This is a genomic window from Acinetobacter tandoii (assembly GCF_008867985.1).
GTDB lineage: Bacteria > Pseudomonadota > Gammaproteobacteria > Pseudomonadales > Moraxellaceae > Acinetobacter > Acinetobacter tandoii.
Genome location: NZ_VXLD01000007.1, coordinates 1 through 57,671, shown reverse-complemented (window position 1 = coordinate 57,671; position 57,671 = coordinate 1). Strand labels below are relative to the sequence as shown.

Annotated in this window: 57 protein-coding genes, 3 tRNA genes and 3 pseudogenes (1 of these 63 running past the window's edge); 19 read left to right on the top strand and 44 right to left on the bottom strand. The window is 39.8% G+C overall.

Features of this window, described 5'->3' with window-relative positions; genetic code table 11:
• From F4W09_RS11535 to F4W09_RS11525, 3 genes are all read right to left on the bottom strand, one after another.
• Positions 1-30 carry the beginning of a TetR/AcrR family transcriptional regulator gene (locus F4W09_RS11535; RefSeq protein ID WP_151504887.1) on the bottom strand. 549 nt of this gene lie to the left of the window's left edge, so the window shows 30 of its 579 coding nt (coding positions 1-30); its start codon is at positions 28-30; its stop codon lies off the left edge, out of view.
• A 183-nt stretch (positions 31-213) separates the two neighbouring features.
• Positions 214-807 carry a 2-hydroxychromene-2-carboxylate isomerase gene (locus tag F4W09_RS11530; protein ID WP_151504886.1) on the bottom strand — a complete coding sequence of 198 codons (594 nt, stop codon included), beginning with the start codon at positions 805-807 and terminating at the stop codon, positions 214-216.
• A gap of 38 nt (positions 808-845) precedes the next feature.
• Entirely contained in the window at positions 846-1,598 is a 753-nt protein-coding gene (locus F4W09_RS11525; protein WP_151504885.1) for an SDR family oxidoreductase, read from the bottom strand.
• Between the two features lie 87 nt (positions 1,599-1,685).
• Between F4W09_RS11525 and F4W09_RS11520 the strand changes: the two genes are divergently transcribed.
• Positions 1,686-2,246, top strand: coding sequence for a TetR/AcrR family transcriptional regulator (locus tag F4W09_RS11520; RefSeq protein ID WP_151504884.1), 561 nt, complete (start codon positions 1,686-1,688; stop codon positions 2,244-2,246).
• A 77-nt stretch (positions 2,247-2,323) separates the two neighbouring features.
• Positions 2,324-3,037: a glutamine amidotransferase gene (locus F4W09_RS11515; RefSeq protein ID WP_151504883.1), complete on the top strand. Its 714-nt coding sequence runs from the start codon at positions 2,324-2,326 to the stop codon at positions 3,035-3,037.
• Between the two features lie 101 nt (positions 3,038-3,138).
• Here F4W09_RS11515 and F4W09_RS11510 read toward each other — a convergent pair whose 3' ends face one another.
• Positions 3,139-3,723 (bottom strand): YceI family protein, encoded by a 585-nt coding sequence (locus F4W09_RS11510; RefSeq protein ID WP_044739839.1) that lies wholly within the window; start codon positions 3,721-3,723, stop codon positions 3,139-3,141.
• Between the two features lie 370 nt (positions 3,724-4,093).
• Positions 4,094-6,082, bottom strand: a complete 1,989-nt coding sequence (gene tkt, locus F4W09_RS11505; RefSeq protein ID WP_151504882.1) for a transketolase — start codon at positions 6,080-6,082, stop codon at positions 4,094-4,096.
• 513 nt (positions 6,083-6,595) lie between these two features.
• Between tkt and F4W09_RS11500 the strand changes: the two genes are divergently transcribed.
• The 3 genes from F4W09_RS11500 (at position 6,596) to F4W09_RS11490 (ending at position 8,987) form a co-directional block, all read left to right on the top strand.
• Entirely contained in the window at positions 6,596-6,817 is a 222-nt protein-coding gene (locus F4W09_RS11500) for a hypothetical protein (protein WP_151504881.1), read from the top strand.
• A 449-nt stretch (positions 6,818-7,266) separates the two neighbouring features.
• Positions 7,267-8,433, top strand: a complete 1,167-nt coding sequence (gene metK / locus F4W09_RS11495) for a methionine adenosyltransferase (protein ID WP_044739842.1) — start codon at positions 7,267-7,269, stop codon at positions 8,431-8,433.
• Between the two features lie 350 nt (positions 8,434-8,783).
• A complete protein-coding gene (locus tag F4W09_RS11490) occupies positions 8,784-8,987 on the top strand; it encodes a hypothetical protein (protein WP_016167644.1) in 204 nt (67 codons plus the stop codon).
• Positions 8,988-9,287: 300 nt separating this feature from the next.
• On the opposite strand, the gene F4W09_RS11485 is transcribed toward F4W09_RS11490, so the two are convergent.
• The 5 genes from F4W09_RS11485 to F4W09_RS11465 all read right to left on the bottom strand — a co-directional run bounded on the left by F4W09_RS11485 (position 9,288) and on the right by F4W09_RS11465 (position 12,029).
• A tRNA-Leu gene (locus F4W09_RS11485) sits at positions 9,288-9,372 on the bottom strand.
• Between the two features lie 31 nt (positions 9,373-9,403).
• Positions 9,404-9,477 (bottom strand) — tRNA-Trp (locus F4W09_RS11480).
• A 31-nt stretch (positions 9,478-9,508) separates the two neighbouring features.
• A tRNA-Leu gene (locus tag F4W09_RS11475) sits at positions 9,509-9,593 on the bottom strand.
• A 107-nt stretch (positions 9,594-9,700) separates the two neighbouring features.
• Positions 9,701-10,408 (bottom strand): serine/threonine protein kinase, encoded by a 708-nt coding sequence (locus F4W09_RS11470; RefSeq protein ID WP_244948567.1) that lies wholly within the window; start codon positions 10,406-10,408, stop codon positions 9,701-9,703.
• Positions 10,409-10,514: 106 nt separating this feature from the next.
• Positions 10,515-12,029, bottom strand: coding sequence for a DUF3336 domain-containing protein (locus F4W09_RS11465; RefSeq protein ID WP_016167642.1), 1,515 nt, complete (start codon positions 12,027-12,029; stop codon positions 10,515-10,517).
• A gap of 180 nt (positions 12,030-12,209) precedes the next feature.
• On the opposite strand from F4W09_RS11465, the gene F4W09_RS11460 reads away from it, so the two are divergent.
• The 3 genes and pseudogenes from F4W09_RS11460 to F4W09_RS17325 form a co-directional block, all read left to right on the top strand.
• Positions 12,210-13,082 carry an ATP-binding protein gene (locus F4W09_RS11460; protein ID WP_151504879.1) on the top strand — a complete coding sequence of 291 codons (873 nt, stop codon included), beginning with the start codon at positions 12,210-12,212 and terminating at the stop codon, positions 13,080-13,082.
• Positions 13,083-13,450: 368 nt separating this feature from the next.
• Entirely contained in the window at positions 13,451-13,867 is a 417-nt protein-coding gene (locus F4W09_RS11450) for an NF045616 family extracytoplasmic (lipo)protein (RefSeq protein WP_151504878.1), read from the top strand.
• Positions 13,868-14,692: 825 nt separating this feature from the next.
• Positions 14,693-14,947 (top strand): annotated as a pseudogene (locus tag F4W09_RS17325) (IS982 family transposase); the annotation flags it as partial.
• Here the strand turns inward: F4W09_RS17325 and F4W09_RS11440 are convergent.
• From F4W09_RS11440 to tsaD, 3 genes and pseudogenes are all read right to left on the bottom strand, one after another.
• Positions 14,944-15,810, bottom strand: a pseudogene (locus tag F4W09_RS11440) (ISNCY family transposase); the annotation flags it as partial. The pseudogenes F4W09_RS17325 and F4W09_RS11440 sit on opposite strands and share 4 nt — an antisense overlap.
• Positions 15,811-15,947: 137 nt before the next feature.
• Positions 15,948-16,358 carry an NUDIX hydrolase gene (locus F4W09_RS11435; protein ID WP_151504877.1) on the bottom strand — a complete coding sequence of 137 codons (411 nt, stop codon included), beginning with the start codon at positions 16,356-16,358 and terminating at the stop codon, positions 15,948-15,950.
• A 512-nt stretch (positions 16,359-16,870) separates the two neighbouring features.
• On the bottom strand, positions 16,871-17,890 hold the full coding sequence (gene tsaD / locus F4W09_RS11430; RefSeq protein WP_151504876.1) for a tRNA (adenosine(37)-N6)-threonylcarbamoyltransferase complex transferase subunit TsaD: 1,020 nt from the start codon (positions 17,888-17,890) through the stop codon (positions 16,871-16,873).
• A 145-nt stretch (positions 17,891-18,035) separates the two neighbouring features.
• Between tsaD and rpsU the strand changes: the two genes are divergently transcribed.
• Both rpsU and F4W09_RS11420 read left to right on the top strand, forming a co-directional pair.
• Complete coding sequence (gene rpsU, locus F4W09_RS11425) at positions 18,036-18,251, top strand: 30S ribosomal protein S21 (protein WP_001136722.1); 216 nt, start codon at positions 18,036-18,038, stop codon at positions 18,249-18,251.
• A 37-nt stretch (positions 18,252-18,288) separates the two neighbouring features.
• Positions 18,289-18,735 carry a GatB/YqeY domain-containing protein gene (locus tag F4W09_RS11420; RefSeq protein WP_016167638.1) on the top strand — a complete coding sequence of 149 codons (447 nt, stop codon included), beginning with the start codon at positions 18,289-18,291 and terminating at the stop codon, positions 18,733-18,735.
• Between the two features lie 68 nt (positions 18,736-18,803).
• On the opposite strand, the gene F4W09_RS11415 is transcribed toward F4W09_RS11420, so the two are convergent.
• The 14 genes from F4W09_RS11415 to F4W09_RS11350 form a co-directional block, all read right to left on the bottom strand.
• Positions 18,804-19,169, bottom strand: a complete 366-nt coding sequence (locus F4W09_RS11415; RefSeq protein ID WP_151504875.1) for a hypothetical protein — start codon at positions 19,167-19,169, stop codon at positions 18,804-18,806.
• Positions 19,170-19,240: 71 nt separating this feature from the next.
• Positions 19,241-19,606 (bottom strand): GFA family protein, encoded by a 366-nt coding sequence (locus tag F4W09_RS11410; RefSeq protein ID WP_044740810.1) that lies wholly within the window; start codon positions 19,604-19,606, stop codon positions 19,241-19,243.
• A 43-nt stretch (positions 19,607-19,649) separates the two neighbouring features.
• Positions 19,650-21,053, bottom strand: coding sequence for a M48 family metalloprotease (locus F4W09_RS11405; protein WP_151504937.1), 1,404 nt, complete (start codon positions 21,051-21,053; stop codon positions 19,650-19,652).
• Between the two features lie 120 nt (positions 21,054-21,173).
• The gene (locus F4W09_RS11400) at positions 21,174-22,139 is read right to left on the bottom strand and encodes a 2-hydroxyacid dehydrogenase (RefSeq protein ID WP_151504874.1); all 966 of its coding nucleotides are present in this window, start codon (positions 22,137-22,139) and stop codon (positions 21,174-21,176) included.
• Positions 22,132-22,920, bottom strand: coding sequence for a hypothetical protein (locus F4W09_RS11395; protein ID WP_418655089.1), 789 nt, complete (start codon positions 22,918-22,920; stop codon positions 22,132-22,134). The genes F4W09_RS11400 and F4W09_RS11395 overlap by 8 nt, the downstream gene beginning before the upstream one ends.
• Complete coding sequence (locus F4W09_RS11390) at positions 22,921-24,771, bottom strand: M48 family metalloprotease (protein WP_418655091.1); 1,851 nt, start codon at positions 24,769-24,771, stop codon at positions 22,921-22,923. It abuts the gene before it with no gap.
• Between the two features lie 130 nt (positions 24,772-24,901).
• On the bottom strand, positions 24,902-26,443 hold the full coding sequence (gene purF / locus F4W09_RS11385) for an amidophosphoribosyltransferase (RefSeq protein ID WP_151504872.1): 1,542 nt from the start codon (positions 26,441-26,443) through the stop codon (positions 24,902-24,904).
• Between the two features lie 24 nt (positions 26,444-26,467).
• Positions 26,468-27,052, bottom strand: a complete 585-nt coding sequence (locus tag F4W09_RS11380) for a CvpA family protein (protein ID WP_151504871.1) — start codon at positions 27,050-27,052, stop codon at positions 26,468-26,470.
• On the bottom strand, positions 27,049-28,059 hold the full coding sequence (locus F4W09_RS11375; RefSeq protein ID WP_151504870.1) for a quinone-dependent dihydroorotate dehydrogenase: 1,011 nt from the start codon (positions 28,057-28,059) through the stop codon (positions 27,049-27,051). Before F4W09_RS11375 ends, F4W09_RS11380 begins: the two co-directional genes overlap by 4 nt.
• Before the next feature lie 90 nt (positions 28,060-28,149).
• Entirely contained in the window at positions 28,150-28,629 is a 480-nt protein-coding gene (gene gspM, locus F4W09_RS11370; RefSeq protein WP_151504869.1) for a type II secretion system protein M, read from the bottom strand.
• Positions 28,629-29,771 carry a type II secretion system protein GspL gene (gene gspL, locus F4W09_RS11365; protein WP_151504868.1) on the bottom strand — a complete coding sequence of 381 codons (1,143 nt, stop codon included), beginning with the start codon at positions 29,769-29,771 and terminating at the stop codon, positions 28,629-28,631. Before gspL ends, gspM begins: the two co-directional genes overlap by 1 nt.
• Before the next feature lie 27 nt (positions 29,772-29,798).
• Positions 29,799-30,254 (bottom strand): SixA phosphatase family protein, encoded by a 456-nt coding sequence (locus tag F4W09_RS11360; protein WP_151504867.1) that lies wholly within the window; start codon positions 30,252-30,254, stop codon positions 29,799-29,801.
• A gap of 113 nt (positions 30,255-30,367) precedes the next feature.
• Entirely contained in the window at positions 30,368-31,441 is a 1,074-nt protein-coding gene (locus tag F4W09_RS11355; RefSeq protein ID WP_151504866.1) for an NAD(P)H-dependent glycerol-3-phosphate dehydrogenase, read from the bottom strand.
• Positions 31,442-31,470: 29 nt separating this feature from the next.
• Entirely contained in the window at positions 31,471-32,046 is a 576-nt protein-coding gene (locus F4W09_RS11350; RefSeq protein ID WP_044740798.1) for a nitroreductase family protein, read from the bottom strand.
• Positions 32,047-32,243: 197 nt separating this feature from the next.
• Between F4W09_RS11350 and F4W09_RS11345 the strand changes: the two genes are divergently transcribed.
• Positions 32,244-32,621: a hypothetical protein gene (locus F4W09_RS11345; RefSeq protein WP_104442250.1), complete on the top strand. Its 378-nt coding sequence runs from the start codon at positions 32,244-32,246 to the stop codon at positions 32,619-32,621.
• A gap of 79 nt (positions 32,622-32,700) precedes the next feature.
• On the opposite strand, the gene rhlB is transcribed toward F4W09_RS11345, so the two are convergent.
• Positions 32,701-33,852: an ATP-dependent RNA helicase RhlB gene (gene rhlB, locus F4W09_RS11340; RefSeq protein ID WP_044740797.1), complete on the bottom strand. Its 1,152-nt coding sequence runs from the start codon at positions 33,850-33,852 to the stop codon at positions 32,701-32,703.
• A gap of 98 nt (positions 33,853-33,950) precedes the next feature.
• Positions 33,951-34,163, bottom strand: a complete 213-nt coding sequence (locus tag F4W09_RS11335; protein WP_005177104.1) for a cold-shock protein — start codon at positions 34,161-34,163, stop codon at positions 33,951-33,953.
• 384 nt (positions 34,164-34,547) lie between these two features.
• Between F4W09_RS11335 and F4W09_RS11330 the strand changes: the two genes are divergently transcribed.
• From F4W09_RS11330 to F4W09_RS11305, 6 genes are all read left to right on the top strand, one after another.
• Positions 34,548-34,781 (top strand): sulfurtransferase TusA family protein, encoded by a 234-nt coding sequence (locus tag F4W09_RS11330; RefSeq protein WP_016167621.1) that lies wholly within the window; start codon positions 34,548-34,550, stop codon positions 34,779-34,781.
• Between the two features lie 141 nt (positions 34,782-34,922).
• Positions 34,923-35,792: an RNA polymerase sigma factor RpoH gene (gene rpoH / locus F4W09_RS11325; RefSeq protein ID WP_016167620.1), complete on the top strand. Its 870-nt coding sequence runs from the start codon at positions 34,923-34,925 to the stop codon at positions 35,790-35,792.
• 137 nt (positions 35,793-35,929) lie between these two features.
• Positions 35,930-36,295, top strand: coding sequence for a DUF423 domain-containing protein (locus F4W09_RS11320; RefSeq protein ID WP_044740796.1), 366 nt, complete (start codon positions 35,930-35,932; stop codon positions 36,293-36,295).
• A 25-nt stretch (positions 36,296-36,320) separates the two neighbouring features.
• On the top strand, positions 36,321-36,518 hold the full coding sequence (gene thiS, locus F4W09_RS11315) for a sulfur carrier protein ThiS (protein ID WP_151504865.1): 198 nt from the start codon (positions 36,321-36,323) through the stop codon (positions 36,516-36,518).
• 12 nt (positions 36,519-36,530) lie between these two features.
• Entirely contained in the window at positions 36,531-37,316 is a 786-nt protein-coding gene (locus tag F4W09_RS11310) for a thiazole synthase (protein WP_016167617.1), read from the top strand.
• A 79-nt stretch (positions 37,317-37,395) separates the two neighbouring features.
• On the top strand, positions 37,396-38,085 hold the full coding sequence (locus F4W09_RS11305) for a hypothetical protein (RefSeq protein ID WP_151504935.1): 690 nt from the start codon (positions 37,396-37,398) through the stop codon (positions 38,083-38,085).
• Positions 38,086-38,131: 46 nt separating this feature from the next.
• Here F4W09_RS11305 and gstA read toward each other — a convergent pair whose 3' ends face one another.
• Positions 38,132-38,743, bottom strand: a complete 612-nt coding sequence (gene gstA / locus F4W09_RS11300) for a glutathione transferase GstA (RefSeq protein WP_016167615.1) — start codon at positions 38,741-38,743, stop codon at positions 38,132-38,134.
• Between the two features lie 226 nt (positions 38,744-38,969).
• Between gstA and F4W09_RS11295 the strand changes: the two are divergent.
• Together F4W09_RS11295 and trmB are read left to right on the top strand one after the other, a co-directional pair.
• Positions 38,970-39,628 (top strand): annotated as a pseudogene (locus tag F4W09_RS11295) (sodium-independent anion transporter).
• A 225-nt stretch (positions 39,629-39,853) separates the two neighbouring features.
• The gene (gene trmB / locus F4W09_RS11290) at positions 39,854-40,570 is read left to right on the top strand and encodes a tRNA (guanosine(46)-N7)-methyltransferase TrmB (protein WP_016167613.1); all 717 of its coding nucleotides are present in this window, start codon (positions 39,854-39,856) and stop codon (positions 40,568-40,570) included.
• Between the two features lie 55 nt (positions 40,571-40,625).
• Here trmB and F4W09_RS11285 read toward each other — a convergent pair whose 3' ends face one another.
• The 14 genes from F4W09_RS11285 to pcaB all read right to left on the bottom strand — a co-directional run bounded on the left by F4W09_RS11285 (position 40,626) and on the right by pcaB (position 57,642).
• Positions 40,626-41,411 carry a fatty acid desaturase family protein gene (locus tag F4W09_RS11285; protein ID WP_151504864.1) on the bottom strand — a complete coding sequence of 262 codons (786 nt, stop codon included), beginning with the start codon at positions 41,409-41,411 and terminating at the stop codon, positions 40,626-40,628.
• Positions 41,412-41,534: 123 nt separating this feature from the next.
• Positions 41,535-42,308: a Rossmann-like and DUF2520 domain-containing protein gene (locus tag F4W09_RS11280; RefSeq protein WP_151504863.1), complete on the bottom strand. Its 774-nt coding sequence runs from the start codon at positions 42,306-42,308 to the stop codon at positions 41,535-41,537.
• 89 nt (positions 42,309-42,397) lie between these two features.
• Entirely contained in the window at positions 42,398-43,435 is a 1,038-nt protein-coding gene (locus F4W09_RS11275; protein ID WP_151504862.1) for a DUF1311 domain-containing protein, read from the bottom strand.
• A gap of 142 nt (positions 43,436-43,577) precedes the next feature.
• Positions 43,578-45,629, bottom strand: a complete 2,052-nt coding sequence (locus tag F4W09_RS11270) for a TonB-dependent receptor domain-containing protein (RefSeq protein ID WP_244948568.1) — start codon at positions 45,627-45,629, stop codon at positions 43,578-43,580.
• Positions 45,630-45,778: 149 nt separating this feature from the next.
• The gene (locus tag F4W09_RS11265) at positions 45,779-48,208 is read right to left on the bottom strand and encodes a glucose/quinate/shikimate family membrane-bound PQQ-dependent dehydrogenase (protein WP_151504860.1); all 2,430 of its coding nucleotides are present in this window, start codon (positions 48,206-48,208) and stop codon (positions 45,779-45,781) included.
• A gap of 178 nt (positions 48,209-48,386) precedes the next feature.
• Positions 48,387-49,703, bottom strand: coding sequence for a carbohydrate porin (locus tag F4W09_RS11260; RefSeq protein WP_151504859.1), 1,317 nt, complete (start codon positions 49,701-49,703; stop codon positions 48,387-48,389).
• Between the two features lie 60 nt (positions 49,704-49,763).
• Positions 49,764-51,224 carry a right-handed parallel beta-helix repeat-containing protein gene (locus F4W09_RS11255; protein ID WP_151504858.1) on the bottom strand — a complete coding sequence of 487 codons (1,461 nt, stop codon included), beginning with the start codon at positions 51,222-51,224 and terminating at the stop codon, positions 49,764-49,766.
• 27 nt (positions 51,225-51,251) lie between these two features.
• Positions 51,252-52,112 carry a type I 3-dehydroquinate dehydratase gene (aroD, locus tag F4W09_RS11250; RefSeq protein WP_151504857.1) on the bottom strand — a complete coding sequence of 287 codons (861 nt, stop codon included), beginning with the start codon at positions 52,110-52,112 and terminating at the stop codon, positions 51,252-51,254.
• Positions 52,113-52,258: 146 nt separating this feature from the next.
• A complete protein-coding gene (gene pcaG, locus F4W09_RS11245; protein ID WP_131273766.1) occupies positions 52,259-52,888 on the bottom strand; it encodes a protocatechuate 3,4-dioxygenase subunit alpha in 630 nt (209 codons plus the stop codon).
• Positions 52,889-52,903: 15 nt separating this feature from the next.
• The gene (gene pcaH / locus F4W09_RS11240) at positions 52,904-53,629 is read right to left on the bottom strand and encodes a protocatechuate 3,4-dioxygenase subunit beta (protein WP_016167603.1); all 726 of its coding nucleotides are present in this window, start codon (positions 53,627-53,629) and stop codon (positions 52,904-52,906) included.
• A 26-nt stretch (positions 53,630-53,655) separates the two neighbouring features.
• Positions 53,656-54,090 carry a 4-carboxymuconolactone decarboxylase gene (gene pcaC / locus F4W09_RS11235; protein WP_044740783.1) on the bottom strand — a complete coding sequence of 145 codons (435 nt, stop codon included), beginning with the start codon at positions 54,088-54,090 and terminating at the stop codon, positions 53,656-53,658.
• 14 nt (positions 54,091-54,104) lie between these two features.
• Positions 54,105-55,460, bottom strand: coding sequence for a 4-hydroxybenzoate transporter PcaK (gene pcaK, locus F4W09_RS11230; protein WP_104442264.1), 1,356 nt, complete (start codon positions 55,458-55,460; stop codon positions 54,105-54,107).
• 41 nt (positions 55,461-55,501) lie between these two features.
• A complete protein-coding gene (gene pcaD / locus F4W09_RS11225; protein ID WP_418655090.1) occupies positions 55,502-56,278 on the bottom strand; it encodes a 3-oxoadipate enol-lactonase in 777 nt (258 codons plus the stop codon).
• 8 nt (positions 56,279-56,286) lie between these two features.
• On the bottom strand, positions 56,287-57,642 hold the full coding sequence (gene pcaB, locus F4W09_RS11220; protein ID WP_151504855.1) for a 3-carboxy-cis,cis-muconate cycloisomerase: 1,356 nt from the start codon (positions 57,640-57,642) through the stop codon (positions 56,287-56,289).
• Positions 57,643-57,671: the final 29 nt, after the last annotated feature.

Here is a 57,671-nt window from a genome sequence, read left to right as displayed (position 1 = left end):
AATTTTTTCCTTTGCCGACTTATTACTCATGCTAATAATCCCAATAGGTATACCGATCTACCTAATTTATAAAAATGAATATAAAATTGCAAACTAAAATTCATCTATTTGAAAGGAATGAATGTCTTTTAAAAGTTAAATATTGAAGAAAGCGAATGAAAAAATCTCCTGAAAAACCATCCAAGAGATTTTCTCTGAAACTATTAATATAATTTAAGCGGAAGTTAATGCATGTTCTAAAAAATGCAGATGATCAATACCCCAGTACATTTCATTCTGACTAAACCACGTCGGCGCCCCAAACACCCCACGTTGTACAGCTTCTTCAGTAACCGATTTTAACTGTTGTTTGACTTGCTCATCTTCCAACCAATCTTGTACCTGTTGTACATCCAAGTCCAAATCTATAAGCATTTTTTTAAACTCTTGTAGATCATTCAGATTACGTGGCTCACCAAACATGGCATGAAATACACCTGTAAGTACACGCAAAAATTGCTCAGCTTGATAGATCTGTACAGCAGTGACTAAGCGCATTAATTGTAAAGTATTAATTGGGAAATAAGGATTCATTTGCATGGGAATCTGCCAGAGCTTCGACCAGCGCTTTAAATCTTTCATGGCATATTGTGCCTTTGCGGGAACAATCATGGGGCTGCTGTTACCCGTTGCCTTGAATACCCCGCCCAAAAGCATCGGTTTCCAAAGAATGTTGGCATGTCTGTCTGCAGCTATTTTTTGGATACGATGAAAACCTATATAACTATATGGACTGCCTAAATCAAAATAAAATTCTATTGTTTGCATTATTAAATCTCCCTATTTAACATTTTGAAATATTTGCATTACCAACGTTCAATCCAAGGTCTTAAGTCTAATTCATGTGTCCATGCATCACGAGGTTGATGTGCCAAATGCCAATAATTTTCTGCAATATGCGCGGGGTTTAATATGCCATCTTGCGACTTAAGTGCATAAAGTTCAGGAAAGGTGGTTTCAATAAAATCTGTATCAATTGCTCCATCGACTACAACATGTGCAACATGAATGTTCTTTGGTCCTAATTCACGTGCCATACTTTGTGCCAAAGCCCGTAATGCATGTTTAGCACCTGCAAAGGCGGCAAAATTTGCAGCACCTCGAACACCTGCCGTTGCACCTGTAAAAATGATGCTGCCTTGTTCACGCAGTACCATACGTTTGGCAACCTCACGCCCAACTAAAAAAGCACTAAAACATGCCATTTCCCAAATTTTGAAATATTTACGCGCCGTTTCTTCTAAAATACTGCACGGTACATTCGCCCCAATATTAAAGACCATCACTTCAATCGGGCCTATTGAACTTTCTATCTGTTCAATTAATTCAATCACTTGCTCTTCTTTACGTGCATCAGATGCAAAACCGTGAGCCTTAGCACCCATTTGTTCAATTTCATCAATTAAGGGCTGCAACTTATCGGCATTACGGCGTGTCATACATGCTATATATCCCCCACGCGCAAAGCGTTTTGCAATCTCACCCCCTGTCGCATCACCTGCACCAATAATTAAAGCAACACCCTTTTGCCTTATTTGTTGTTCATTCTTCTGTTTCATTTTCACCCCATTAAATAACGATCGTTACTATAACGAATACTATGTTATAATTTATCTATCGTCAAATCTCGTTTATGAGTCATTCACATGCGATATAAACCAAGCTACAAACAAGAAAAACGCAAAGAATTACTGTATATCAGTGGTCAACTGGCTAAACAGCAAGGCTTTGCTGCAACAGGCGTGGATGGCTTCATGAAAGCTGCTGGTGTGACCAGTGGAGCTTTCTATTCACACTTTGCTTCTAAACATGCGTTATTAAAAGCTTTATTAGAATCAGAACTACAACAAAGTTTTTCAAGATGGGAAAATAATCCCCATAATAACCCGCATGAATGGCTTGATTTTGAATTAAACCGCTACCTCAATATCTCTCATGTGCAACATGCGGATCATGGTTGTATCTTACCTGCGCTTGCCAGCGAAGTAGCCCGCTCAGATATCGACATCAAACAACTTTATCAACAAGAATTACTGCGCGGACACGCCCTGTTTACTCAACATTTAGGTAGTGAAGACAAAGCCTGGGGCGTCCTTTGCCAACTGGTGGGTGCGATTAGTCTTGCGCGTGGTATGGCAGATGAAAATATACAAAAACAAGTGATCGATTCTAGCAAAGCTTTTTTAAAAGCAAGCCTTAATGTTTAAACTTTATTACTTACTTAGCTTTATTATTTTGGTATATATTCAAAACCATTTCGTTTATTCATTACAATTTAAAGCGTATGAAAACAACAGATCCCGATTTTCCTGAGACCATTTATGCCATTCAACATCTTGCTTTTGAAGACCTAGGTGCTTTAGAGGATACTTTTTATCAACTCGGCTTTCGTGTGAGATATGTAGAAGCAGGTGTCGATAACCTACGTAAAGCCCTAGAACATGAAGGGCTCACAGTAATTTTAGGCGGGCCAATTGGGGTTTATGAAACGGTAGATTATCCATTTCTAACAGAAGAAATTGAATTACTCAAACATCGACTAGCACGTAATTTACCTACGCTCGGTATTTGTTTAGGTGCCCAATTGATTGCCCATGCATTAGGTGCCAAAGTCTATACGGGATCACAAAAAGAAATAGGTTGGAGCAGTTTAGAAATCAAACCTGCCGCAGAGAATCCTCTTACAAGCCTCGCCGATACGCCAGTTTTACATTGGCATGGTGATACATTCGATTTACCGCAAAACGCAGAACTTCTGGCAAGTTCAGTACTATATCCAAATCAAGCGTTTAAAATTGGTAATAATATTTTAGCACTACAATTTCATGTTGAAGTCGCTGCTGATGCAATGGAAAAATGGCTGATTGGTCATACCTGCGAATTACGCCATGCAAAAATTGATATTCCTAGCCTACGTGCCGATAACCAACGTTTTGCACCTGATTTAGAGCAACATGCACCACAAGTGCTTAAGTTTTTTATGCAGCATATTGAGTAAGACTCTAGATCAAATCGATCCTATTACTCCAAGAAGCAACAAACATAAAAAAGGCACTCAATGCGAGTGCCTTTTACTTTCCCGAAGAAATCGTGGGGAGATTATTTCTTCGCAGGAACTGATGCTTCAGTAGTGATATTTACTGTAATTTTATCGCCAACATTTGGCACGTATGCGCCGACACCAAACGCAGAACGGTCAAATGAAGTTGTAGCATTGAAACCAATCGACTGTAGTTTAGTCATTGGATGTTCACCTTGCTTGTTCATTACAGCATCAAGCACAACAGGTTTAGTGACATCTTTAACAGTTAAGTTACCTGTAATTTTATATTGGTTATTGCCTAAAGATTCTACCTTAGTACTTTTGAATGTGATATTTGGATAATTGATTGCATCAAAAAATTCAGCTTTTTTCAAATGCTCATCTAATGCAGCCACATTCGTATTTAAGCTAGACAATGGAATAGTCACATTCACTGAAGAATTCGCAGGTTTTTCATTATCTACATTAATCGTGCCTTGAATATTGCTAAAGTTTGCAGATGGTGTAGAAAAACCAAAATGGCTCCAAGAAAATACTGTTGCCGTGTGTGTTGGATCAATTTGATACGCCACAGGTTTTGCCATAGAGAATGTTGCAACTGAAGCAACTGCTAAACCCAAAGTTAATGCTTTTAAATTCATGTGATTTTATCTCGTTTCAGAATGATTATTAGTGTATACCTTTGAAATTATAATTCACTGTTATGGATAAGACGATATGTTTCAAATTTAGAACAGTTTAAAGGATTAATATTATTATGGATTTTATTAGAACGATTGTGACAGATTCCTCACTAAATTAATCATCTGTATTTTCATTTTGGTATTTTTCAAATAACAGTTGATCTATCCACTTCGGAATATACAACCCTAAGACTTTTAGCACTGTGATCCATTTAAAATTTAGTTTTATCTGCTTTTGTTGTTGTGATCTTTTATTACTATGATTTATGAACCTTATAACCATAAAAAAACGCCTCACATTAGAGGCGTTTTTTATAAAAATGACCGATTAAGCTGTCAATTCTTTTAGTGCATTTACAACTGCTTCAGTCGTAATACCAAAGAACTGGAACAAGTCTTTCGCAGGTGCAGATTCACCATAAGTCGTCATACCAATTACTTTGCCATCCAGACCAACAAACTTCCACCAGTAGTCGACATGCGCAGCTTCAACTGCAACACGCGCACGAATATGAGCTGGCAATACAGCTTCACGGTAAGCAGCATCTTGCTTCATGAACTCTTCAGCACATGGCATAGAAACGACACGCACACCTTCAAGTTGTGCATATGCTTCCATCGCTAGTGACACTTCAGAACCTGTTGCAATAATAATTGCTTTTAATTCGCCTTTTTCTTCTGCAAGAACATAACCACCTTTTGCTATGTTTTCAATTTGTGCTTGAGTACGAGTTTGGAATGGTAAGTTTTGACGAGAGAAGATTAACGCAGAAGGACCTTCTTTACGTACAAGCGCAGATTTCCAAGACACAGCTGCTTCAACAGTGTCACATGGACGCCATGTATTTAAGTTAGGTGTACCACGTAAAGATGCAATTTGTTCAACTGGTTGATGTGTAGGACCATCTTCACCCAAACCAATAGAGTCATGCGTATATACATGAATGACACGTTGTTTCATTAATGCAGACATACGGACCGCATTACGTGCATACTCCATAAACATTAAGAATGTAGCAACGTAAGGAATGAAACCACCATGCAATGCAACACCATTCGCTATTGCAGTCATACCAAATTCACGTACGCCGTAGTGTACATAGTTACCCGCTGGGTTATCTTGAACGCCTTGGCAACCTTTCCAAAGTGTTAAGTTAGAACCAGCCAAGTCCGCAGAACCACCTAATAATTCAGGCAATAATGGACCAAACGCTTGTAAAGTATTTTGGCTTGCTTTACGAGTCGCAATTGTTTCCGCTTTAGCATTAGTTTCTGCAATGAACGCATCTGCTTGAGCAATAAATTCAGCAGGCAAGTCACCTTCAATACGACGTAATAATTCAGCCGCTTCTGTAGGGTACTTCGCTTGATATTGAGTAAATACGGCATTCCAAGCTGCTTCAGATTCAGCACCTTTTGCTTTTGCATCCCATGCTGCATAAACGTCAGCAGGAATTTCAAATGGACCTTCTGTCCAGCCTAAAGCTTCACGTGTTAATGCAATTTCATCATTACCTAAAGGTGCACCGTGACAGTCTTCTTTACCTTGTTTGTTTGGAGAACCTAAACCAATAATTGTTTTACAAATAATGATCGTAGGTTTTTTAGTTTCCGCTTTTGCTTCTAAAGTTGCCGCGCGAATCGCATCGTTATCATGACCGTCTACACGAAGTACTTGCCAGCCGTAAGATTTGAAACGTTGCTCTGTATCGTCAGAGAACCAACCTTCGACTTCACCGTCAATTGAAATACCATTGTCGTCGTAGTAAGCAATTAATTTACCTAGACCTAAAGTACCTGCTAGTGAACATGCTTCATGCGAAACACCTTCCATTAAACAGCCATCACCCAAGAAACAATAAGTGAAATGATCAACAACTGCCAAGTCTTCTTTGTTGAACTGCGCTGCCAAAGTTTTTTCAGCCAACGCAAAACCTACAGCATTGGCAATACCCTGACCCAACGGCCCAGTTGTAGTTTCAATACCAGGCGCATAACCCAATTCTGGATGACCCGGTGTCTTAGAGTGAAGCTGACGGAAAGCTTTTAAATCTTCGATTGAAAGCTCATAACCTGTTAAATGTAACAATGCATATTGAAGCATTGAACCATGACCATTCGACAATACAAAACGGTCGCGGTTCGCCCATTGTGGGTTTGTTGGATTATGATTTAAAAATTCGCGCCAAACGACGTCTGCAATATCTGCCATCCCCATTGGTGCACCTGGATGTCCTGAGTTGGCTTTTTGCACAGCATCCATAGCCAATACACGAATTGCATTTGCAATACGACGTTCGTTCAAAGGGGTTGTCATAGATCAGAGTCCAATTAAAACAATTTAAAGAAGATGAATATCACATTCAAAACTAGGCACTATTGTCTTAAAAAAAGCGAGATGGGTAAAGCCTTATACACAATTTTTCCCTATTAATTGCTACTTATGTGGACTTGAATGAATGGAAATATTAAGAATTTTATTTATACGAGCAAACAAAAAAAATTATTATTTTGATCTAGAGTTACATGCAACACCATATTGCCTATTATCATGCCTGTAAAATCAGATTAAAGCTTTGAAATACAGTTTAGAATTAGAAATAGCTTCTTCTGACACAAAATTCACGTTTATTTCAGATGAATGCAAGATCCAAGCAAAGTTAACCTAGCTCTAACAAAGCTCTTCACATAAAAAAAACTAACATCATTGAAACTGCACTAAATATCCATGTAAGGCAGACATAAGTATTTCTCAATAAAATTAGATTTCTGAGGAATTAATTTTTTGATGCACTTAAGAACAAAGTGACTATCAAGTTAGGTACTCCTTATGCCAATAATTTTGATTCCTAATGGTTTTGCTGCGAAAAGTTATGGTGCTAAAAATACTGGAGATGAAAAACATAAAGTTTACTTCACTGATTTAGAATCGGTTTATTTAACACAAAAGCGCCATTCCTCTAATGAGATAGCTTTTATGATGGATAACAACACTTATTTAGACCATTCGGATGAACGCTTCACGCCCTCCTATACATATCAATTTAAATAGCTTGTCTCAATTCCAACTCCCCCTTCAAAAATACGAATAAAATACGCTCACTATACCCCAATCCCTGTCATCGATAATTTACGGACTTGTGACTTCTTTTAAACCGTCGTTATTTTTCTGTGTTTAGTTCCGCTTTATGATCTTTATCATCACTTTTTAAGTATGCACATGCTTAACCAACAGCCAGAAGAATGATTTTCATCCCCTTTAAATTTCATCAATTTTTTTCTACTTAAGTATAACTGTGTATTAAATTGTTTAATTTATATACACTAAATATTTAAAGCCAAAACAATTAATTGCTGCTTTATCAGTTTTATAGATGCTTATATCAGATAAAAAGTCATTGAATTGAAATAAATTCATCCTTTTTTATACAAGTTGAGCTAGTCCTAAAGTCTAACTCGATGTAACATATTGCGTCTTTAAAATTAACTGTGATAGGACTTATGCGCGAGTACGCTGTATTTACTTCGGAATCTGTAAGCGAAGGCCATCCAGATAAAATGGCTGATCAAATCAGTGATGCTATCTTGGATGCAATCTTAAAAGAAGACCCATATGCGCGGGTTGCTTGTGAAACGCTTGTAAAAACGGGTGCTGTCGTACTTGCTGGCGAAATCACAACAACTGCAAACATTGATGTCGAAGCTGTTGTTCGTCAAACTGTAAACGGTATTGGCTACCACCATTCAGATTTAGGTTTTGATGGTTCGACTTGTGCGGTCATCAACATGATTGGTAAACAGTCTCCTGAAATTGCTCAGGGTGTTGACCGTCAAAAACCTGAAGACCAAGGTGCAGGTGACCAAGGTTTAATGTTTGGTTATGCAAGCCGTGAAACTGATGTGCTTATGCCTGCTCCAATTTCATATGCACACCGCTTAATGGAAAAACAAGCTGAATTACGTCGCAATGGCTCACTTCCATGGTTACGCCCAGATGCAAAAAGCCAAGTGACTTTTGCTTATGAAAATGGCAAGCCTGTACGTTTAGACGCAGTTGTACTGTCTACACAACACGATCCTGAAATTTCACAAGCGAACTTAAAAGAAGCTGTGATTGAAGAAATCGTGAAAAAAATTATTCCTGCGGAAATGTTCCATGCAGGCACTCAATTCCACATCAACCCAACAGGGATGTTTGTGATTGGTGGTCCAGTAGGTGACTGTGGTTTAACAGGTCGTAAAATCATTGTAGATACTTACGGTGGTATGGCACGTCACGGTGGTGGTGCTTTCTCTGGTAAAGACCCATCTAAAGTTGACCGTTCTGCTGCATATGCTGGTCGTTATGTTGCGAAAAACATTGTTGCTGCTGGCTTAGCTGATAAATGTGAAATTCAAGTGTCTTACGCAATTGGTGTTGCCGAGCCGACTTCTATTTCTATTAATACATTTAACACGGGCAAAGTGCCTGATGAATTGATTATTCAATTGGTTCGTGAACACTTCGATCTACGTCCATACGGCATTACACGTATGCTTGACCTTATTCAACCTATGTACAAGCAAACTGCTGCATATGGTCACTTTGGTCGCGAAGGTTCAGATACTGCATTTACTTGGGAAAAAACAGACAAAGTTGAAGCACTTAAGTCTTCTGCTGGTCTCTAATATTTCCCACCATCAAAAAAGCTCACTTCGGTGAGCTTTTTTTACATCTATTGCAAAATAATTTCTCATAACAAAATATTTCTCACATATTGATGCTTAATGCCTTAATACAAAAATATTTTCCGATTTTAAAGAAAATAATATTTTATTAATCAAATCTTTAATCTAAAAATACTAATTGATTTTTACTTTCATTCAACTATTCCCCCACAATTAAGTTCGCCAAATCAATTACACAACAGCATAGAAATTAGGCAAAAAAATGCTTATAAATAAAAAAATAGGTTTTTGCCCTTTAAAAAATTTTGCCTATCCCTATTAAATATTTATATGTTTACAGGAGTTCTCTCGTGAAAAAGGTTGTGAAAGCAAAAAATTTAATCGCATTTCGTATTTGGTTAGAAAAATTAGGTTATTCAGTTAAAAGCCTCGCTGATGATCGTGGTTTTACCTTTAGTTTTAAAAAAGAATATGGCTTAGTTACCTGTGATTTGGCAGGAAATTCTTTAGCAATGCAATTAGGCGAAGAATTTGAAGATCATTTGAAAGCGTAATGAAATAACCAATCCTGTAAATCGTACACGATTTTCACAGTTGATCGAGTTGCTATTCCTATGTATTTAAGCCCTACGGGGCTTTTTTATTTGCCACATTTAATTCATTCAGACTCGTCTAAAATACCGTGATTCTCCAATCTAGCACTTATTGAAAGTGAGTTAGTTATCTTTACACCCATCTTCACATTTAGAAAATTTAATATGCACAATTTTTCTAGTGAACTTTAAATATTCACTTTTCTTCAGACGAAAAAAAACAAGGTTTTAACCTTGCTTCATTCTTCCCAGTATATTAAATGGTGGGGGCGAAGAGACTCGAACTCTTACACCTTGCGGCGCTGGAACCTAAATCCAGTGCGTCTACCAATTTCGCCACGCCCCCATACCGGGTTTCACTTTATCGTAAATAAATTTGGCAGAGGATCAAGGACTCGAACCTTGACGAACGGTTTTGGAGACCGTCATGCTACCATTACACCAATCCTCTGTTACCTAAACATCATTAACTGATGATTAAGTGGTGGGGGCGAAGAGACTCGAACTCTTACACCTTGCGGCGCTGGAACCTAAATCCAGTGCGTCTACCAATTTCGCCACGCCCCCGATGGCTGTGTATATTATAGAGATCACCCTCCTCTGGCAAGCCCTTTTTATGAAAAAAACTCTTGTTTGATTAAATATAAAACAAAAACCACTTTTATGTACTTTTCTTAAGCAATTTCAGACACTAAGGCCTGTTTTATTGCATAAAAATTGTCAAATCTATGCGCTTTATGCTTTGCCAACATCTTCGACAAAAGCGATTGAAATACTAAAAATTTCTCAGGAAGCTCAATATTTAAGTGCTGACAATGTAAATACGCCCAATCTGTATAATTTTCTGCCTTTAATCGCTGTCCAGACAGCCACTCATAGAAAATAATGCCTAAAGCATAAATATCAGATTGTATTGTTTTCACTTCACCATGAAATAATTCTGGTGCCATATAGCGTGGCGTTGCATTCATTTTAGTGCTCATATGCGGTGAAATAAGTTGCACCTGCTCAAAATCAATCAGTTTGACCTGCCCTTGATATTCTACAAAATGCTCCTGTTTTAAATCAGCATGTATCCATCCTGCTTCATATAACGCCTGTATAACATCTAAAGTACGTAATAGATAATGCTGAATACTTGCAATCGGCAATGTCTGAGCACTAACACTAAAATACGACGCTGCATGAGGCAGAATAAGCATCTGCGCTAAGGATTGCTCAATTTCAATATCTACTGCCCTAGATGCGACAAATGCTTTAGGCACGATTTCACAAGGCAATATGATGCTAGATAATGAAGTAGAGTTCAGACTTTCTTGATAAAAAGCCAATTCATGCTGAAATCCTTGTTGGTAGATATGATGCCCTTGTTTCATTTGCATCTTTAACCAATAAAGCTTTTCTTGATACTGAAAATAATAAAGCCTGCGTCCATATCGCAGGCTGTTCGTCTTGGTTTTTAATTCCAAACAATCTATATGATTAAAATCAGGCAGTATGAACTTGGACATGTGTTTCTTGTCGGTGTAATTGCTGATAATTCAAAAGTTCTAAGGCGTGCTGGATGGTTTTCCCAATTCGAGCATGAGTTTCAATGCTCGATATTTTTGGCCATGTCGCCCGCTCTCCTTCGCGTTGTAACAACTTAAATAAGTGTGGACGAGGATTTTGCAACATATAACTATAATGACGCAGACTATATCTACCAATAATATTGACATCACCATAATAGCGCTGATCCACCACACCATAACCATGATCAAGTAAACGGCGTATAGAAGGCACTTTCCCCACCCGTTCACGCGTAAAGTCCATCACACCCTTAGCAATAACTTTGCCTTGACGACGAATAATGCGCTCAGGCCAACTCAACATATCACGTCTGAACCGAGAAACATCATCTTGCATAAATGGCACAATATGTGGGTTAACCTGACTTGCGATACTGTAATTTAAATTATAAAGGCGTGCCATTTTCTGTTGTGGGAAATCGCTCCGTACACTGCCATCTACCCAACGTGTCGTTGCCATGTATGGCGTAAGTTCGCCATCATAGCGTTTACTGGTGAGCTTAACAGGCGGAAATAAAATAGGAACCGCACAGGAAGCCAATACCGCGCTCCACACCAATAAATCAGGAGAAGTATAGGTATTCATAATACGCGCTTCCTGTGAAGCATCGTAAGGTGCTACCGCAACATTAATATATAACCCTGACTGTTTGAATGCTTCATCAAAAGTAACATTGCCTAAATTTTCAACGAGGAATTTTTTCAAATACTTCACATCGGCAACGCCACCGTTGCCTTTTAACAAGTCACCCAACTTTCGAAAATGAAAAGCTTCACTAAAAAAGTTCTCGCCATTTAATATTTTCGAAATATTTTCAGGATTTGAGACACCAAGCATAGCAGTCATAATTGCACCCGCGCTTGAACCTGAAAGCACTTTAGGCATTAAATCCTGCTCAAGTAAGGCTTTACACACCCCAGTATGAAACAGACCTAAAGTTGCACCTCCAGAGAACATTAACGCTGGCTGTCCATAGGCTTTTTCACAATGTTTAAAGAAATCCATTTTCTCTTGGTGAGAAAGACACTCGCAAGCTTCTGAGGCAATAAACGCTAAGCTCGCGCTTACTTCTTCAATATAGTCCTCGATAATAGTTTTAGTACCTACATACGTCGCTGCAAAAAGCATTGGATGTGCGATATTGGCAATGTCATAGGTTAGCCCCTCACGTAATAAATACATTAAGTCACGTGTTCGGTGCTGATAGCGATAGCGTTTTAGTAATTTCAAACGATATGAGATCATTTCCGCATCAAAATAAGGCGAGCAGTTATCATACTTCCACTCTTGCGCTCCCGACTCTTGATCAATTTTGAGCGCAATACTTTTCCACTCTGCATAACTTTCCGCATGTTCTAATTGGCGTTTTAACTTTTTTATACGATAGGCTTGATGTGGATTCATGTCCTGTATGAATTCTTGAAATAACATAGCTTCCCTCAAACACCTGCGCTTAAATACAATTTAAAGTCTTTATCTTTGAATATTAAAAATTTGGCTAAGTCGAAGCATGATTCGATTAGCATTCGCTCACATTATACTATACAGTCTAAAACCAAGGCCAAGGTTGGTCTTATTTGCTACTTTATCGTAATTATCAGCTGAATGACTATGGCAACTATCGAATTACCTGACACGATTTTACAATCCCTCTCGCAAGTTCTTGCTCAATTACATCAAACACTGCCCTCATTGAAACAAGAACCTGACTTTTCTGCGCCAGCGTTTAAGTGGCAAAATAAGCAACTTATTCCCATTTTCCATCCCAAAAAAATTGATTTAGACGACCTAAAAGGGATTGAGCGTCAAAAGGCCAAAGTCATTCAAAATACGCTACAATTTTTAAATGGATTACCTGCAAACGATGTATTACTGACAGGCTCACGTGGTACGGGTAAGTCATCTATTGTTCGTGCTTTATTAAGCCAATATCAAAATCAAGGCTTACGTTTAATTGAAATTGAACGTGATGATTTATCAGAATTACCCGAAATTCAAAAAATTATTCAAAACCGTCCTGAAAAGTTCATCGTCTATTGTGATGATTTAGCATTTAACGCTGAAGATGAAAACTACCGAAGTTTAAAAAGTGTATTGGATGGCTCATTACAGTCTGGCTCAAGTAATTTTATTATTTACGCCACCAGTAACCGTCGTCATTTACTTCCTGAGTTTATGCATGAAAATACACCTGTCACCCGCGTTGACGTTCCTCAATACAATGAACTACACCCTCAAGAAGCGATTGAAGAAAAAATTTCGCTGTCTGATCGCTTTGGCTTGTGGTTGTCATTCTATCCTATGGATCAGGCACTTTACTTAGAAATCGTTGAACACTATTTAGCAAAATCAAAAATGCCAATGACAGAAGAAGTACGCGCAGAAGCATTGAGATGGTGTCAAGCACGTGGGCAACGTTCTGGGCGCGCCGCTTATCAATTCTCAAAACATTGGGTAGGTTCACAGCAGTTACAGCAGCTCTAAACTTCTTATAAAATCAGTTTATTTAAACAATGAGGCAGCATCCTATTTAGATTTTTATTCGCGGAACGTTATTTTTAGAATAAAAGCCCAACCCATGAGGATTGGGCTAAGTTAAATACAATAAATATTTGATTTATAAAGAAATTAAACAAGGGTTTCATATGAGATGTATTATGTTAATTTAGAGCAACTGAATCCTAGCACACCACTATCAACCAATATTCAGTACTAAGTATAAAACTAAATCCATCTGATATTAAGAACACAAGTGCTGCAATTTTTTGGATTAACTAGGGTCTGTTGAAAGAATATTAAGAGATTTTTTGTTAAACCCGATAGATAAATCTTTGTTACCTAAAGCTTAAATCATGAAAAAAAATCCTGTTTTATTAATGTCTTTGCTTAGTTTACTTACTATAAACAGTTGTGCACAACCTATTAGTAGAAATCTTGAATCCACTATTAAAGATAATAATGTATGTATTTTCACAAATAATGAAAAAACCTATTCCGATGTTGAAAACTCATATCTAGTTTTTGTTGCAGAAATAACAGATAGTAAAGATTATAAAACTGTGTATGAAAAGACATACAGTAAAGGAAAATTTCCTATATTAGAGGATGATTGTGCCTTGATTCCGTTAAATATTTTTAAAATAAACAAACCATATGATGTGAATTTGGAATCAAATAAAAATTTTGCAACGCAAATATGTATTTCTGAAGCTGGAAAGATTCTGCCTGTAAGCTATCTTAGCCCAGAGGAAGCTGTGTGTTCTAAGTAATAGATATTTAGTCATGACTAAGTTTTTACCTATCGACTCATCCCATAACCACGACTTTTTGGCTGATCATACTTAAGCTGATCGCGTTCATTTTTAGGAGGGATTACCGGAACATTGCATCTATGTCATCCCTGCGAATTTTCATATGATTGGGACATAAAGAACAGGATGTTCCAATACATAAAACAATAATGATAAGTGCAACACCAGGACGTGAGGTACGACAGGAGTTATACCTAAACACCCAATATGAAAAAGCCCGACAGGATGCTGGGCTTTTTTATTGCTTACGATTTTTTAGTACGATCACTTGTAGAAAAGTAGAAATCAAATAACAAGGAATAAAGATGACCAAATACATAAGAGCAACTGCTCCTGCCTGTATGAAACCAGATGAATCACCTTTCATAAAACTAGAAATAAAGAATACAAAAATTGAGCTAATCCCCCCCCCAATAATAGTATGAGTGGGGTTTTTTGCTTTAATTTATGAAAAAGAAAAGGATATAACACGCCCTTTAAGCCAGCCATAAAAAAAATAAACCAACATCTATAAAGTCTTGTTTAGTTCCCACAACAAAATAAAAAAAGCCCATTGGCAATAAAATTAATAAGCTAATTAAGATGGGGGCTATGAGAGGCATATAGAACTCTTTTTTTATTGTTGTAGCACAAATCTTTATTTTTCAAAAATTAGTCATAACTAACCCGAATCACGGATAAGAAATTGACTTAAAAAAGAGAAGGACTAGAGCCATTAGTTGAGTTACCACACACAAACTCACAACCCTAGTCCTTATGCTTGATAGTACCTAATTATTCTGTGTGATTGATGATATTTTTCAGAAGTTTGAAAAAATTTACTGGAAGTTTCTAAAACAAAACCACCAACATCTAAGAATTAGAAATGCTCAACTCCACCTTTCTGAAATTGTGTTCATTACTATGTGGTACAAATGCTCTCATTTCAATAATTTAAAAGCATTGTTTGACACCTTAAAGCACAATAATAACCACTTATTTAAGCATTTACCTTGTTGCCAGCGCATGGTTCACCTTATTCAATTACATCAACTGGCAAATTTTAGATTGAGTTGCTCAATAAAACAGTGCAGCCAGGCATTTGCTTCGGCAATCGAATGATGCCTTCCAGACGCATTTCCTTGATCAGACGATCCTGAAGTGTCCTGTTGGCACGTTCCACACGCCCTTTGGCCTGTGGTGAGTTGGCAAAGATAATATCAATGTTTAACGCGCTGAGAATCCTTCCAAATTGCATGATCTGGCTGTCTTGGCTGGATTTCTGATTAACTCGGAAGACTGAGTGCTTATCGCTGTAAAAGGCTAGAGGCTTACCATATTGCTCAATATAGGCTCTGGTCGAAAGCATATAGTCAAAGGTGGTTTCAGCCTGACAAAAGCGCAGATGCAACAGCTTTCCAATGGCATCGTCAATATAGACTAGCAAACAGCATTTGGTAGCTCGACCTTCAAACCAGTCATGATACGAGCCATCGATCTAAATTAGTTCACCGAAGCAATCACAGTTATATCTCGGCTGATATGGACGTTTCAGGCATTTGGATCACGGAATCCAAAGCTCATTTGCAGTCATCCAGCGACGAACCGTTTCCACAGGAATATTCAAACCAAACATGCTCATCAGCTTCTCATGAGCCAAGGTTGGGCTAAAGCCCAGCAGTTGTTTAGAAATAATGGAAAGGCATTCAGACTTTATGGCTTCATCATGTCGACGATGACCAGATTGACCACGACTGGAATGAGCCAAACCTGAAATACCATCTTGATTAAACTTCTGCATAAGCCGAGTAATTTGAGGGGTTGAAAGATTCAAAATTTCAGCAGCACGGACTTGTGTAATACGTTGATCTCGAACATCCTGCAGGACGCTGTATTTCCTTGTCAGACATAGTGATCAGCATCTCGATTCATATCCAGTCCATGATATTGATGTGCATCATATAGACCAGACATTTTTATTGGTGAGGATATAGACACTTTAAATGGGTTCTAACACAAACATTACATATAACGTGCATTATATTAATCGTAGCAAAACTTAATATCTGGATTTTATAAATTCTAATAATTCTTTAAAAAGTTGATGCCATTCATCCGTTGGCTCCTGCACAAGAGGATGCCAGAAAAATTGAAACTTGAGCCCACCATCATCATTACAAAAATGCGTCCAATTATCTTTTAATATTTCTGTTGTGTAGCATACAAACACATGCCAATTCGGTCCTGATTCAGATGGAGAATGCAAACCAAGATATGAATGAATATTTGTAGATGAAATCCCAGACTCTTCATAAAGCTCTCGTATAGCGGCATCCTCTAGCTTTTCATTAGCTTCAACAGTGCCTTTTACAATTTGAATGCCTGCAATAGGATGTCTAAAAACTAATATTTCAATATTTTGACTTACATGCCTAAATATGACAGGTACTACTTTTTCTATTACAGCCATACTTAAAATTTTTATATAAAATTAGCTAATTATACCCTGCATTTGACTTAATCGGCATTATACAAAATATATTTATCTAAAGCGGTATACATCAAAGTATCAATTTTAAAAATTAACAAATATTTATGAGCCTTTTTCCTGCTCAAAAATTTTATCATTTTCAATAAATGCAGTAGATCAAAAAACACACTTAAACTTAATAATACTAGGTAAATCAACGCTCAGAACCCTTAATTTTATCCGCAATTTCTGTGGATAACCCTAGGGGTAAGTGTATTACAACTCTGTAAGCTTCAGCTTACATCTCTTCAAGCAGATAATCTCTATACCATTCACCACAAGATTTATATTATAAAGTCATAGAGAATATGATGTTCCAAAAACTCAAAACAACAATGATAAAGTCAGTACTAGGACCTGAGGTACGACAGAAGTTATACCGAATACTCGATACGAAAAAGCCCGACAAGAAGTCGGGCTTTTTTATTACAATACAATTTAATTGAGATTGATTAAATAATTTCCGCAGGATTACTTAATTCTGTCATTGGCCAGCGAGGAGTCGTCGTCACAGCTAAACCGTCTTGCTGCCCTGCTTTTAAACGCTGATAGCCTGCAAATGCGATCATGGCACCATTATCAGTACAAAGTGCAGGCTCAGCATAATAAACCTGCGCGCGAACTTTGGTTAAATCCGCTTCCAAGCGTTTACGTAAACGCTTATTCGCACTAACGCCACCCGCAATCACTAAACGCTTTAAACCTGTTTGTTTTAATGCTTTAACAGATTTTTTAACTAAAGTATCCACAATCGCTTCTTGGAAACTTGCAGCAATATCAGCATCACGGTTCTCATCACCCAATTTTTTCATTTGTACAGATACAGCTGTTTTTAACCCACTAAATGAAAACTCTAAGCCCTGATGCAACATTGGGCGAGGGAAAGCAAAAGCGTTAGGATCACCTTGCTCTGCAAGTTTAGAAATATTTGGACCACCTGGATATGGTAAACCCATCATTTTCGCTACTTTATCAAAGGCTTCACCCGCAGCATCATCAATAGACTCGCCTAGCAATTCATACTGCCCAATGCCATAGGCTGCCATTAACTGAGAATGTCCACCAGACACTAATAATGCGACAAAAGGAAATTCAGGCGGTGTCGCAGAGAGTAACGGTGCCAACATATGCCCTTCCATATGATGTACACCAATAGCAGGTTTATTTAAAGCAAAAGCCAAAGTTCGACCAAACAAAGCGCCTGTCATGAGCGCGCCCATTAATCCAGGCCCACGTGTATATGCAACCGCATCAATTTCGGATTTTTTAACGCCACTGTCCGAAAGCAATTGATTTAATAATGGGATTAATTTGCGTACATGGTCACGCGAAGCCAACTCTGGTACGACCCCACCATATTCTGCATGCAGTTTAATCTGACTATACAAAACTTGCCCGCGTAAGCCGTTTTCACTGTCATACAGTGCCAAACCTGTTTCGTCACACGATGTTTCTAAGCCTAAAACGATCATTAAACTGCCTACAACCTATATCAAATCTAAAGCGAAACCTATTATAGACTTGTGGTATGAGATGTAAATGAGTAAAATACTGACCTTCACTTGTGATCAAGGCAATCATGCTGAGATCTTATCCATAACTTAATGAGGATTCTTCATGCCACAAGTTAAATTGAAAGAAGGCGAACCAGTAGACGTAGCTATCCGTCGTTTCAAACGTTCTTGCGAAAAAGCAGGTGTTTTAGCTGACGTTCGTAAGCGCGAATTCTATGAGAAACCAACTCAAGAACGTAAGCGCAAAAAAGCTGCTGCTGTTAAGCGCTACCAAAAGAAATTGGCGCGCGAATCAGTTCGTACTACACGCCTTTACTAAGATTAATTTGTGATTGATTGACGACTTGGAAAAATAAATGACTACTTTAAAAAACCAAATAACTGAAGTTTTAAAAGCCACTATGCGTGCTAAAGAAATGGATAAGTTAACGGTCATTCGTAGTCTACAAGCAGCAATCAAGCAAATCGAAGTCGATGAGCGCAAAGAGCTTGACGATGCTCAAACTCTTGCGGTCATTGAAAAGCAAATAAAGCAACGTAAAGAATCGATCAAAGCCTTTGAAGGTGCTGGTCGTGATGATTTAGCTAGTAAAGAACAAGCCGAAATTGACGTTTTATCTCAATTTCTACCAGAAGCTATGACTGAGGAAGAGCTTGATTCTATCATTGAGCAAACAATTACTGCTCAAGAAGCTACTAGCATGAAAGATATGGGTAAGGTGATGAACTCTCTGCGTCCGCTCATAGCCGGGCGCGCCGATCCTGCTCTCGTTTCTGCTAAAATTAAAGCGAAACTCGCTTAATCTTTCAAAATATTCTTTCTTTATCGTTGAACTGCCTTAACAATAAGACAGTTCTTAGATAACAGCATTTAAGTCAAATTACACTGCACATTATATTTCTTCAAAATCATCATTTCTTTCGATGACATCACTTGTTGAATCACATCTTGTTTAGTTAAATTTCGATATTGCGCATCAAGTGAACTTCTATTCTTATCAGCCGCTATATATAGCTGATCAACATAACGCCCCATAATTCCACAATATCGCATTTGCTGTTCAGCAGTAAAACTAGTTTGCTGCGGATTAAGTTGCGAAAAGAACTGTCGAATATCCGCTTTGTAATTACGATTAATTTTATCTACCGTAACCACATAATCTTCGACACTCGCAAAAGCCGAACCACAAGAAACAGCAAGCCAAAGTGCTGCTAAAAAATGAACTTTATTCTTCATGTGAACCATTAAAAATCAAAACATGATTGACCGCCATCATACAGCGCCTACTATAGCAAAACTAGCATCGTTTATTTAATTTGAATAAATTCAGGCTTATATTGCTTATATGCTTCTTCAGTTGGTGCAGGTATTTGTCCTACAGTGACCGTACCTAGTCTTAGCCGAATAATATCTGGTAAATCTATACGATAGGAAAAAATAGGGCTTCCACATTCCTGACAAAAAACACGAGCTTTGTTTGGGCTATGAAAATACTCTTTTAGTACTTTCACACCACGTACAATTTCAAATAATGACTTTTGCAATGGGCTATTCCAACCAGCAAAACCCCCTTGGGCTTTTTGACAATGCTGACAGTAACATAAAATTGATTTCTCAATTTCCCCATGATATCGGTAACTGACTGTACCGCATAAACACTGCCCCTCTATCATTTTATCCTCCTATTATTCTTATAATTTATAATCTATTCATACACTAAATTCTGAGCTGACGCTCCTTTTGCATTTGATCAATACGCTGCTTTAATTGCGCGGACATCGCAACATTATCCTTCGCCAAGCGCTGTGCATGCAATAATGATTTTATTGCACCCTCTTCCAAACCACTCCAATACTCAACTTCAGCACGATAACGCAATACATTCACCGCTCGGAGTGGTGAAGCCACATCAATGTTCGCAGACTGTTGCAGTAAGTTCCACCCCGCAATATCACGTGGATTTTGATTCACAAAATTTTGCACTAAATTATTGGCTTGTGCGGGTTGCTTTTGACGAATCAATACTTCTGCCAGTTTATATGCCAAAGCACGATTCTCAGGCATAATTCGCGCGGATGATGCAATCGTCTGATAAGCATCATCTAATTTATTTTGACCAAGATAAACATCTGTTTGAATTAAAGTCAGTAAATTATGTAACTTATTTTGTTTTTTGAGCTGATTGAGCTGCGTTTGAGCCAATACATAGTCACCTTGCTGATTATAAAACGCAGCCAAAGCCAACTCTCCTGCAAAGCTTCCTTGTTTTACAAGGTTCTGCAATTGCAATTCAGTCGCTTGATTCGTAATGACTAAAGTATACCATTTTAAAATTTCAAAATTTTCATCACGCATACTACCTTTAACTTGAGGTAACTGATTCGCACGTAAACGCGCTTCACTCATACGCTCTGTAGTTAAGGGATGGGTTAACCAAAAATCTGGCAAGAAACTGACTCGACTGGTTGCTCGGTGCATCACCTCAAAGTAATCTGCCATGCTTTGTGGGTTATAGCCCGCAGCATACATATACTGCATACCTATACGATCAGCTTCACGCTCTTGATTTCGACTGTACGTCAGTTGTTGATCCATTAACGCAGCTTGAGAACCCATCATCACCGCAGCCCCAGCATTGCCATCTGCCTGTGAAGCCACCAAAGCCCCAACAATAATGCCCGCTAAAGCCAATAAGCTCTGCCCTTTAAATGCATCTTGAGAACGACTGTAATGTCGTTGTGTAACATGCGCAATTTCATGCGCCATCACCCCTGCAATTTCATCCATATTGCGCGCAGAAGTAATCATGCCTGTATTTAAAGCAAATAAGCCCCCAGGCACAGCAAAAGCATTAATTTGAGCATCATTAACCAGAACCAAACCAATGGGCTGCCCCAACTGAGTTTGACTTAAAATATTTGAAAATACTGATAAAAGCTGGTCTTCAAGCCACGTATTATGCGCAACAGGTAATTGATGCTGCACTTCACGATAGACTTTTTCACCAATCATTTTTTCATTTTGGCGATCAATTAAGCCTATCCCACTGCCAATTTCAGGAACATTAAACTGAGGAGAAGATGAAAAGTGCGCTGCATCAGCCCATGCCATATGAGCCATTGCACACAAACTACCAATGACGAAAAACCGTTTCAATGTTACATCTCAAAATATTATTCGTTCTGAACAGACTATAACATTGAAACAACTTATGATTTGCAATGATGTGTTATCAATATTTTAAAAGTCAGGATTCACCAAATAGCGTGGTTGACGTCCATCTAAAGCATCGACTAAATTACGATAAGCAAGCTCAGCCATTTTCTTCCGCGTCTCTGCTGTTGCAGAACCTACATGTGGCAATGTCACCACATTGTCTAACTGAAATAGTTCAGACGTTTGAAGTGGTTCTTTCTCGTAAACATCCAAACCCGCAGCAAAAATTTTACGATCTTTCAAAGCTTGAATTAATGCTTGCTCATCAATCACTGAACCACGCGCGATATTCACCAACACCACATGCGATTGCATTAAGTCAAACTGCTCAGTAGAAAGTAAGGCTTTTGATTCAGCATTCAAATCAACTGCAACCACCACAAAATCCGACTCTTGCAACAGTTGCTCTAAAGAACGGTATTGTGCATTGAGTGGCTGTGCCATTTCTAATTTTTCGTGGCGATTATGGTACAAAATATTCATATTAAAGCCATATAAACCACGACGTGCGATTGCTGTCCCAATATTACCTAGACCAATAATTCCTAAAGTTTTCCCATGAATGTCTTGGCCAAACTGCGCTTGTGATACTGTACGTTTCCATTCACCACTTTTAGTCCAATGATCTAAATATGGTACTTTACGCGCTGCACTCATGAGCAAGGTAAATGCCAAATCGGCGGTAGTTTCTGTTAATACATGTGGTGTATGACTTAACCAAATATTTTTTTGATTCAGATAATCTACATCGTAGTTATCATAACCAACACTAACACTTGAAATAATCTTGAGCTGTTGCGCTGTCGCCAAATTACTTTGATTGAGCAATCGACCCGCACCAATCATACCGTCCGCATCTTGAACATGCTGTTGAATTTGTTGATTCACATCACCCTGTTTAGGGTCTATAACCACAACATGGTATTGTGCTTTTAAGCGAGTTAAGATTTCAGGGTCAATTTGGCTAAAAACAACAACTTTTTTATTCATCAGTCATCCGTGTATTGAGTGATTTTTGCATAAACTGCCACAAACGTTTTTTCAAAATTGGCTGATCAAGCATTTCTTGCAAACTCGCCAATTGATGCAGATCTGCTTGTTGTAAATGAGGTATCTCTCCCAATGCAATCAGATCTTTGTCTACCCCCATACCATCAATAAATCCTTGAACATAACTGGATGCCCCACGGCCATCTTGCATTTCAGCTAACGGAAATGGCCATTTCAACTCATGATATTCGGTGGGTATGGCACGTTGTATATTTAACCATAATTCTACTTGCGACTCGCTTAAAGTAGAAGCATCTACCACAATCAAGCATGATGCTGAACTGATCGCCTGCAACTCAAATGCCTCAATCTGAATCGCAGCTTGAGGAACAGCTTCTAACGGTTCAATTGAGACAACCTGAGTATTTTGATGGCGACTTTCTTTTTCAGTTTCAACAAACTGAGTTAATGTCGAATCAATTTCACGAATATCTGGTGGACTAAAAGCTGGGACCTCAATCTGGTTTTGAGGCAGTTCTACCATTACTTCTGGTAAAGCCTGATCACGCCACAAAGAAGATGGCTGAGTTTGCTGCACGCGAACGCTATGATTAGGAATCCAGATATCGATTCCCATCGTTGCCAATATATCTCGCTGGTGCCACATCATGCCTGTGTTCAACATTTCAATCTTTAGCGCTATTCTAACGACATTCGCATCATTTTGCTGTGCTTTATTAAAGCGCTCACCAATATCTATCAGATCTGCACTACACCCCAATCACATAATCATTAAACTATTTTTCTTCTGCATCTGCTCAACAATTTCTGCAGTTTCAAAACCAAAACGCCAATACAACAGCTCCAACACATCTAATTCATCTTGGGTAATAATACGATCATTCCAAAGACATAACTCGGCAATACCCAATATAATTAGACGATCACGTAAAAGCAGTCCCGAAATATCATGCACAATTTCTGCAAGATCAATCGGCTCATCAGATATTTCTTCGTAGATATCCAGCTCATCAATTGTCAGGATTTTTTTTAATATGCGCTCACGAACAGTGAGCTGGTTATCACTATTAATCTGCTGTACATGTAGCAAGGCATCAATCAAACGAACAATTTGCGGCTTCACTTCATCTAAAGCTGTTGGAGTATGCGCAGGCAATAAGTTTAGTTCATATTTTACCCGCTCAAGTAATAATGCATCCAATAATCCAATCTCTCCATCTTCTTGAATAATGAGTGCCAGCTTAGTGACAAATTGACGAGCAATAGTCGCTGGCATTCCGCCAATATTGGCACATGCTTCATGAAAAATAGATAAATGCACACGCCCATCCAAATGAAGCAATGCATCAATAATTGCACGGCTGACTTCCGCTTCGGCTGGAATAAACTCACGATATTGACGGATCATGAGAATCGCAACCATCACCTCGCGTGAACCTGTTGCAGTTTGCAATGCGCGCTCAATCAACTCTGGGCGCTGCATAGAGCTCCGCACTTCGGGATTCAATGGTTTAATTGCATCTTTAATAGCAAAACTAATTGGAGATAACCGCAAAAGAGGCAAAGGCTGAGGTGAACTCCAAGGGGTATGGTATTCAGCATTAGTTTCCTCTAATGGGCGAAACAAACCAAATAAAGGCTGATTTTTTAATCTTTTTAGATTTTCTAGCTGTAAATCCTGCACCAACCCAGGATTCATTTCATAAATCCGCTGCTCAATACTTGGATGAATATTCATCCAACTTTGCGGACTTAGTGAATTAGCAAAACACATATGTGAAATTGATTCAGAATATTCACTGTGAATTTGTGAACCTGCATGATGAACATAAATACGTAATAGCGTCTGGATATTCGCGTTATTTTGAATCAGTCGCTTGGTTTTTAAATCATTTTTAAAGGTACGACTACCTAAAGTTAAATACTTAATAAATCGTGTGATTAAGACACCCAAACTTCCTACCAACCAAATGACACCACCCAATGCCACTAAAATAGTTTCGAACTTCTGGGGTTGATTATATCCACGACGACTAAAGCCTAATTTCGCAACCTTACTCCCCCACTGACTAAAAGTGGTTAAGCCACTGTATAAAATTTTTAGACGGGTGTTGTCCGCAGTTTCCCCAGATAAAATTTGATTAAATTCATGGCTTAACAAACCAAATAACTCAGATTCATCTAAGTTTTGTAAAGCCCCCCAAGTCAGAATAATCGCGATATCACGAGGCAAAAAGCCTGCTGTAAGTGCATTCACCCCAACTTCATCAGGCAACACATATACAGCTGGTGTATCAATAAGGAAACGCTCAGAAAGCTGCTCTGTGATCTTTAATGCAATAAATTCTTCTGGAGTGCTTTCTATCAGACTCAGTCTTCTTGCACGTAATTGTTTTGCCAGCGAATGCCCACCTGAACGAAACACATAAAATTCATACAGAATAGACGAGCCAATAATCAGTAACAGTAAAATAATGACGTAGGGACTAAGCTGATGCCAAAAAATAGATTGTGATTGATCAAAATAATAAACCAAAAGCCCCAAAACAGTATTGAGAATAAACATAGTCAAAAGAACAGCCAAAGCACAAATACTGGCAGTCCACATCATATTTTTATTTTTGATCAAAAAGCCACCTATTTCTTTCAATGTAAAATTCCTTTATTACATTGTAATTCAGCCACATCATAAATGAAAAAGGCGGGAAATACCCACCTTTTTCACGCAAAATCGTTGAAAATTATTGCTCGGTCACACCTGTTAAATCAACAGATGCAGCATCAATATTCACATCAATATAGCCATCTTTCGATTTCTTAGCTGTATCGCTACGCTTTTGCTCCAATTCATCTAAATATGCTGCATCAATACCACCAGCTACATAAATACCATCAAATACAGAGCAATCAAAGTCTTGTAAATCAGGAACCTTACTGGTGCGAACCGCAGCTTTTAAATCTTCCAAATCTTGGAAAATTAAACGATCAGCTTCAATAATCTCACGAATTTCTTCGACACTACGCTCTGATGCAATCAGCTCTTGTTTCGCAGGCATATCAATGCCGTACACGTTTGGATATTTCACCATTGGTGCCGCAGAAGCAAAGAATACTTTTTTGGCACCAGCATCACGCGCCATTTGGATGATTTCATTACACGTTGTACCACGTACAATCGAGTCATCCACCAGCAATACATTTTTATCTTTAAACTCAAGCTCTACAGGGTTCAATTTTTGACGAACTGATTTTTTACGCTGTTGTTGACCTGGCATAATGAAGGTACGACCGATATATCGGTTCTTCATAAAACCTTCACGGAATTTTACACCAAGAGTATTCGCCAACTCTAATGCTGAAGTACGTGATGTATCAGGAATTGGAATCACCACATCAATGTCGTGCTCCTCACCCCATTCGCTAAGAATTTTGTGTGCTAACTTCTCACCCATTTTTAAGCGAGCTTTATACACTGAAATACCATCAATAGTTGCATCTGGACGTGCAAAGTACACATATTCAAAAATACATGGGCGATATTGTGGGTTTTCCGCACATTGCTGTGTAAAAATTTCGCCATCAGCATTAATGAAAATTGCCTCACCCGGCACAATATCACGCTCAACTTTAAAACCAAGCGCAGTAATTGCTACAGATTCAGAAGCAATAATATATTCTTTCTCGCCCGTTTCTGTTAAACGTGAACCGTAAATGAGTGGTCGAATACCATTTGGATCACGGAAACCAACCAAACCCTGACCCGTAATCATGGCAACAACACCATAAGCACCTTTACAACGCTCATGAACACGTGAAACCACATGGAAAATATCTTCTGGCGTCGGCTCTAACTTACTGCGCTTTTGCAATTCATGCGCAAAAACATTCAGTAAAACTTCCGAATCCGAATCAGTATTCATATGACGCAAATCTGTTTTAAACAAATCGTCATGAATTTCTTCGGCATTGGTCAAGTTACCATTGTGCGCCAAAGTAATACCATAAGGAGAGTTTACATAGAATGGCTGCGCTTCTGCACTGCTTGAAGAACCCGCAGTTGGATAACGCACATGACCGATACCATAATTACCAAGCAAAGCTCGCATATGGCGAGTATGAAAAACATCACGTACCATGCCATTGTCTTTACGAAGAAATAAACGTCCTTCATGGCAAGTTACGATCCCAGCAGCATCTTGTCCACGATGTTGTAACATCGTTAATGCATCAAACAACATTTGGTTAACGGGTGATTTACCAGCTATACCAACAACTCCACACATAGCAACCTCGCAGACAAGCTAGGATTAATAAAAAGGATTATTTGTTGAATTGCCTGAACGCGAATGATCTTTTGGCGCTGGTTCAGACAAAGAGTGAGAAGATTTCTGAGCATCTTCCGACTGAATATGTTCAAGCGCTTCGTGCGCTGCATCTTTAGACAACTGGGCAGCCCAAGGCGCATAAGGCAATAAAGATTGAACCATTTTGGATTGCTTCCAATGTGGAGAGCTTTCTACCCATGGACTTAAACCTTGCATTGTAATTAAAACCACCATCAGTCCTTTGAGTGTGCCAAATGCACCACCCGCAAGACGATTAAGCGGACCTAACTTCAAGGTACTTAAAACACTATTCAACAGTGCTGTTGCGAACCAAGTTAGAACAACAATGAGCAACACAATAAAGGCAAACGCCGCAATTTTCTGAACCACTGGATCTTGACTGAGAGCACCCATTGAAGGAGCGATGATAGCGGCATATTTTGCACCGACAATCAGTGCAAAAATCCAACCCACCAAGTTCGCAAAGGCTTTAACAAATCCTTGTCGCAAACCGTTTAGCCCTCCAATGAGCAAAATGATCAGTATGAAGATATCAATGGTATTCATTTTGCAAGCATAGCATCAACACAATCTTTAACCAGTTTAGGTCCAGTATATATAAGGCCACTATACACCTGTACAAGTGTTGCGCCTGCATTTTGTTTTACTAGTGCTTGTTCGCCTGCCAAAATTCCACCCACACCAATCAATGGCACTTGACCATTTAACGCTTGAGCAAACGCAGATAGACATGCCGTACTCTTCTCAAATACAGGCGCACCAGACAATCCACCAGCCTCATCACCTTGTGGTAAATTTTCTACGCCTTCACGAGATAAAGTCGTATTCGTGACAATTAGCCCATCAATTTTATTCGTAATTAATTGTTGCGAAATAAAGCTAATATCTTCAGGTGTTAAATCTGGCGCAACTTTTAGTACTAAAGGTACATAATGTTGATGCTCATCGGCCAATTCGAGTTGACGTTTTTTCAAGGTCACCAACAAGTCAGTCAGCGCATCACCACTTTGTAAACTACGTAGGTTTTTAGTGTTCGGAGAGGAAATATTTACAGTGATATAAGACGCGTAGTTATAGACTTTTTCTAAGCAAATGAGATAGTCGTCAACTGCATTTTCGACAGGTGTATCAGCATTTTTACCAATGTTAATTCCTAACACACCTTTAAATTTAGATGCTTTTACGTTTTCAATTAGTTTATCTACACCATCATTATTAAAACCCATACGGTTAATAATGGCTTGTGCTTGTGGCAAACGGAAAAGACGCGGTTGGGGGTTACCTGCTTGTGGACGCGGAGTGATCGTTCCAATTTCAATAAAACCAAAGCCGAGAGCAGCCAAGGCATCAATATAAGCACCATTTTTATCTAAACCTGCCGCTAAACCAACAGGGTTTGGAAATTCAATACCCATACAAGTCACAGGCTTTGCTGCAACATGTTGGCGCATCATTCCCATCGCATGGGCTGATTTCAGCAAGGATAATGTTAGCTCATGTGCACGCTCTGGTGCTAAAGAAAACAACAAAGGGCGGGCTAGAGAATACAACATATCTAGAAAAGTCTACTGCTTTTTAGGTCGGTATATTATAGGCGTAGCCCACCAAAAACGCCATGCTTGGCAACTGTTTATTTTGACCTATTATTGTAGTGTAGCTGTTAATTTAATCTGTCCAGCATTAGACTGAAGTTCCATTTTTTCAATACTTAAACCCATCTGGGCTAATTGAGTGAGAAAATTCGCCAGAATAGAATAATTTGCATGACTCACAACAACTTGAATTTGCTCCCCTACTTGTTGTGAAGCAACTCCCAATCCTTGTTGTTGTGCAGCCCGCTGTACTTTTTCTGCTGCACTGAGTTGTACATCCCCTGCTGGCTTCATGGTGACCGCATTACTTTGCATCCACACCACTAAATCTTTCAACTCGCTCACCCTTTGCTGTTGATATTCCGCTGCTTTATGCATATACCATAAAGCCGATCCCACCGCCGCAACCAATACAAAGACCATAGTAAAAATGACCATGACGCGCTCGCGAACAGACAAACGCTCTAGATATTGTGTGAATTGCTCAACCCAACCATCCAATCTATTTTGAAATTTTTCTATTGCATTCATTATTGTATTTTCACCGAACCAATTACCCCAGAACCATTTGGCTGAATATTACCAAGCTCCACTTTAAAGCCTTGTTGATTCAATTGCTGTGTCAAATTTTGCAATACTACCGATGAATTGGCTTTTAAATCTAAATTAAGAACTGATGCATCATACGAGACACGATCTGCGATGATTTTATTCTGCATCAATACTGGACCAACTCGACTCAATAATTGTAGTCCTGCATTTTGCCCCATTTGATTGGTCCGCATCTGAAACTCAAATTGACTTTTCAGCGTCTGCTCAGTTACTGGATAATTTTGTCCAAACCAATATTTAAATTGCGATACTGCTTGCAGTGCTGTTTCATCGGCCACCTTTTTATTTTTATACCAGCGACTTGCATCGTAACCAAATTGAATAATTAAAATTGCGAATAAAACAGCTGCACAAGCTTTCCAATAACCAGAAATTTTTGCTTCCGATTTCAACTTTGGTAAAACATTAAAAGGATGTTGTTTCGGCTTTTTCAGTTCCGTGAAGTGATATTGAAATCCATGAATCTGATCTTGCGTTACGCGAGCCTGCAAACTATTCAGTTGCGCTATATTTAAATTAGAGGAGGTATAAAGTCGTGACACCTCTTGATAATCTAGATAAAGTGGCAAATCATCAATAGAACACCCCATCCATTCACTTTCTCTTGCCAATAAACGCCCATGTAAATCCAACAAAACTGTTTCATCTGCCTGTTGAGGCTGCGGTACTGCATAAAAGTCAGGAAGAAGCGCAGTAATTTTTGTAGGCAGTAAGGAAAGCGAATGCTGCCATGTTTCTACCAAATGTTGAGAAACCCCCAACAATGTGAGTTGATCTGGATTATGAAAATGATGCAAGATTTTCATACTATCAACAGGGAATACAATATACTCCTCTAACAGATACTTGATACCTTCTTGCCCCAGTTGTTTATAATTTGCCTTACTCAACTGCTGTTGTAACATTTGCACATGGCGGCTTGGAAAAAAAACAGTCGCTTCTTGAGCAGCAAAAGGCTGCAAATCTTGAATCAACTGTTCCAAACTCAAAGCACTTTGCCAGAATTCCCCTTGCGACCACTGCCATGCCTCATTGGCTTCTGGCATCCATATATACAACATTTATTTTTATCTGCCGTTTAGAATAATTTAAGCTTGAGGAATAAAGTGCTTTTGAACCGTTGATAAACCTGCTGCAATCACACTTTGATCATAACAGCGGGCTTCTGCCAACGAAAAAGGATGAAAAGGCTCGGCCGTCAACAATTCTTCTATATGTGCCACAACATTCATATGGCAAACCACAACAATTGACTCATAAGGCAAATGCGACAACCATTCTACTGCTATACGCGCATCATCATCTGGTTTAATTGCATTACAAAGTAATACTGGCACACCTTTAAAATGCGTTTGGATATGTGCCAAAGTTTCTTGTGCCCTTAATAATGGACTCACAATAAAAATATCAGGCTGCACAACATCTTTTAAATAATCTGCTGTTTCTTGTGCCTGTAAATGACCACGTGCAGTAAGTGGTCTTTTCATATCATTACCGTCAATTGCTGGTGCGGCTTCGCCATGACGAACCAATGTAAGTAACATAAAATTTCCTTATTATTTCAGAACACTCAGCAGCATGATCAAATTAAAATTCTGCAGGCGTCTAATTTTCAAGTATATACAAGATTTATGACAATTCTAACGCATTCAATTCATCAAACTTCATGGTGAGGCAGTACGAATTCTACATCACTACGGTGACCATTTTTCATTAATGAAACTGCAATAGATAAGGGCGGAGCACCTTCAAAAATAACATCATACAATGCACAGGTAATTGGCATATAGACATCCAACTCGTGCGCTCGTGCGCGAACTTGAACAACCGTATTAATCCCTTCTGCGGTTTGTCCTAATTCCTTGGTAGCTTGCTCCAAGCTTTTTCCCTTTCCTAAGGCATAACCAATCTGATAGTTACGACTCAGTGGGCTATTACAAGTAGCAAATAAATCACCAACCCCTGACAACCCCAAGAAAGTTAATGGATTCGCACCTAACTTCACTGCAAAGCGACTCATTTCAGCCAAAGCGCGAGTTAAAATCATACTTTTGGTATTTTCACCTACATTATAAGCGGCCGCCATTCCCATTGCGACTGCATAAATATTCTTAAGTGCACCACCCAACTCTACCCCATGCACATCATCACTGGCAAATACACGGAATAATGCACTGTGTAAGGCTTGCTGCACAGCATAACGCACTAATTCAGAGTCACTCGCAATAACGGTACCTGCAGGCTGTCCAGCAACAATCTCTTTTGCCAAGTTTGGACCTGAAAGCACACCAAAAGGAATTTCTGGTAATTCTTGCTGAATAATATCGCTCATAAAGCAAAATGTTTTCGCTTCAATCCCTTTAGTTAAAGACACCACAGCTTGTGAGCTAATAAATGGACGAATCTGCTTAAGCACATCGCGGAATGAATGACTTGGAATGGCAACCAAAATAATATCGCGATCACGTACCGCTTTTTCTAAATCTGAAACAGCAACCAAATTTTGTTCTAATTGAAAATCTGGTAAATAACGTTGATTTACGTGAGTACGGTTAATTTCTTCAGCAATCGCTTCATCACGAATCCAGATCATGGTATCGCAACCATTCCGCACAGCCGTATTGGCCATTGCTGTTCCGAAACTACCCCCACCCAATACCGTGACACGTAAAGCAGTTTTGCGGTCAATATTTACAGGTTCTACCAAATCACTAAAGTTTAATTCAGACATTTATTTTTATATCCCAAAATGGATCTAACTTATTTATTCCAAGTACTTACATAGTCGGCAGTATTTATTTCAGCCCGGGCAGGAATTGCCTTTGCTGCTGTACCGACATAAATAATCCCTGAAATAAGATCATGCTCCGTTAAGCCCAAGGCCTGTTTTAATAATTTTGATTCAACAACCGCACCACTTCGCCACATGGTCGAAAAACCTTGCGCTTGTAAAGATAGTAAAAAGTTTTGAATTGCTGCACCTGTACTTAAAGTTTGCTCAAAATTAGGAACTTTTATATGTTCTTGAAACTTGGTCAGCGCGAGTACCAGCAAAGGTGCGCGAAATGGATGATTCTTAACTCTATCAAGTTGAATTTGATCTTGCTCGCCCAAGTCTGCTAATGCTTGAGACAATAATTGCCCAAATGCTTCACGTTGCTCTGACTCTATCACTACAAATCTTGTAGGCTTTAAACGATGATGGTCAGGTGCTGTTAATGCTGCCTGAAATGCCAACTCCAATTGCGCTGCATTAGGTGCAGGCTCAACAAGATGTCCAATTGACTGACGTTGATGAATATTTTGATGAATAAGGTCAGCTGTTAAATCCGTCATTGATTCAAAGATCTATACATAAATACTTCAGCAAGAGTATCACAATATTTTCATATTACTCTAGCCAACTGAATAAATTGTCACTTCAAAAACCCTTTTCACATTGCAATAAAATAAAACTGCATTTTTTATACAGCATCCACAGCATGATCATGAAACCATTGCCTCAGAGGTTTCTTGTGATGAATGGGAAAAATATGAATAAAATTTTAACTTTAGGCACAACTGCATTATTCACTATCTTATTAACAGCATGTGCATCCACACCCACCTCTTCGACTGTAATTCAAAAAGAAAATAATCAATTTGAAGTTACAGGACTAGGTAAAACTAATATTGTCGCTAAAAACAATGCCATTGAAGCTGCAAACAAGACTTGTAAAAACTCAACGCCTATCGTTGTTAGTGAAAAGACTGAATACAATGGTGCCTTAAAAGGTGTTTTTGATGAAAAAACTGGCCAAATGATTCAATCCGCTGCGGATGTAATCGGCAGTATTGCAGGTACCAATACAAGTATTGCCAAAGATACAGATTATCAGACTGTTTTGACTTTTTATTGCAAAGCAAAATAACACTGTCCAATTCACCATCTAAATACAATAAAAAAAGGGTTAGCTTTAATGCCAACCCTTTTTTAAATTTAACATGGAATTAACAATACCCTTCTAAACGGGTTAAAGGTAACTTTTGACCAATTGCTTTTTCAATTTCAGGTAAATGGAATGCATCATCTTCGGAAAGGAAGCTGATACTTACCCCACGTGTACCCGCACGTCCTGTACGTCCAATCCGATGCACGTAATCATCAGACTGCTCTGGCAAAGTAAAATTAACCACGTGTGACACACCATCTACATGGATACCACGCCCTGCAACGTCTGTTGCAATCATAATGTTATGCTGACCATTCTTAAATTGGTCTAACATTTTCAGACGTTTGTCTTGAGCAATTTCGCCCGATAACATCACTACTTTATAACCATCGCGCTTTAAGGTGTCGTATAACTTACGAACTTGATCACGACGGTTGGCAAAAATCATGACTTTTTCAATCGGCTCGTCATGTAAAATGTCTTGTAGCAATTTATATTTATCAGACTTTGCAACCATATACACACGTTGTTCAACATCTGCATTAGTTTTCTTTTCAGGTTCGATTTCTACCGTCACTGGCTCAAATAACCATTGTTGAGCCAAGTTGAGAACATCATAACTAAATGTTGCAGAGAACATGAGGGTTTGACGCTGTTCTTTACGTGGTGAATAACGCACAATTCGCTTAACTGAAGGAATGAAGCCCATATCCAATAAACGGTCTGCCTCATCAATCACCAAAAATTCTATTTGATCTAACCAGACTTCTTTTTGCTCTACAAAATCAATCAATCGTCCTGGTGTAGCCACAATAATATCAACAGGTTTTTTGTCGAGTTGTGCTTTTTGTTTATCAAAATCCACACCACCCAGCAAAGTCACTAAATGTAGGTCAGTAAACTTAGTTAAATGTTTCGCATCACTTTCAATTTGTAAAGCCAATTCGCGTGTAGGTGCCAAAATTAATGCACGTGGTTCACCACGGAAACGCTGTTCCTTAATTGGATTATTAAGCAAATCATTGATGACACTGACTAAAAACGCAGCCGTTTTTCCTGTTCCAGTTTGTGCGCGACCAATCGCATCATGCCCAGCCAAAGTAAATTTAAGCACCTTTTGCTGGATTGGCGTCATTTCCTTAAACCCTAAAGCATCAATCGCTTGTTTAAGTTGCGGGTGTAAATTTAGGGTTTCAAAACCAGATGACATAAATACGTGCTCAAATTAATGAATATTGAAAAACAGGGTCATTATAAACAAAAAACGCCCCAATATACATTGAGGCGTTTCGAAGAATCTTTAGCGTATTAGTCTAAAGGTTGAACTTCTTCAGCTTGGAAGCCTTTTTGGCCTTTCACAACGCTGAATTCAACACGTTGGCCGTCACGAAGTGAACGGTGGCCTTCGCCTTGAATAGCACGGAAGTGAACGAATACATCGTCACCGCCATTGCGTTGAATAAAACCAAAACCTTTAGTGTCGTTGAACCATTTAACTACGCCTTGTTCACGAGCTGTCATAAGTTAATCCTCATTGTATTTAAAAGAAGGACCACCCGGTGTTGCAAACAGCAGAGCAAACAAGGTTTAAAAACATTTATTATTTCTAAGCTTGTAATCATTCTGTATAACTATTAACAAAATCCCGGTTACATCCATTTGTAGAGTATGGGTTTAAAACAATTTATAGTTGTGTTAAATCCTCAATACGGCATCGAGCTTAACATGGGTTTATGACAATTAATAGAATTTTTTTTACTTATTCCATATCAAATTTAGTATTTTTTTTTCGATACTTATTTATGACCAATATAAACATAAATATAGTTTTACTGTGATTTAAGTTGGGGTTTGGCATTAAATTTGCTAATATTTGGCGATGTATCCTGATATTTCTCACTTCATATGTCGAATCAAAGCGAATGTGACCTCATTATTGATGCAATGGGTAAACCTTGTCCAATGCCATTACTCATGTTGAAGCGTTCTTTAAAAAATTCGCCGCATGGTCGAGTCTTACTCAAGTCCTCCGACCCGCATAGCCAAATTGATGTAACACGGTATTGCCAAATGCATCAGATGACCTGTGTAGTGCAAAAAATTTCAGAGCATGAATACCATTACTTAATTGAATCTTAATTATTTTCAATTAAACTAAATGGTTTCAATTTGGCATAAAAAATTACATAACACTACCCAAATTTCCTTAATGTGTGAGCGTATTGGCATTAAGATGAAAGGTAGTGGAACATCAATGTCCAATTTTATTAAGGAGTACCTATGAGTGACAGCAGCAATCAATTGATGCCCCTGTCATTATCTGCACCAGGTGTAAACCTTGGGGCATATATTAGTACTGTCAATCAGATTCCAATTTTAACAGCCGAACAAGAAAAAGAGTTGGCTGAACGTTACTACTACGACCAAGACCTTGATGCAGCCAAAATGTTGGTAATGTCACATTTACGTTTTGTCGTACATATTGCACGTAGTTATGCAGGTTATGGATTGCCTCAAGGTGATCTTATTCAAGAAGGTAACTTAGGCTTAATGAAAGCCGTAAAACGTTTTGACCCAAATATGGGCGTACGTTTGGTCTCCTTTGCGGTGCATTGGATTAAGGCTGAAATCCATGAATACGTCATTCGTAACTGGCGTATTGTCAAAATTGCAACGACTAAAGCCCAACGTAAATTGTTCTTTAATTTACGCAGTCTAAAAAAATCAAGCAAAAAATTGACGCTTGAAGAAGCGCAATCGATTGCAAACGATTTAAACGTGACTCCAGAGCAAGTTCTTGAGATGGAAGGTCGTTTAACTGCTTATGATGCTGCATTTGAAGCACAGGGCGATGATGACGATGAAGGTTCAACCCATGTCGCGCCTGCTTTGTATCTAGAAGATAATCGTTACGATCCTGCTCGGTTGGTTGAAAGTGAAGATTACGAAGAACAAAGCACCTCTGCTTTACATGAAGCCATGGAGCAGCTGGATGATCGTTCACGCAATATCTTACAACGTCGTTGGTTAGATGATGACAAGTCTACCTTGCACGAATTGGCTGCTGAATATAACGTCTCTGCTGAACGTATTCGTCAATTAGAAAAAAATGCGATGGAAAAAATTAAAGTCGCTATGTCATCCAATTAAGTTTTCCGTTTTTAAAAGGCACAATTTCAAATTGCGCCTTTTTAACATTAACACTTTGACAATGTCACATTTCGCTTTTTTACCTTAGAAAGAATATGCTAAGGTTATGGGCAAATTTGTTCAGGTCATCACGACTTATGTGGATTGCAATCTCTGCACTTAATTTAGCAATTGCTGTCATGTTAGGCGCTTTTGGTGCACATGGTTTAAAAGCGCGTGCAACTGAGGCCCAATTGACTTGGTGGCACACTGCAACAGATTATTTTTTCTATCATGCCTTGGGCTTATTGGCGCTCGCCATTTTGGCAAAAGTCGTTCCCCAACTTCCAATTAAAATGAGTTTTACTCTTATTCAAATTGGAATTTTCTTCTTTTGCGGCTCATTGTATGTCATGGCTTTGGGATTACCTCGCGGCTTAGGTGCCATTACCCCTATTGGTGGTGCCCTCATGATTGCTGGATGGCTGATTCTGGCTTGGAATGCTTTCAAATACGCCAAATAAAGTCGCAAATTTTCGGGAATGAAACATGCAAATTTTTCTGAATGGTGAAGCAAAAGACACCACGTGCTGCAATCTTTTACAACTGGTTCAGGAATTAGAACTTGAAGGCAAACGCTTTGCAGTTGAACAAAATGAAATGATTATTTCTAAATCCAAACTCGAACAAACCCCAATTTGTGATCAAGATCGCATTGAAATTATTCAAGCCGTTGGTGGCGGCTAATTCGGAGCTCCCATGGAAGACACCCCTCTTATTGTTGGTTCAAGAACCTTTAACTCACGCCTTTTGGTGGGTACAGGTAAATATAAAGATTTAAATGAAACTGATTTAGCCATTCAAGCCAGTGGTGCCGAAATTGTCACGGTGGCTATTCGTCGTGTGAATATTGGGCAACACCCTGATCAACCCAATTTACTTTCTGTGATTCCACCAGAAAAATATACCATTTTGCCGAATACAGCAGGCTGCTTTGATGCAAATAGTGCAATCCGTACCTGTATGCTGGCTCGTGAACTGTTAGATGGTCACAATCTGGTAAAACTGGAAGTTTTAGGGGATGAAAAAACTTTATATCCGAACATTACTGAAACTTTAAAAGCAGCACGCACACTGATTGATGATGGTTTCGAGATTATGGTATACACCTCGGATGATCCTATTGTCGCGCAAGAATTAGAAAGCATGGGTTGCGTTGCAATTATGCCTTTAGGCAGTTTGATTGGTTCTGGTTTAGGTATTTTAAACCCGCATACTATTTCAATCATTAAAGAAAACGCCAAAGTTCCAGTGTTGGTAGATGCTGGTGTAGGTACAGCCAGTGATGCTGCGATTGCAATGGAATTAGGCTGTGACGGCGTACTGATGAATACTGCGATTGCTGCTGCTCAAAATCCAATTTTAATGGCATCAGCTATGAAAAAGGCAGTTGAAGCAGGACGTGAAGCATTCCTTGCAGGACGTATGCCACGTAAACGTATGGCAAATGCCAGTTCCCCTGAAACGGGTTATTTCTTTAAATAATACTGCACTTAAAATGGATTCTTCGGAATCCATTTTTTATACTTTCTATAATCTTTTTATAATGAAAGTTCAGAACATCATGCTAAAAAATATACTTGCTCTTACACTCGCAGCCTTAAGTTCCTCAGCATTCGCAGCTTCAGAAACTTCTGCTTCTTCAAAGTTTGTGCCACAAGGTTGGAAAATTTTGAAAACAACCACTGGGGATTTGAACCGTGATGGTCAGAATGATACCGTCTTGGTTATTGAAGAAAACAATCCAGAAAATGTGATCGCCAATGCTGGTTTAGGCAGTTCTGTACTCAATACCAACCCCAGAACACTGCTTGTTTTATTTAAGACCGCTTCAGGTTACCAATTAATAAGTAAAAATGAGCTATTGCCTAGTGAGAACGATGCCGAATCCCCTTGCCTTGCAGACCCACTAGAAGATGGCGGTATTACCATAACTAAAGGCTTGCTAAAAATAAGCTTACATTATTGGTTAAGCTGCGGTTCATGGTATGTTACCAATAATAGCTATACCTTCCGTTATCAAAATAATAATTTCAATTTAATTGGTTTTGACAGTAATGATTTCCATCGTGCCTCAGGTGACATCACCGAAAAGAGCATTAATTTTTCTACTGGCAAAGTGAAAACTACCACAGGTAAAAATGAATTTGCAGACACTTCACAACCTGTGAAAGTTCAGTGGAGTACACTTAAAAATAAATATCAGATTCAATTACAAGACATAGATTTTACTGAATATGCCGAATATCAATAAAAAACGCCTCTTCACGAGGCATTTTTTAAACCAAACTTTTAAGCAATTATGGAATTAAGCCTTCATCACGCATCGCCATTTGTACAGACTGACGCTCTGCAACCTTATGGCGTATACCAATAATGTTCTTATAAGGTGTTAAATCGTGCTCAATCGAATTTGACCAATTTGTTAGCACAAATAAATATGCATCTGCTGGCCCAAAATTATCATCGACCAAGTAATCATGATCAGATTCAGCAATAGCATTATCAATATAGGTCAATAAGCGATCAATTTCTGCATAGGCTTTGGTTTTAGCCTCTTCCGATAAAGGTCCACCAAAGAATACAGCATAGGCATCATGCAACTCAGAGTTGAGGTAGCCCAACCATTCCAGCACTTTGGCACGACCTAAACCTGATGGTGGAATTAAATCCTGCTTAGGATCATGCTGAGCAAGGAAAGGTAAAATTGCCACATTTTCAGTCAGAATTAACCCAGGATTAATTTCTAAGGCAGGAACATAACCTTTAGGGTTAATTGCATAATAATCTTCACCTTTTTCAGTTTTATGGGTTTTTAGGTCTACGCGAACCAGATCAAAATCGACATTAATTTCATTTAGAATAATATGAGATGCCAGTGAACATGCGCCTGGGGAATAATAAAGCTTCATATATAATCCTTGTTATCTAACTTTTCACTTTTTTAAATTGCTTCTGACAAACTTTCAAGCGATCAGACCTGTAAATTGCAAAAACGTAACCGTTCTATAAAACATATAAAAACAATTACCTTTTGAATATTGTTCAATTTCTAAATTTTTTCAAGTTAATCCTGTGTGCTTTTTTATTGCTAGATGTTTTAACATACACATCCTTTAAATTTTATGAAGTGCCATAATGATTAACCTTAAAAAATCAGAATGGTTATCCAATATTCGTACTGATGTACTTGCAGGGATTGTCATTGGTTAAGCCTTGATTCCAGAATCTATCGCCTTTTCTGTTATTGCTGGTATTGATCCTCAGGTTGGTTTATATGCTTCGTTCTGTATAGCCGTGAGTATTGCCTTTTTTGGTGGACGCCCCGCCGTGATTTCTGCGGCAACAGGTGCAATGGCGTTGCTGATGATTACCTCGGTCAAACAGTTTCACAAGCATCCGAAACAAAGCAATGTCGTTATGCTGAGTGTAGTGCTCATTGTTTTAGCAACGCACAATTTGGCTTTGGGAGTCTTTGTTGGCGTCTGCCTTTCTGCACTCTTTCTTGTAAATAAACTGGAGAGTGAAGTTAAAGTTACATCTAAATTGATTAACGCTGAAACTTTGCAATATCCTGTTTCAGGACAAATTTTCTTTAGTAGTGCTGAAAAGTTTTATCAGTTTTTTGATGTCTCAACTTCTGCCAAACATGTGATTCTAGATCTGACCCATGCACATGTCTGGGACATTACTTCCGTCAATATGCTGAACACCATCGTGCAAAAGTTTCGAGATCAAGAGTGGTGGGCTTAAATGAGGCCAGTAGTACCCTGATTAACCGCTATAATCCGCTTTGATGTTTCTATCTCACTAAAGAGCTGTTTATTCAGCTCTTTTTCTTCACCCTTCAAATCACCTATAGATTTCATTCAATAAATGAACTTTATAATTCGATAAAAGTCGAAAAAAAGAGATTTGAAAAACTCAAAAATAATTTAATTGCCGAAATAACGGTAAATAATTTGACTTGCTAGTCTCAGGATTTAAAATACCGCTTTCGAATTTTTACATTTGCCAAAGTTATGTCAACCGATCTATTAGAACCGCAAGTCGTCGAGCTAGACAACTTGAATGAGCATCGTGAAATTGTGACTTTTATGCGTCGCTCTTCTCCGCTGAATACTTCTCAACGTACTGCGCTTGAACAATATGGTCACTTAATTTTGGAATATCCAGTTGGTGATTTACGTCAACATTTTGAACACCCTGAACGCCCATTAACTGTTGAAATTGGTTTTGGTATGGGACGTTCACTGGTGCTTATGGCAAAAGCCAATCCTGAACGAAACTTTGTCGGGATTGAAGTCCATGTTCCAGGTATTGCTCAATGTGTATATGAGGCTGGCATGGCGGGTTTAACCAACCTCCGTCTTTTAGATGCCGATGCAATTCAAGTGTTGCGTGAAATGCCAGACAACAGCATTAACGCTGTGCAACTTTACTTCCCAGACCCATGGCAGAAAAAACGTCATTTCAAACGTCGTTTCGTGTCACATGACCGTATGCCGCTGGTTGAACAGAAGTTAGAAATGGGTGGAACATTCCACGCAGCAACAGACTGGGAACCGTATGCAGAATGGATGCTTGATGTGCTCGACAACCGTCCAAATCTTGAGAATATGGCAGGTAAAGGCAACAGCTACCCACGTCCTGACTGGCGTCCACAGACTAAGTTTGAACGTCGAGGACTGGAAGAAGGTCATAAGATTAACGACTTCTTATTTAAGAAAATTAAATAAGTTTTGTGTTTTAAAAAAATAGGGCTTAGTGCCCTATTTTTTTATTCTGAAATGATTAAAACACATGCCGAATTTCAACTGTCGGATCATGTGCATCTAAGCGTTTTGCCAAAATATGTAAACGTCGTGTCGGTACTGCGGGAAATAAATGATGCTCTACATGATAAAACATGTTGTAGGTCACTACGCGTTTGAACTCATTACGTACTGTACGTGCCATATAAATATGATCTTCTGTATCATGATGCACCGTCCATACCGCAAAAAAAGCCGTCATGCATTGCCCAATCAACATTGCACTGACATGGTATTTTAAAACACTGATATCCAAGACGATAAAAACCAAAAACAGCACGATCACATTGGCAATAAGCTCAGCAGACATCCACTTTTTCTGCGTCTTACTTCCAACCTCGAATGCTTTTTTATGCAACATCCACGGAAAAATAGGGCCAAAAAGCAAAGCTTGCCACCACTTCATGGTTGCACTTTTTGCTTCAATATCCTCTTCTTGCATACAGTGCTGATGATGTCGAAGATGATTAATTTGTACCGCATGCATTGAACCAAGCATAATAATACTTAAGACAAACATGACCCAATGCGTCGCGGGTCGGCTAATCCCTAAAGCAAAATGAAAGGCATTATGCACTTGTCTAAGCCCTGTTAAGAAAAACATAAACGAGCAAAACAGTGCCAAAAGATACCACTGAAAACTTGCGAAAATGAATGAGACCAGTAACCATGGTAAAGAAATGAGTAACTCACTGATGACATCAGTACGGCCTAACTGCACAAGATCTTTCCACTGCACCTGTTCTAATAATAAATGTGAACGCATACACCCTCTAATTGTTTGTATTTATTTTCAGAAGCACTCTACCTAATCCTAATGCATAAAAAAAGCCACTTTTTCAGCGGCTTTACTTGTTTTTCACAGGTACATCAGTTATTCATCCTTCCATTAACGATGTCGCTGCATAATTTGCTGACTCATTAAGGTATAAACCTCAGCCAAATCAGGTCGTTTTAAATCCACTAATATTGATTGATGCATCTGTAAAATATTCACATCACCGCGTACCGCAGGTCCAGTTTGCATCATTTTAGGATCATTTTGGGTGGCTTTCGCTGCTGTTTCCAAGATCAGCGGATATAACAAACTAAAATCAACTTGCGTCTGATCGACAATTTGCTTGCTCATATCGTAACAGTAATTGGCAAAATTACAGGCAAATACTGCAGCCAAATGCAAACTTAAACGTTGCTGTGAACTATAAGCATAGACACGCTTGCTCAACTGTTGAGCCAAATTCAATAACTGTTTTTGATGGTCTTTATTTGCAGCTTCAATAAATAATGGGGTTTGTTTCCAATCTACCTCTCGTTCTAAACTAAAGGTCTGTAAAGGATAAAATACGCCAGAATTTGAGTGCTGTTGCTGTAGAATTTGCAGATCAGTACTACCCGAAGTATGTACGATCAGAACCTCTGGCAACAACGGTGCAACTTCAGCGATGACGGTGGCAATAGATTGATCGCTGACAGCAAGAATGAGCAAATCAATTTCTGAAGATAAGTCGGTTAATGATCGACATGCTTGTGCTGCCACCTGCTCTGCCAAATGTTGTGACTTTTCCCAAGTTCGACTATATATTTGTACAATTTGATGGTGTTGCTTTAAAGCAGATGCCAAATGGTGGGCAACACGTCCAGCACCAATAAAACTAATTCGCATGTCTACGCTTACTCTCTATTTCTGCGCTAAGCATGCCAATAAAAAAAGGACGAATCAATTCGTCCTTTTTATTTCAAGCAACTTTCTAATTAATTAAAGACATTGTTTAAATAAACAATACGCTCCGACGTTTTTTGATTAAAGCATTTGGTGTATTGCATGTCCTGATTTTGTGCTCTCATTTGCTCATCCCAATAGTTGTAATGCTGTTGGTAAGTTTCACGATCTTTTTCAGCAATATTATGAATGCTCGTTTGCGCAAGCACTTTACAGTCTACATCACGCTTTTCAAACCAATCCGACTGGTCCTGTTGTAATTGTGCTTTTTGCTCACTACTAAAACGATCCCATGTTTGATTCAAACGATCTACCACTTTTGCCTGATCAGCATTGAGTTCTTTCTGACGGATATCCATAGATTTCTGAGCGAGTTCTTGTTGCGCTGCCTCTTCTTGAGCGTTAGCTTCTTGGCTATCTGCAATATCTTTATTCTCTTCTTCATAAGCAGCAAGTTGTACTGCTTTTTCGGTGATATAAACGAGTCCATCTAACACTTTATTTTCTTTTGGTAGCTGGAGTTGAATACCTTCTTTATCCGTTTTAATCAGTTGATAATTAAATGATCCTTTGAGTTGATCATTTTGCATCGTTAAACCATATACTTCACTTTCAATATAGTCTTTAAGCGTCTCTGCTTCTCGTTCACACTCTTCGCAATATTCTGCCTCAAAAGCATTTTCAGCACGTTTCTGTAAACCTTTCGGCATTTTCACGACCAACTCGCTATGACATTCCAGTTGTTTGGCCGTCTCAGGTTGTTCCGTTACTGTTGTAATACTTTTGACTTCAAATTTAATATTCTGCGTGATGGTATCGGTCAGGTTTTTATCCGACTGATAGTAACTCGAGTTACGTAAGGCTTTATCTAACTTTTTCAAATAGTCTTGCTGTAAAGCATTCTTAATCTCTTTTAACTTCGCCTCATTGCTACAGTCCCATTCATTCACTGCGGGTGTGGCTTGTTCTGCTTCGGCGCTGTCTTTCTTTCCCTTAAAGAAATCACAACCCGTTAAAAGCATGCTGCTACATAATGTTGCAAAAACCAAAGAATTGGCAAGTTTATTCATATAAAGCCCAATGTCTGTTTGTTATTTTTCGAGGCGTATTTAAGCAAATTTGGGCTAAAAAAACGAGTAATTAAATCATGAAAGATTTTAAATCGTAAAAAAGGGACTATTTCGTCCCTTTTTTAGTTTTACTGTGAGCTTTCTAGAAAGTCTTGTTCACACTCACACCAACGCTAAAGTTTCGACCATCCGCAGGTTCAAAGAAGCGACTATTACTATCATTAACGATCACAGAACCCACATAGTTTCGATCAAACAAATTATCGACGCGTGCATAAGTATTGATTTTCCAGTCTTTATTGACCCACAAATAGCCAAAATTTGCCGCAACGACCGTATAACTTGGTGCAGTATCGGAATTGATATCATCGACATAAATCTTGTCCATATAACGTGCATCCAAGCCTGCCTGAAAGCCCTGCTCAGGTTGCCATGCCAAGCCTACAAAAGCTTGATTCTTGGCAATTCCGGGAATGTATGTTCCTTTCCGTATCAGCGGCTTAGTTGAGGTTGCTGGAATATCAGCATCAAAAGTCGCATCTAAATAACTATAACTGGTTCGAACATTGAGTGCCTGCCAGAGCTGTTTTTGCCACGATAACTCTAAGCCTTCACGTAAGGTTTTGTCTGCATTGCGAAATGTGCTACGCCCACCATTGGCATCGTCAGGAACAATGTCATTTTTAGTTTCAGTATGAAATACAGCAAAAGTAAACAGCCCTAAGCTATTCTGCGATTTTAATCCAAGTTCTGCGGTATCACTCGTCGCAGGTTTTAAATTAAAATTAATGCCTGAAGTCCCTACTGTAGGATAAGCCATCTCGGTAAAGGTTGGTGTTTCGAAGCCTTTACCATAACTGGTATAAGCATAAAGCTCGGGTAAAATTTCCCAACCCAAAGCGACAGTTGGAAGTAACTTTTGATAATCGGTTGAACCACTGTCATCCCCATTACCTGCGGTGATGTAATGATCTTCGGACTCATAATTGACGTTGCTATAACGTAAACCTGCATCTAAGTGCCACTGTGGTAAAAACTGCCATGAGGCTTGGATGTAAGGATCGAGATTCCATAAGGTATTGATTTCATCACGACGTAAATTACCTTTCACACCATAACGCCCTGTCGCATCAAAGTTTTCATACCCCTGACGATCTTCGCGCATCTGATCAAATGCCAAACCTGCAATAAATGTAGTATTCGGCAAGAGCTCTTTCCCCATCCAACGGAAGTCTGCACCATAATAATCTCGATCAAAATCGATCACTCCACCTGCATGACGAGGATTTTTTTGGGCACTACTCGGGATCGACTGATATTGCACAACCTGCCTATTGCCAAAATAGACCATGCCATACAACTCTTGCTGATCATTCAGTGGTTTGTTCCATGTCAACCCTGTTTGGGTTTGTTCAATTTCTTTACGTACATCATAAATATTTTTAGCATCATTCACTTGCTTCGGATTGGCTTTCCATTGCGCACGATTTAAACCTTGTGGATCATCTGCCTCAATTTTTGTACGGTTTATGAGCCAATTAATCTTACTACCATCCTCCAAATTCCAAGTGAGCTTGGCATTATTCAACACTTTTCGCGCAGCGCTATGATCGCGAAAACCATCAGTATCAAAATAGGAAGAACTAATCACATAAGCGGGTTGATTGGCTTGCTCTGAACCCCCTTGTAATTGAATATTGGCTTGTTGTTTATGGTGGCTGCCTGCATTTAACCCCACTTGAATCGAGTCTTTCCCTTGTCCTTCTTTAGTTTCGGTTAGAATGGTTCCACCCGATGAGTTACCATAAATGGCAGAAAATGGACCTGTTAAAACTTCAATATTGTCCAAGCTGTCTAAATCAATATTAGAACTTTGTCCCTGACCATCAGGCATGGTAGCAGGAATGCCATCGACATAAAGCCGTATGCCCCGCACACCAAAAGTAGAACGCGCTCCAAAGCCACGCATGGAAATTTGCAAATCTTGCGCGTAATTTTCACGGTTATTCATTTGTAAACCCGCTACACCTTGCAATAGTTCAGACACATTCACATGAGTGTTGGATTGCGATGGCGCAACTTCTACTTTATGTATAGAAGCTGGGGTCTGTAACAATTCATTTTCAGTACGTACGGCTTGCACGGTAATGACTGGGAGTTGATATGCTGCTGTATCTTGAGCATACAGTGCCATCGATTTTAGAATCACTGTGGCTAATAAAGCATATTTAAAGGGAAGTGGATTGCGACTATATAATTTCACAAGACATCCTTTTATTATCATCTTGGTAGGAATGTGGAAAGCCCCTCCTCAAGGAAGGACTCTCCCAACAATAATACGTTTTAGTCTTCTAAACTATAAGCAATCACATAATCACCATGATCGGGCGACTGACGCGCACCGCCTGCTGAAATGACCACATATTGCTTACCTGTTTTTGGTGAAATGTAGCTGATTGGCGTACCCTGACTCCCCACAGGTAAACGTGCTTTCCACAATTCTTCACCATTAGATGAATTGAAGGCACGTAAGTAGTAATCTTGTGTTGCTGCAAAGAACACTAAACCACCCTGTGTTGCCATTGGACCGCCAATGGTTGGCATACCAATCGGTGCTTTTAATCCCATTTTGATACCCATTGGACCTGTATCTTCGACTGTACCCAAAGGAACCTGCCATGCAATTTGACGAGTTTTCATATCAATTGCAGTCATGGTACCAAATGGTGGTTTTTGACAAGGAATGCTTAACGCTGACCAGAAACGGTTTTTGTTCACTTTGTATGGTGTGCCTTTCATTGGTACTGCACCCATACCCGTATTCACTTTCTCACCGCCATTGGCTTGAATCGCCAAGTCTTCAGGAGTTTGTTTGATCAACTGAATCCAAAGCCCTAAACGCATGTCGTTCACAAACATATATCGATGCGTTGGATCGAAAGCAATAGAACCCCAGTTCATGCCACCCAGTGAACCTGGAAAGCTTAATGAAACATCAGTACCTGGTGCTGTAAATAGACCTTCATAACGCATCGATTTAAAATTAATACGACACATCAATTGATCAAATGGTGTAGCACCCCACATATCTGATTCAGTCAGCGTTTGATTACCAATTTGTGGCATTTCAATAGAACGCGGTTGGGTCAAACTGTATTGTTCATTTGGAATATCTGCAGCTTTGACAGGCTGTTCAACGACTTTGGTCAATGGTTTACCTGTGACACGGTCAAGCACAAAGAACTGACCAGACTTGGTACCAATGACTACAGCAGGTTTAGTCGAACCATCTTTGAGTGGGAAATCCACCAAACTTGGTTGCATTGGTAAGTCAAAGTCCCATAAATCATTATGAACGGTTTGATAAACCCACTTTTCTTTACCTGTGGTCGCATCAAGTGCCAATACCGAGGTATTGTATTTATGATCTAAAGGTTGACGATTTGCACCCCAAAGGTCAACTGATGAACTTCCCATTGGTAAGAACACGGTATTCATTTGAGGATCATAAGACATAGCCGCCCATGAGTTGGCCGAACTACGTTTATAAGTTTCACCTGGTTTTAACACATAGTTCGGATCTGGATTACGCGGATCGAACGCCCAACGCAATTGACCTGTAATGACATCGTATGCACGAATTACACCACCCGGCATGTCTGCACCGACGTTATCGGCAATACGGCTGCCAATGACAATCGATGTACCTGCAATGGTCGGTGCCGAAGTCACTTCAAAACGTGGCGCTTTAGTACCATCACCTAAGCCTTCAAGCAAATTCACAGTCCCATCAACACCAAAGTCTTTACAACGCTCACCTGTATCAGCATTGACTGCAATTAAACGACCATCAGGGGTATTGGTATAGACACGACGTGGGCAAGCTGTATTGGTCGCGACTGCTGTTACGGCTGTTGCTCCTGCCAAGGTTGGCTGTACCAATGCTTGCGTCGAATCAAAATAAGCAACGCCACGACAACGCTCCCAAGCATCGGCTTTCGAGTTGACTTCAGCTTTCCAGATTTGTTTACCTGTGTCCGCATCCAAAGCAATCATATTGTTATGCGGGGTACACAAAAAGACCTTATTGCCGACCTGTAATGGTGTCATTTGATCTTCTGCACCATTACCCGAACCTGTAGTCATATCGCCCGTTTGGAAGCGCCAAGCTTCCTTAAGTTTAGATACGTTATTTCGGTTAATTTGGTCGAGTGCAGCGAAACGGCTACCGCCTGCATCACTACCATAATGATCCCAATTGACTTGCTGCTTACTTGGTTCGACGGGTACAAGTGGCAATTCCTCACCCGATGCTTGAACGGTTGGGTGTGGAATGAACATACCGTACAAACCACCTAACATACCCAAAACAGTCAATCCACCAACCACATAAGCTGGTGCTGACATTGCTGTTTGTTGCTGGTATTTACGAATAGATGGCAATGTGAATAGCACAGCAGCAAATAAGCCTGCTGGGAACATTAAGCGTGAATGTAGTGGCCAGAATTCCAAGCCTGTATCAATCAATGCCCAAATGACAGTACCAATAAAGACTAAGCTGAATAATCCGACCCCAAGGGCTTGTTTTCGAAAAATGAAAATCGCTGAAACGATCGTCACCAAGCCTGCAATGAAGAAGTACCAAGAGCCACCTAAACTGATGAGCTTTCCGCCACCAATTAAATAAAATAGGCCTGTTAACAATAAGGCCAAGCCTAGGATAAAGCACCATATTTTAAATATGGCTCCTGGCTTAGATTGAGCTTCAGACATACATCTTACTCCAAGTGCCGTGAGTTTAAATGACCACTCCCTCTCTCCTTTGAGTATCATTTATCATCACGAATAAATTCTTGTACTTTCGCATCTACAATGCGAAAGCCTTGACCAAAGTGTTTAAACTAAACAGCACTAATGCTTATATTTTAAACAATTTTCAGTCTAAGTACTGTTAAAAATTAACTTTCATGGTTAAACCTGCCACCCATGCGTCCTCTACTTCTTTTACCCCTGTCGGTTGGTAGATGTATTGCAAGTTTGGTCTGAGCATGACCGCTGGGGACCATTGGTAGGTATAGTTCAGTTCGACATTCAACTCGTCACGTTGAATCGGGACATAGTCACTCGCAACAGCATCATAACTGTAATAACCACGACCTTCATTGGTGGCGATTTGCTTGTCCGTCGCACGATCATTCACGACATAATTGGCTAAACCAAAACCGATGGAATCATTCGGGCGACTGTCAAAAGGCCCTTTGTACCAAAGCGCGAGTTGTTGTGTACTTTCTACAAATGTTGTGGCCTTATCGTTCACTACACCATTAAAGCTAATGTATAAACCACGCTTCGGATCTGCCCCATGCTGTGTGAGTTGCTGTTGTGCATTCAACCAAAAACTGTATTTACCATCTTGCATTTCGCCACTACGAATATCTTTTGCTTCGGCGGTGGAATACAGTGCACCCACTTTATATTCCCCAGGCAAGCCATTAAACGAGGCTAACTTTGGTTTCCAAGCCAACTCTACAGGAATGGTGGCACCCTCAACATTGTCCATATCAAGGTTAAAACCATCACTATTCGATTGTGTTTTGACATTGTCCGGATTGACTTCATACACACCCAAACCAAGTGACCATGCAGGTGCAAATTGGTATTTAAGATTGGTACCCCAGAGTCCTACAGGCCAGTTGTACCAGATCGAACCAATTGATTTGCCTAACTGACCACCACAAAGCAGCAAGTTCTGGAATTCACATTGCGAGCTGTTAAAGTCATCCGACATGCCCATACGTCCAATCTTGAATTGAACACGGTTATCATCAAATCCTGTTTTGATCCATGCTTGGGTGAGGCGCCAGATTTTTCCACGCCCGTAAATTTCTTGCGTATTCCCTAAAGTGCTGGCACGCGGGTCTTTAATGCGTTCAAGCGTTAATGAGTTACCATCACGTTTGGTAATCATTAAGCCAGCTGTAGTATTTTCCCAACCTGCAATTTTGCTTAAATCGAAATTAGCGCCTAAAGTCAGTTGTCCCGCATTTTCCAGAGTATTGTCATCGTTATAACCGCCAGCCAAATTGGTTGCCGCCTGACTCATAATAGCAGCGGTAAATTTGTAACCTTGATCTTCCAGTTGCTTCCGTTCACCGTTCCAATCACCCAATAACCATTGACGGTCTGCCGAATAAAACTCATTGGCTGAAGCCAATTGGCAAGTTAAAAGCGCCAAAGATAATGTACCTAGTTTTAATAGTTGTTGCATACCAAACATCCTTTTCTGTGAGGAAAGCTCAACTTTAGTGAGCTTTCCATGCGGTTTTTATTATTTAATGCGAATGGCTGGACTCAGTTCAGAAGTAGCGCCCAAGTGATCTGTGACATTCGCGGTGACATTCGCCACACCACTCGCTACTTTCCATGTTGCTTGACCTTGACCTTGTGCATTGGTTGTTAAAACTTGCATTCCTAAATACTGTTCAGCTTCTTGAGCATTCGCTTGGCGATTGGTAAAGAATTCAACGTGGTAGCGTTGATTTGGCTGTGCTTGAACTGTAGCAGTGACTTGACCTTTGCTATAGCTTAAACGTGGCGCTTGAATGTTTTGGTTTGGCATCGCATTACAGCCCTGTTCATTTGGCTGGGTACAAGTTTTTTGAAGTTTCGCATCTTCAATGACCACACCACCACCACGAGAACCCACAAAACCTGCATGTTCTAGCGCAGGTACAGCAAACACAATCGCACCCAAACGTTGATTCGGTACACATGAACCACCTGCTTCACAGCGCTTAATATCTTTACCATTGTCCCAAATTAAGTTTTTGGTCAAGGTTGTGCGGGCATTGGCATCTTTTTCTGAACGAATGGCTATTCCTAAACGGTTACCATGAACTTTATTACTATCAAAGATGTTGCCATCCCCCGTTAAGTTAAAACCAATCGAGTTGTTTGTCAGTTCGTTATAGGCAACATAGTTACGTTTGCCCCAGTTAATTTGCAAACCATCGGAGTAGTTTTCAAATTTGTTACCGACCACGGCATTATCATTGCCCCAAAGAATCTCGATGCCCTGAGATGGCTCGGGGTTGGCTTTGGTTGAAGTAAACAAATTATTAGCAACAAGATTAAATGCCGCACCACGCGTTAGCTCTAAACCATCACCATTATCTACAAATAAGTTGTTCAAAACTTTGTTATTATTGGTGGTAGTTGAGGTTGGATTGCCCTTACCATCATCACCTGTCAGCATCACACCTGAGCCACCGTAGTTATTACTAATACGGTTATGTTGAATCAGGTTATTGCTCGAACGATTAATCAAAACACCAATACAAAAACGGTGAATATCAAGCCCTTTTAAGGTCACACCATTCACATCTTGTAGCACTAGACCGGGTAAAGTCATGGTACGAACGTTGGTACCATACTGTTCAGGGTTAGCACCTGGGCAGGCTTTGGCACCCTCACCTTTAATATAGTTTGAACCATCAATGGCAATAAACTCGCCTGTTTTGTCCCACTGGGTACCAATAATTTTTACAGAAGATTTAATTGGTGGTAAAGCTTGATTCAGCTTAATGACATAAGGAGCCTTACCTACAGCTTGAATCTGAATTTCATTTGTTTGTGCAGCATTGGCATTGGATTGTTCAATTGCCCAACGTAATGAACCTTTTGCACTATCATCCTGATAGCGGTCAACAATATAAGTTTCTGCACTAGCCAAACCAGAAGCCGCCAAACTTAAAACCAGTGTAGTGAAACGTAAAGTTGATAATTTCATGTTCAAATCCTTTTATATCTTGAAGTCTTAAGGTGTAGGCTGCACAGTTTTAAGGAACTGCTTAAGTTGGGTCACATCAATTTGACCTGGTGCTGAAGCCTCACCAATCATGCCGAAACTTAGGCTCCCCCCCATGTTGGCAGTTGCCACTCGTGAGATCGTGCCTAACTGCCCCATCGACATAGTCAGCAGGGGTTTTTGACTTTTTTGGCTGACTGCCAATGTTGCGTTCATTAAGGTAAAGACATCTTGTTTAGATTTCGGCATCACCGCAATTTTCAAAATATCTGCACCCATTTGGTCTTGTTTGAACAAACGGTTTTCAATTTCTTGTTGTTCTGGCGTTTTATTAAAATCGTGATTCGACATGATCACTAACACATGTTTATCATGCGCCAATTTGGTTAATTTTGCGACACTTTCTGCATCACGGAACATCTCGATATCGAGCAATTGCATGAATGGCTTTTTCAAATATTCACGATAAATCTTTTCATAGTCCTGGTCAGACACCGTCATTTTTCCGCCTTCGTTATGGGTACGAATGGTGGCAATTAAGGGTTTATCTTTTAGAATTTGATTTAACTGCTGACCCAGTGCGATGACTTTTTTTGTGTCTGCAGAAAATTCGAGTAAATCAATACGGAACTCAGCCAAATCTGCATCTGGATTACTCGCAATTACTTTGGCTTGTGCAAGTGCTTGTTCAGCCGTTTTTGCAGTAATGGGTACAATGGTTTTAGCAGGCAAATCACCAATATTGACGTTTTTGACCATATAGTGTTGTACATGAGATTGAGCTGTTTCAGCTGCAAATGTCGCTGGCATTGCTGCGATAACTGCACTGCTTAAGCAGAGTTGCATCGCTAATTTTTTGATGGTAATCATTACAGTTCCTTGTATTTTCAAACTATTGCCTGACTTCAGTCATCAGCCGCAAACATACGTGGGATTCATGCAATGGGACATGCAATCACCACGTATAAACTTTTTTCTCTTTAATAAGCGCAAGCTTTCTTGCGCTTTTCATGAGCTTAGATATCTAGAAAGACTGTTTCGTCTTCGCCTTGTATACGAATGTCAAAGCGATAAACCACTTCACCGTCACGCTCTTCGCGCTTGGCAATTAAAGTCTGACGACGTGGTGCCCATTCAATGCCTTTGAGCACAGGATCTTGTGCATTTGCTTCCGCTTCATCATCAAAGTAAACACGCGTGTTTAAGCCAATATTGATGCCACGTGCAAAAATGATCAGTGCAATATGCGGGGCTTGGGTTGTACCTTTTCGGCCTGGAACAGCACCTGGCTTAATGGTGTTAAAACTCCAGAAACCTGTTTCGAAGTCTGCACCTGTACGTCCCCAACCAAGAAAATTAGGGTCAACTGCTTTGCCTTGAATGTCGGCCGCACTTGGATACACACCATTGGCATCAGCTTGCCAAATCTCGATTAAAACATCACGTAATGGTAAACCTAAGCCGTCAAACACCTGACCTTCCAAGCGAATACGTTCACCTAAAGTGTTTTCTTTAACCAGTTGGTTGTTAAAGTTATTTTCAAAGACTTCAATGTTGGCTTGTTTTGGTAACAAACCAATGTGTACATATGGTCCACCTGTTTGAGATGGAGTTTCATGCAATTCTTGAAAGTTCCAATTGTTCATGTTGTTCTCCCTGAATTAAGTCAAATCATTTTCGAAATAAGTCGCACGACGACCACGTAAAGTGATGTCAAAGCGATAACAACGGCTGTCTGCTTCAATGAAGTTGCTCTTGTCTTCTAAAGCAATCAATGCACGACGTTGTTCTTCCGAAGGAATGGTTTTAATAATTGGACACGAATCAATGAGCGTATCGCCTTCAAAGTAGAACTGCGAAATGAGACGTTGTGCCCAACCATCAGCAATCAAAGAGAAATGAATGTGTGCAGGACGCCATTCATTAATACGGTTACGCCAAGGGTACGGACCTGGTTTAATGGTACGGAATACAAAATAACCATTGGCATCAGTCATCATGCGACCACAGCCGCCAAAGTTCGGGTCCATTGCACCAATAAATTGGTCATTTGGATGACGATAACGACCAGAAGCATTGGCTTGCCAAACTTCGAGCAAAGCATTTTTGACTGGGCGACCAAACTGATCACGGACATAACCATGCACAATAATGCGCTCACCAATCGGCAAACCTTCTTTGGCATAGTTCAAGATCAAATCATTATCTTTAGGACCAAACTGGTCTGCACTGAAATGCGGTGCGGTCACTTCAGTTAAAGTTTCTGCAATTGAGATCAATGCATTTTTAGGCGAGCGTAATACACTGGTTTTGTAGCCAGGTGCGTATGCTGGCGGATGATCATCGGTATTGCGTTGTGCGTATGCACCTAAAATAAGTTGCGACATGTGACGTCCCTCTTAATCTTGTTCCATTACTCTTGATTGGTTTGTTCTGAATCAGATTGCAGTTCACTGAGTTTTTTTGGTGCAATGCCCAAATCTGCAAATACCTCTTCTGCCATATGCATGGCTGCATTGGCTGCTGGTAGACCTGCATAGAGTGAGCAGTGCAGAATCAATTCTTTTAACTCATCCTTAGTCACACCATTGTTAAAACAAGCACGTAAATGCATACGTAATTCGTCTTCACGCCCTAGAGACAATAAAATTGCAATCGTCACTAAACTGCGGGTATGGCGGGGCAAACCTGGTCTAGACCACACTTCACCCCATGCAAAACGGCTGATAAAATTTTGAAAATCTGCGTTGAAATCATTCAGGTTCTCGATCGAACGATTCACATGCTTTTCACCTAGCACTTCAGTTCGGACTTTGATCCCTTGTTCATAGCGTTGTTCATCATTCATGGGAGAATCCTCAATTAAGTTGCGTCAGTATGTGCAACAAGTGATTTAACAAAAATTGCGACAGCCGCTGCCGTTGCAGGAATCATGAGTAAGCTCAAAATTGCAGTAAACGACCAGTCATTGCCGAGTAATACCGCACCAATCCAAGCACCAAATACCGCACCGAAACGACCAATTCCAGACATCCAAGCCACACCTGTTGCACGGCATTGCGTCGGGTAAAAACGAGCGCTGAGTGCTGGCATAGCCGACTGTGCACCATTAATTGCAACACCTGCGCAAAGCACTAAAATGGCAAGTAATGTCGGGTTTGCTAAGCTCTGCCCCACAGCGAAGGCAAAGATTCCAGCGACAAAATAGAAACCAGCAATAATACGGTTCGGATTGAAGCGATCCATTGCCCAGCCAATAAATAAAGCGCTGAGTACACCGCCAAATTGGAACAAACCACCGATGAATGCTGCACGCTCTAAAGAAGCCCCTGTTTCACGCATTAAAGTTGGTAACCAACTGGTGAGTAGGTAAATCATCACCAAACCCATGAAATAGGTCAGCCACAATAAAACTGTACCTTTGACATATTTTTGAGAGAACAGCATGCCAAACACGCCTTTCTTCTCTGCACCTTCTGCTTTTTCCTCTGGCACATGAAACTCAGTGACACCTTGTACTTGCGTCGGTGCAATACGCGTCAAAATTTGATGAACTTTGGCATTATCACGACCTTTCACAATCAAGAAACGATAGGATTCTGGCAGGAAGAAAATCACCAAAAGCATCAAAATCAGTGGTGACCAACCGCCGAGTAAAAACAAACTGTGCCAACCAAAGGTTGGGATTAACCAACTGCTGATGAAACCACCCGTCGCCATACCCAAGTTATAACCACAGAACATACAGGTCACGAGTAACGAGCGGGAGCGCTGCGGGCAATATTCAGAAAATAGCGTGGTTGCATTCGGCATTGCCGCGCCCAAACCAATACCCGTTAAAAAGCGCAGTATCACTAAAGTGTTTAAGTCAGTTGCATATGCTGATGCCAAAGTAAAACCACCGAAAATCAGCATCGAAACGCTTAAAACAATCTTTCGCCCAAAGCGGTCAGCGGTTGGACCAGACACCAAAGCGCCAATAATCATGCCGCCTAAGGCTGCACTCATGACTGGACCCAGTTGCGAACGGTCTATACCCCAGTCTTGTGCTAAAGCGGGAGCAATAAAACCCATTGCTGCAGTATCAATACCGTCAACAAAAACAATGAGAAAACATACAATTGCGATAAGCCACTGATATTTGCTAATCGGTGCATCATTAATCAGTGCTTGTGCGTCTATACTCGTTTTTTGAGTAGCGTATTCCTGAGACGCCATACCTGCCTCCTTGGGCTGAAAGTCCTTTTAAAATCCTTAAACTATTGAATCGATCCAATAAACTGGCTGAGGGTTTGGGTAAACAGCTCAGGTTGCTCAATATTGGAAAGATGCGATGCATCAATCACCGCAAGTTCACTCTTTTGAATCTGTTGTTGCATAAAGACGCCATCTGCCACTGTCGTGACTGGATCAAATGCGCCTGCAATCAATAAAGTAGGAATCTGAATCTGTTGAATTTCTTCGCTCAAATCTGCTTGCGCCAATACACGGCAAGATTCTGCATAACCCATTGCTGGCGTAGTCGCTAAAGACTGAATGGTGCGCTGTGCCAAAGCATCATGTTGATAATCAAACTGTTCACTGAACCAACGGGTGTGCGTAGTTTTGACCAAATCTGCTAAGCCATTGGCTGTCACTGCATCTGCACGTGCATTCCAACCCTCTTCAGTCCAAATTTTGGCTGCTGAGTTCGCCACAGTTATGCTATGAAAACGATCCGCATGGTGAATACCGAGCCATAAAGCCGTCATGCCACCCATCGAAATTCCACAAAAATGCGCTTTTTCAATGTTTAAACCATCAAGAATATCAATCACATCTTCTGCAAGATTTTGTACAGTGGTTTGCTCAATCACATCGCTTTGTCCATGACCACGCGTGTCATAAGTCACCACTTTGAACTGCTGTTCAAAAGCAGCAACTTGGGGCTGCCACATGCTTTTATCTGTACCCAATGAGTTTGAAAATACAATCACAGGCGCATTGTCTTGCCCACTGATCGCAACAGATAAAGTCTTACCTTGACGATTGGTCATCGTGATATTCACTTTGCCTCTCCTTTTGCTTCTTGCAACACCGCATTAATCTGGTCTTGAATATTGCCAAGATAAGATTCGGGTTTAAAAATTTCTAAAACCTGAGCTACGCTGAATAAGTCTTTAACTTGATCCAATTCAGCAATCACATCTCTTAAATGCACGCCTTTTGCAACAGCTGTTTTACACGCATCCTCTACCAGATGATGAGCCTGTAAACGTCCGATGTGTGGCGCCAATGCCATCATCACCGCTTCTGCCATAATTAAGCCTTGAGTACATTCCAAATTGCGCTGCATGTTCTCTGCACTAACTTGCATCCCTTGTAAAACATCCAAAGTTCGCTCTAAAGCACCAGCACAGAGTTGGAAAATTTCAGGCAATGCTAGCCATTCCGCATGCCATCCCCCTAGACTGCGCTCATGTTCTTGCACCATGCTTTGATACAAACTCGACATCAACACAGGGACACGATTGGCTGCTGCCAATACAGATGCCGCCGTGACAGGATTGCGCTTATGTGGCATAGTGGATGAACCACCACGACCTTTTGCGGTTGGCTCAAACACTTCAGCAATTTCAGTTTGCATCATCAAAGACCAGTCACGTGCCATCTTGCCCAAGCTACCTGTCACCATTGCTAAGACGCTCGCGATTTCAACAATACGGTCGCGCTCACCATGCCAAGTACAGCTTGGAACAGAAAGTTTTAACTGCGCTGCAAATGCTTGTACAACTGCTGTGCCTTGATGCTGCAAAGAAGCCAATGAACCGACTGCACCACCCAATTGAGCAGTCAACACGCGTGATTTCATGGCTTCAATACGGGCCAAATCACGATGAAAGGCCGAAGCCCAACGTGCTAATTTATGACCTAAGGTAATGGGTAAACCTTGCTGCAACCACGTGCGCCCAATCATCACTTGTGAGCGATACTGTTCTGCTTGAGCCAAAGCTGTGCGATAACATTGTTGAATTAAAGCTTCAACATGTGTCATTGCTGCACGGCACTGCAAAATACAGGCAGTATCTAAAATGTCTTGACTGGTTGCACCCCAATGTACATAACGTGCAGCATCTTCATCGTTTTGTTTCACAATCGCAGTTAATTGCTTCACAAAAGGGATCGCGATATTGCCCGCCAAGCCTGTAGCAACAGCTAAAGCATCAAAGTCAATCTGATCGAGTGCAGTTGCTGCAATGTTGGAAATTGCGGTTGCGGCAGATTCTGGAATGACACCGACTTGAGCCTGTGCTTGTGCCAAGGCAACTTCCGCCTCAATCATGTAAGACACCAAAGCGCGATCACTGAAAATTTCAGTCACCTCGTTTTGGTAAAATAAGCTGGCATATAACTGGCTCATGATCGCTATCCTTAACTCTGCTTTAAACC

Coding starts and splice junctions, on each gene's coding strand:
- F4W09_RS11375 (WP_151504870.1), bottom strand. CDS start 28,059: ATGTTGTATTCTCTAGCCCGCCCTTTGTTGTTTTCTTTAGCACCAGAG.
- F4W09_RS11405 (WP_151504937.1), bottom strand. CDS start 21,053: ATGGCTCATATGGCATGGGCTGATGCAGCGCACTTTTCATCTTCTCCT.
- rpoH (WP_016167620.1), top strand. CDS start 34,923: ATGAGTGACAGCAGCAATCAATTGATGCCCCTGTCATTATCTGCACCA.
- F4W09_RS11280 (WP_151504863.1), bottom strand. CDS start 42,308: ATGCGAATTAGTTTTATTGGTGCTGGACGTGTTGCCCACCATTTGGCA.
- pcaG (WP_131273766.1), bottom strand. CDS start 52,888: ATGAACAATTGGAACTTTCAAGAATTGCATGAAACTCCATCTCAAACA.
- rpsU (WP_001136722.1), top strand. CDS start 18,036: ATGCCACAAGTTAAATTGAAAGAAGGCGAACCAGTAGACGTAGCTATC.
- pcaD (WP_418655090.1), bottom strand. CDS start 56,278: ATGACCAATCGTCAAGGTAAGACTTTATCTGTTGCGATCAGTGGGCAA.
- F4W09_RS11265 (WP_151504860.1), bottom strand. CDS start 48,208: ATGTCTGAAGCTCAATCTAAGCCAGGAGCCATATTTAAAATATGGTGC.
- F4W09_RS11390 (WP_418655091.1), bottom strand. CDS start 24,771: ATGATGTGGACTGCCAGTATTTGTGCTTTGGCTGTTCTTTTGACTATG.
- F4W09_RS11270 (WP_244948568.1), bottom strand. CDS start 45,629: ATGGCACTGTATGCTCAAGATACAGCAGCATATCAACTCCCAGTCATT.
- F4W09_RS11465 (WP_016167642.1), bottom strand. CDS start 12,029: ATGTTATTTCAAGAATTCATACAGGACATGAATCCACATCAAGCCTAT.
- F4W09_RS11335 (WP_005177104.1), bottom strand. CDS start 34,163: ATGACAGCTCGTGAACAAGGCGTAGTTAAATGGTTCAACGACACTAAA.
- F4W09_RS11305 (WP_151504935.1), top strand. CDS start 37,396: ATGCTAAAAAATATACTTGCTCTTACACTCGCAGCCTTAAGTTCCTCA.
- F4W09_RS11420 (WP_016167638.1), top strand. CDS start 18,289: ATGACTACTTTAAAAAACCAAATAACTGAAGTTTTAAAAGCCACTATG.
- tkt (WP_151504882.1), bottom strand. CDS start 6,082: ATGACAACCCCTTTGAACGAACGTCGTATTGCAAATGCAATTCGTGTA.
- F4W09_RS11400 (WP_151504874.1), bottom strand. CDS start 22,139: ATGAATAAAAAAGTTGTTGTTTTTAGCCAAATTGACCCTGAAATCTTA.
- F4W09_RS11525 (WP_151504885.1), bottom strand. CDS start 1,598: ATGAAACAGAAGAATGAACAACAAATAAGGCAAAAGGGTGTTGCTTTA.
- F4W09_RS11510 (WP_044739839.1), bottom strand. CDS start 3,723: ATGAATTTAAAAGCATTAACTTTGGGTTTAGCAGTTGCTTCAGTTGCA.
- purF (WP_151504872.1), bottom strand. CDS start 26,443: ATGTGTGGAGTTGTTGGTATAGCTGGTAAATCACCCGTTAACCAAATG.
- F4W09_RS11355 (WP_151504866.1), bottom strand. CDS start 31,441: ATGTCTGAATTAAACTTTAGTGATTTGGTAGAACCTGTAAATATTGAC.
- F4W09_RS11350 (WP_044740798.1), bottom strand. CDS start 32,046: ATGACGGATTTAACAGCTGACCTTATTCATCAAAATATTCATCAACGT.
- F4W09_RS11275 (WP_151504862.1), bottom strand. CDS start 43,435: ATGAATAAACTTGCCAATTCTTTGGTTTTTGCAACATTATGTAGCAGC.
- gstA (WP_016167615.1), bottom strand. CDS start 38,743: ATGAAGCTTTATTATTCCCCAGGCGCATGTTCACTGGCATCTCATATT.
- pcaC (WP_044740783.1), bottom strand. CDS start 54,090: ATGAATGATGAACAACGCTATGAACAAGGGATCAAAGTCCGAACTGAA.
- tsaD (WP_151504876.1), bottom strand. CDS start 17,890: ATGATCGTTTTAGGCTTAGAAACATCGTGTGACGAAACAGGTTTGGCA.
- F4W09_RS11450 (WP_151504878.1), top strand. CDS start 13,451: ATGAAAAAAAATCCTGTTTTATTAATGTCTTTGCTTAGTTTACTTACT.
- F4W09_RS11360 (WP_151504867.1), bottom strand. CDS start 30,254: ATGTTACTTACATTGGTTCGTCATGGCGAAGCCGCACCAGCAATTGAC.
- F4W09_RS11285 (WP_151504864.1), bottom strand. CDS start 41,411: ATGCGTTCACATTTATTATTAGAACAGGTGCAGTGGAAAGATCTTGTG.
- gspL (WP_151504868.1), bottom strand. CDS start 29,771: ATGTTGTATATATGGATGCCAGAAGCCAATGAGGCATGGCAGTGGTCG.
- F4W09_RS11320 (WP_044740796.1), top strand. CDS start 35,930: ATGTGGATTGCAATCTCTGCACTTAATTTAGCAATTGCTGTCATGTTA.
- F4W09_RS11460 (WP_151504879.1), top strand. CDS start 12,210: ATGGCAACTATCGAATTACCTGACACGATTTTACAATCCCTCTCGCAA.
- F4W09_RS11520 (WP_151504884.1), top strand. CDS start 1,686: ATGCGATATAAACCAAGCTACAAACAAGAAAAACGCAAAGAATTACTG.
- F4W09_RS11345 (WP_104442250.1), top strand. CDS start 32,244: ATGAATAAAATTTTAACTTTAGGCACAACTGCATTATTCACTATCTTA.
- thiS (WP_151504865.1), top strand. CDS start 36,321: ATGCAAATTTTTCTGAATGGTGAAGCAAAAGACACCACGTGCTGCAAT.
- F4W09_RS11380 (WP_151504871.1), bottom strand. CDS start 27,052: ATGAATACCATTGATATCTTCATACTGATCATTTTGCTCATTGGAGGG.
- F4W09_RS11500 (WP_151504881.1), top strand. CDS start 6,596: ATGCCAATAATTTTGATTCCTAATGGTTTTGCTGCGAAAAGTTATGGT.
- metK (WP_044739842.1), top strand. CDS start 7,267: ATGCGCGAGTACGCTGTATTTACTTCGGAATCTGTAAGCGAAGGCCAT.
- F4W09_RS11330 (WP_016167621.1), top strand. CDS start 34,548: ATGTCGAATCAAAGCGAATGTGACCTCATTATTGATGCAATGGGTAAA.
- pcaK (WP_104442264.1), bottom strand. CDS start 55,460: ATGGCGTCTCAGGAATACGCTACTCAAAAAACGAGTATAGACGCACAA.
- trmB (WP_016167613.1), top strand. CDS start 39,854: ATGTCAACCGATCTATTAGAACCGCAAGTCGTCGAGCTAGACAACTTG.
- pcaB (WP_151504855.1), bottom strand. CDS start 57,642: ATGAGCCAGTTATATGCCAGCTTATTTTACCAAAACGAGGTGACTGAA.
- F4W09_RS11530 (WP_151504886.1), bottom strand. CDS start 807: ATGCAAACAATAGAATTTTATTTTGATTTAGGCAGTCCATATAGTTAT.
- gspM (WP_151504869.1), bottom strand. CDS start 28,629: ATGAATGCAATAGAAAAATTTCAAAATAGATTGGATGGTTGGGTTGAG.
- F4W09_RS11255 (WP_151504858.1), bottom strand. CDS start 51,224: ATGAAATTATCAACTTTACGTTTCACTACACTGGTTTTAAGTTTGGCG.
- F4W09_RS11515 (WP_151504883.1), top strand. CDS start 2,324: ATGAAAACAACAGATCCCGATTTTCCTGAGACCATTTATGCCATTCAA.
- F4W09_RS11435 (WP_151504877.1), bottom strand. CDS start 16,358: ATGGCTGTAATAGAAAAAGTAGTACCTGTCATATTTAGGCATGTAAGT.
- aroD (WP_151504857.1), bottom strand. CDS start 52,112: ATGATTACCATCAAAAAATTAGCGATGCAACTCTGCTTAAGCAGTGCA.
- pcaH (WP_016167603.1), bottom strand. CDS start 53,629: ATGTCGCAACTTATTTTAGGTGCATACGCACAACGCAATACCGATGAT.
- F4W09_RS11415 (WP_151504875.1), bottom strand. CDS start 19,169: ATGAAGAATAAAGTTCATTTTTTAGCAGCACTTTGGCTTGCTGTTTCT.
- rhlB (WP_044740797.1), bottom strand. CDS start 33,852: ATGTCATCTGGTTTTGAAACCCTAAATTTACACCCGCAACTTAAACAA.
- F4W09_RS11310 (WP_016167617.1), top strand. CDS start 36,531: ATGGAAGACACCCCTCTTATTGTTGGTTCAAGAACCTTTAACTCACGC.
- F4W09_RS11470 (WP_244948567.1), bottom strand. CDS start 10,408: ATGCAAATGAAACAAGGGCATCATATCTACCAACAAGGATTTCAGCAT.
- F4W09_RS11410 (WP_044740810.1), bottom strand. CDS start 19,606: ATGATAGAGGGGCAGTGTTTATGCGGTACAGTCAGTTACCGATATCAT.
- F4W09_RS11260 (WP_151504859.1), bottom strand. CDS start 49,703: ATGCAACAACTATTAAAACTAGGTACATTATCTTTGGCGCTTTTAACT.